This is a genomic window from Paracoccus onubensis (assembly GCF_003591515.1).
Classification (GTDB): Bacteria; Pseudomonadota; Alphaproteobacteria; order Rhodobacterales; family Rhodobacteraceae; genus Paracoccus; species Paracoccus onubensis.
The window spans coordinates 56,262-111,903 of record NZ_QZCG01000016.1 but is presented as its reverse complement, the minus strand read 5'-3'; the positions used below and the strand labels follow the sequence as shown (position 1 = coordinate 111,903).

54 protein-coding genes and 2 tRNA genes (1 of these 56 running past the window's edge) are annotated in these 55,642 nt (G+C 59.9%); 40 read left to right on the top strand and 16 right to left on the bottom strand.

Annotation, left to right across the window (positions count from 1 at the left end; genetic code table 11):
- The 7 genes from D3P04_RS20235 to D3P04_RS20215 form a co-directional block, all read left to right on the top strand.
- Positions 1–849, top strand: an 849-nt coding sequence (locus tag D3P04_RS20235) for a PD-(D/E)XK nuclease family protein (protein WP_182912947.1), incomplete at its 5' end; no start/stop codon positions are given.
- Positions 842–4,213 carry a double-strand break repair helicase AddA gene (gene addA, locus D3P04_RS20230; RefSeq protein ID WP_119751679.1) on the top strand — a complete coding sequence of 1,124 codons (3,372 nt, stop codon included), beginning with the start codon at positions 842–844 and terminating at the stop codon, positions 4,211–4,213. The genes D3P04_RS20235 and addA, both read left to right, overlap by 8 nt.
- Before the next feature lie 58 nt (positions 4,214–4,271).
- The gene (gene trxA, locus D3P04_RS20225; RefSeq protein WP_119751678.1) at positions 4,272–4,592 is read left to right on the top strand and encodes a thioredoxin; all 321 of its coding nucleotides are present in this window, start codon (positions 4,272–4,274) and stop codon (positions 4,590–4,592) included.
- A gap of 128 nt (positions 4,593–4,720) precedes the next feature.
- Positions 4,721–4,873 (top strand): hypothetical protein, encoded by a 153-nt coding sequence (locus tag D3P04_RS23475; RefSeq protein WP_182912946.1) that lies wholly within the window; start codon positions 4,721–4,723, stop codon positions 4,871–4,873.
- 99 nt (positions 4,874–4,972) lie between these two features.
- On the top strand, positions 4,973–5,146 hold the full coding sequence (locus tag D3P04_RS23470) for a hypothetical protein (protein ID WP_182912945.1): 174 nt from the start codon (positions 4,973–4,975) through the stop codon (positions 5,144–5,146).
- Positions 5,147–5,272: 126 nt separating this feature from the next.
- Positions 5,273–5,734, top strand: a complete 462-nt coding sequence (locus tag D3P04_RS20220) for an EF-hand domain-containing protein (protein WP_182912944.1) — start codon at positions 5,273–5,275, stop codon at positions 5,732–5,734.
- A 141-nt stretch (positions 5,735–5,875) separates the two neighbouring features.
- Positions 5,876–6,940 (top strand): patatin-like phospholipase family protein, encoded by a 1,065-nt coding sequence (locus D3P04_RS20215; protein ID WP_119751676.1) that lies wholly within the window; start codon positions 5,876–5,878, stop codon positions 6,938–6,940.
- A 26-nt stretch (positions 6,941–6,966) separates the two neighbouring features.
- Here the strand turns inward: D3P04_RS20215 and betA are convergent, their stop codons facing one another.
- The 3 genes from betA to betI all read right to left on the bottom strand — a co-directional run bounded on the left by betA (position 6,967) and on the right by betI (position 10,691).
- Positions 6,967–8,553, bottom strand: a complete 1,587-nt coding sequence (gene betA / locus D3P04_RS20210) for a choline dehydrogenase (RefSeq protein ID WP_119751675.1) — start codon at positions 8,551–8,553, stop codon at positions 6,967–6,969.
- Between the two features lie 129 nt (positions 8,554–8,682).
- A complete protein-coding gene (gene betB / locus D3P04_RS20205) occupies positions 8,683–10,122 on the bottom strand; it encodes a betaine-aldehyde dehydrogenase (RefSeq protein WP_182912949.1) in 1,440 nt (479 codons plus the stop codon).
- 2 nt (positions 10,123–10,124) lie between these two features.
- Positions 10,125–10,691: a transcriptional regulator BetI gene (gene betI, locus D3P04_RS20200; RefSeq protein WP_119751673.1), complete on the bottom strand. Its 567-nt coding sequence runs from the start codon at positions 10,689–10,691 to the stop codon at positions 10,125–10,127.
- Positions 10,692–10,778: 87 nt separating this feature from the next.
- Between betI and D3P04_RS20195 the strand changes: the two genes are divergently transcribed.
- From D3P04_RS20195 to choV, 3 genes are all read left to right on the top strand, one after another.
- Entirely contained in the window at positions 10,779–11,720 is a 942-nt protein-coding gene (locus D3P04_RS20195; protein ID WP_119751672.1) for a choline ABC transporter substrate-binding protein, read from the top strand.
- Positions 11,721–11,808: 88 nt separating this feature from the next.
- Positions 11,809–12,657 carry a choline ABC transporter permease subunit gene (choW, locus tag D3P04_RS20190; protein WP_119751671.1) on the top strand — a complete coding sequence of 283 codons (849 nt, stop codon included), beginning with the start codon at positions 11,809–11,811 and terminating at the stop codon, positions 12,655–12,657.
- Positions 12,654–13,682, top strand: coding sequence for a choline ABC transporter ATP-binding protein (gene choV, locus D3P04_RS20185; protein WP_119751670.1), 1,029 nt, complete (start codon positions 12,654–12,656; stop codon positions 13,680–13,682). Before choW ends, choV begins: the two co-directional genes overlap by 4 nt.
- Positions 13,683–13,937: 255 nt before the next feature.
- On the opposite strand, the gene D3P04_RS20180 is transcribed toward choV, so the two are convergent.
- The gene (locus D3P04_RS20180; RefSeq protein WP_232845102.1) at positions 13,938–15,143 is read right to left on the bottom strand and encodes an N-acetylmuramoyl-L-alanine amidase; all 1,206 of its coding nucleotides are present in this window, start codon (positions 15,141–15,143) and stop codon (positions 13,938–13,940) included.
- 8 nt (positions 15,144–15,151) lie between these two features.
- Positions 15,152–16,285 (bottom strand): pyridoxal phosphate-dependent aminotransferase, encoded by a 1,134-nt coding sequence (locus D3P04_RS20175; protein ID WP_119751669.1) that lies wholly within the window; start codon positions 16,283–16,285, stop codon positions 15,152–15,154.
- A gap of 175 nt (positions 16,286–16,460) precedes the next feature.
- On the opposite strand from D3P04_RS20175, the gene D3P04_RS20170 reads away from it, so the two are divergent.
- A complete protein-coding gene (locus tag D3P04_RS20170) occupies positions 16,461–17,210 on the top strand; it encodes a DsbA family protein (RefSeq protein ID WP_119751687.1) in 750 nt (249 codons plus the stop codon).
- Positions 17,211–17,259: 49 nt separating this feature from the next.
- Here D3P04_RS20170 and D3P04_RS20165 read toward each other — a convergent pair whose 3' ends face one another.
- From D3P04_RS20165 to pdxH, 6 genes are all read right to left on the bottom strand, one after another.
- Positions 17,260–17,877, bottom strand: coding sequence for a DUF502 domain-containing protein (locus D3P04_RS20165; protein WP_232845101.1), 618 nt, complete (start codon positions 17,875–17,877; stop codon positions 17,260–17,262).
- A gap of 325 nt (positions 17,878–18,202) precedes the next feature.
- Entirely contained in the window at positions 18,203–19,246 is a 1,044-nt protein-coding gene (locus D3P04_RS20160; protein ID WP_119751667.1) for a hypothetical protein, read from the bottom strand.
- A 136-nt stretch (positions 19,247–19,382) separates the two neighbouring features.
- Positions 19,383–19,459 (bottom strand) — tRNA-Pro (locus D3P04_RS20155).
- 184 nt (positions 19,460–19,643) lie between these two features.
- Positions 19,644–20,099 carry a DUF192 domain-containing protein gene (locus tag D3P04_RS20150; RefSeq protein WP_119751666.1) on the bottom strand — a complete coding sequence of 152 codons (456 nt, stop codon included), beginning with the start codon at positions 20,097–20,099 and terminating at the stop codon, positions 19,644–19,646.
- 49 nt (positions 20,100–20,148) lie between these two features.
- Positions 20,149–20,754, bottom strand: a complete 606-nt coding sequence (locus D3P04_RS20145) for a cold-shock protein (protein WP_119751665.1) — start codon at positions 20,752–20,754, stop codon at positions 20,149–20,151.
- A 207-nt stretch (positions 20,755–20,961) separates the two neighbouring features.
- Positions 20,962–21,573 carry a pyridoxamine 5'-phosphate oxidase gene (pdxH, locus tag D3P04_RS20140; protein WP_119751664.1) on the bottom strand — a complete coding sequence of 204 codons (612 nt, stop codon included), beginning with the start codon at positions 21,571–21,573 and terminating at the stop codon, positions 20,962–20,964.
- 78 nt (positions 21,574–21,651) lie between these two features.
- On the opposite strand from pdxH, the gene fabI reads away from it, so the two are divergent.
- The 3 genes from fabI to ilvD all read left to right on the top strand — a co-directional run bounded on the left by fabI (position 21,652) and on the right by ilvD (position 24,879).
- Positions 21,652–22,479, top strand: coding sequence for an enoyl-ACP reductase FabI (fabI, locus tag D3P04_RS20135; RefSeq protein ID WP_119751663.1), 828 nt, complete (start codon positions 21,652–21,654; stop codon positions 22,477–22,479).
- A 128-nt stretch (positions 22,480–22,607) separates the two neighbouring features.
- Positions 22,608–22,922 (top strand): DMT family transporter, encoded by a 315-nt coding sequence (locus D3P04_RS20130; RefSeq protein WP_119751662.1) that lies wholly within the window; start codon positions 22,608–22,610, stop codon positions 22,920–22,922.
- Positions 22,923–23,040: 118 nt separating this feature from the next.
- A complete protein-coding gene (gene ilvD, locus D3P04_RS20125; protein WP_119751661.1) occupies positions 23,041–24,879 on the top strand; it encodes a dihydroxy-acid dehydratase in 1,839 nt (612 codons plus the stop codon).
- Between the two features lie 144 nt (positions 24,880–25,023).
- On the opposite strand, the gene D3P04_RS20120 is transcribed toward ilvD, so the two are convergent.
- Positions 25,024–25,347, bottom strand: coding sequence for a DUF6280 family protein (locus D3P04_RS20120; RefSeq protein WP_119751660.1), 324 nt, complete (start codon positions 25,345–25,347; stop codon positions 25,024–25,026).
- 351 nt (positions 25,348–25,698) lie between these two features.
- Here D3P04_RS20120 and efp point away from each other — a divergent pair, with 351 nt between their 5' ends.
- A complete protein-coding gene (gene efp / locus D3P04_RS20115) occupies positions 25,699–26,262 on the top strand; it encodes an elongation factor P (protein ID WP_119751659.1) in 564 nt (187 codons plus the stop codon).
- Between the two features lie 63 nt (positions 26,263–26,325).
- Here the strand turns inward: efp and D3P04_RS20110 are convergent, their stop codons facing one another.
- The 3 genes from D3P04_RS20110 to D3P04_RS20100 all read right to left on the bottom strand — a co-directional run bounded on the left by D3P04_RS20110 (position 26,326) and on the right by D3P04_RS20100 (position 28,384).
- The gene (locus tag D3P04_RS20110; protein WP_119751658.1) at positions 26,326–26,919 is read right to left on the bottom strand and encodes a cytochrome b/b6 domain-containing protein; all 594 of its coding nucleotides are present in this window, start codon (positions 26,917–26,919) and stop codon (positions 26,326–26,328) included.
- A complete protein-coding gene (locus D3P04_RS20105; RefSeq protein WP_119751657.1) occupies positions 26,919–27,377 on the bottom strand; it encodes a c-type cytochrome in 459 nt (152 codons plus the stop codon). The genes D3P04_RS20110 and D3P04_RS20105 overlap by 1 nt, the downstream gene beginning before the upstream one ends.
- 179 nt (positions 27,378–27,556) lie before the next feature.
- The gene (locus D3P04_RS20100; protein ID WP_119751656.1) at positions 27,557–28,384 is read right to left on the bottom strand and encodes a DUF533 domain-containing protein; all 828 of its coding nucleotides are present in this window, start codon (positions 28,382–28,384) and stop codon (positions 27,557–27,559) included.
- 219 nt (positions 28,385–28,603) lie between these two features.
- On the opposite strand from D3P04_RS20100, the gene tuf (D3P04_RS20095) reads away from it, so the two are divergent.
- The 3 genes from tuf (D3P04_RS20095) to D3P04_RS20085 all read left to right on the top strand — a co-directional run bounded on the left by tuf (D3P04_RS20095) (position 28,604) and on the right by D3P04_RS20085 (position 31,981).
- Entirely contained in the window at positions 28,604–29,779 is a 1,176-nt protein-coding gene (tuf, locus tag D3P04_RS20095) for an elongation factor Tu (protein WP_119751642.1), read from the top strand.
- Between the two features lie 209 nt (positions 29,780–29,988).
- The gene (locus D3P04_RS20090; protein WP_119751655.1) at positions 29,989–31,842 is read left to right on the top strand and encodes an ABC transporter ATP-binding protein; all 1,854 of its coding nucleotides are present in this window, start codon (positions 29,989–29,991) and stop codon (positions 31,840–31,842) included.
- Between the two features lie 63 nt (positions 31,843–31,905).
- A tRNA-Trp gene (locus D3P04_RS20085) sits at positions 31,906–31,981 on the top strand.
- Positions 31,982–32,049: 68 nt separating this feature from the next.
- On the opposite strand, the gene D3P04_RS20080 is transcribed toward D3P04_RS20085, so the two are convergent.
- Positions 32,050–32,349: a hypothetical protein gene (locus D3P04_RS20080; protein ID WP_232845100.1), complete on the bottom strand. Its 300-nt coding sequence runs from the start codon at positions 32,347–32,349 to the stop codon at positions 32,050–32,052.
- A 105-nt stretch (positions 32,350–32,454) separates the two neighbouring features.
- Here D3P04_RS20080 and secE point away from each other — a divergent pair, with 105 nt between their 5' ends.
- The 22 genes from secE to rplV all read left to right on the top strand — a co-directional run.
- Complete coding sequence (secE, locus tag D3P04_RS23800; protein WP_232845103.1) at positions 32,455–32,655, top strand: preprotein translocase subunit SecE; 201 nt, start codon at positions 32,455–32,457, stop codon at positions 32,653–32,655.
- A 172-nt stretch (positions 32,656–32,827) separates the two neighbouring features.
- Positions 32,828–33,364, top strand: a complete 537-nt coding sequence (gene nusG, locus D3P04_RS20070; protein WP_119751653.1) for a transcription termination/antitermination protein NusG — start codon at positions 32,828–32,830, stop codon at positions 33,362–33,364.
- Between the two features lie 87 nt (positions 33,365–33,451).
- On the top strand, positions 33,452–33,904 hold the full coding sequence (gene rplK / locus D3P04_RS20065; protein ID WP_119751652.1) for a 50S ribosomal protein L11: 453 nt from the start codon (positions 33,452–33,454) through the stop codon (positions 33,902–33,904).
- A gap of 3 nt (positions 33,905–33,907) precedes the next feature.
- Entirely contained in the window at positions 33,908–34,609 is a 702-nt protein-coding gene (gene rplA, locus D3P04_RS20060) for a 50S ribosomal protein L1 (RefSeq protein ID WP_119751651.1), read from the top strand.
- A gap of 240 nt (positions 34,610–34,849) precedes the next feature.
- Positions 34,850–35,365, top strand: coding sequence for a 50S ribosomal protein L10 (gene rplJ / locus D3P04_RS20055; RefSeq protein ID WP_119751650.1), 516 nt, complete (start codon positions 34,850–34,852; stop codon positions 35,363–35,365).
- A 67-nt stretch (positions 35,366–35,432) separates the two neighbouring features.
- Positions 35,433–35,810, top strand: coding sequence for a 50S ribosomal protein L7/L12 (gene rplL, locus D3P04_RS20050; RefSeq protein ID WP_119751649.1), 378 nt, complete (start codon positions 35,433–35,435; stop codon positions 35,808–35,810).
- Positions 35,811–36,049: 239 nt separating this feature from the next.
- Positions 36,050–40,189: a DNA-directed RNA polymerase subunit beta gene (gene rpoB, locus D3P04_RS20045; RefSeq protein WP_119751648.1), complete on the top strand. Its 4,140-nt coding sequence runs from the start codon at positions 36,050–36,052 to the stop codon at positions 40,187–40,189.
- A 52-nt stretch (positions 40,190–40,241) separates the two neighbouring features.
- Positions 40,242–44,471 carry a DNA-directed RNA polymerase subunit beta' gene (gene rpoC / locus D3P04_RS20040; protein ID WP_119751647.1) on the top strand — a complete coding sequence of 1,410 codons (4,230 nt, stop codon included), beginning with the start codon at positions 40,242–40,244 and terminating at the stop codon, positions 44,469–44,471.
- 200 nt (positions 44,472–44,671) lie between these two features.
- Positions 44,672–45,607, top strand: coding sequence for a DMT family transporter (locus D3P04_RS20035; protein ID WP_119751646.1), 936 nt, complete (start codon positions 44,672–44,674; stop codon positions 45,605–45,607).
- Positions 45,604–46,419 carry a glycosyltransferase gene (locus D3P04_RS20030; RefSeq protein ID WP_232845099.1) on the top strand — a complete coding sequence of 272 codons (816 nt, stop codon included), beginning with the start codon at positions 45,604–45,606 and terminating at the stop codon, positions 46,417–46,419. The genes D3P04_RS20035 and D3P04_RS20030 overlap by 4 nt, the downstream gene beginning before the upstream one ends.
- Positions 46,389–47,306, top strand: coding sequence for a glycosyltransferase (locus D3P04_RS20025; protein WP_119751645.1), 918 nt, complete (start codon positions 46,389–46,391; stop codon positions 47,304–47,306). The genes D3P04_RS20030 and D3P04_RS20025 overlap by 31 nt, the downstream gene beginning before the upstream one ends.
- Positions 47,307–47,595: 289 nt before the next feature.
- Positions 47,596–47,967 (top strand): 30S ribosomal protein S12, encoded by a 372-nt coding sequence (gene rpsL / locus D3P04_RS20020; protein ID WP_042252808.1) that lies wholly within the window; start codon positions 47,596–47,598, stop codon positions 47,965–47,967.
- A 12-nt stretch (positions 47,968–47,979) separates the two neighbouring features.
- Complete coding sequence (gene rpsG / locus D3P04_RS20015) at positions 47,980–48,450, top strand: 30S ribosomal protein S7 (RefSeq protein WP_119751644.1); 471 nt, start codon at positions 47,980–47,982, stop codon at positions 48,448–48,450.
- 18 nt (positions 48,451–48,468) lie between these two features.
- Positions 48,469–50,592 (top strand): elongation factor G, encoded by a 2,124-nt coding sequence (fusA, locus tag D3P04_RS20010; protein WP_119751643.1) that lies wholly within the window; start codon positions 48,469–48,471, stop codon positions 50,590–50,592.
- Positions 50,593–50,640: 48 nt separating this feature from the next.
- Positions 50,641–51,816, top strand: coding sequence for an elongation factor Tu (gene tuf / locus D3P04_RS20005; RefSeq protein ID WP_119751642.1), 1,176 nt, complete (start codon positions 50,641–50,643; stop codon positions 51,814–51,816).
- A gap of 183 nt (positions 51,817–51,999) precedes the next feature.
- A complete protein-coding gene (gene rpsJ / locus D3P04_RS20000) occupies positions 52,000–52,308 on the top strand; it encodes a 30S ribosomal protein S10 (protein WP_076526789.1) in 309 nt (102 codons plus the stop codon).
- 11 nt (positions 52,309–52,319) lie between these two features.
- Entirely contained in the window at positions 52,320–53,240 is a 921-nt protein-coding gene (gene rplC / locus D3P04_RS19995; RefSeq protein ID WP_119751641.1) for a 50S ribosomal protein L3, read from the top strand.
- Positions 53,237–53,857, top strand: coding sequence for a 50S ribosomal protein L4 (gene rplD, locus D3P04_RS19990; protein WP_119751640.1), 621 nt, complete (start codon positions 53,237–53,239; stop codon positions 53,855–53,857). Before rplC ends, rplD begins: the two co-directional genes overlap by 4 nt.
- Positions 53,854–54,150, top strand: coding sequence for a 50S ribosomal protein L23 (locus D3P04_RS19985; protein ID WP_119751639.1), 297 nt, complete (start codon positions 53,854–53,856; stop codon positions 54,148–54,150). The genes rplD and D3P04_RS19985 overlap by 4 nt, the downstream gene beginning before the upstream one ends.
- A 95-nt stretch (positions 54,151–54,245) precedes the next feature.
- On the top strand, positions 54,246–55,082 hold the full coding sequence (rplB, locus tag D3P04_RS19980) for a 50S ribosomal protein L2 (RefSeq protein WP_119751638.1): 837 nt from the start codon (positions 54,246–54,248) through the stop codon (positions 55,080–55,082).
- 3 nt (positions 55,083–55,085) lie between these two features.
- Positions 55,086–55,364 carry a 30S ribosomal protein S19 gene (gene rpsS, locus D3P04_RS19975; protein ID WP_119751637.1) on the top strand — a complete coding sequence of 93 codons (279 nt, stop codon included), beginning with the start codon at positions 55,086–55,088 and terminating at the stop codon, positions 55,362–55,364.
- 5 nt (positions 55,365–55,369) lie between these two features.
- Positions 55,370–55,642, top strand: partial view of a 50S ribosomal protein L22 gene (gene rplV / locus D3P04_RS19970; RefSeq protein ID WP_119751636.1) — the 5' portion only. The gene runs 108 nt beyond the window's last position; only the first 273 of its 381 coding nucleotides appear in the window; its start codon is at positions 55,370–55,372; its stop codon lies off the right edge, out of view.

Sequence of the window (55,642 nt, the reverse complement as noted above, 5' to 3'; positions counted from 1 at the left end):
GTCCCGCCCGCTCCGCCGTTCCGGCAATTGCCTGTCACCGAGATCGCGCAGCTTATCCGCGACCCTTATGCTGTCTATGCCAGGCGTGTCCTTGGACTGCGCAAGCTGAACCCGTTGCGGCCCGAACCCGACGCCGCCCTGCGCGGCCAGACGCTGCATTCGATCGTCGAGCATTTGCTGAAAACCGGTCCGGGGCCGGATCTGGGCGCGGCGGAACTGCGCACACGATTGCTGCGGATCACCGCCGAGGTGCTTGAAGAACAGGTTCCCTGGCCCTCGGCCCGTGCATTCTGGCAGGCCCGGATCGAGAGGATTGCCGATCAGGTCGTCAGGGATGAGCTTGCCCGTTTGAGCGAAGGACGCCCGCAGGTGATCGAGAATCGCGGCGCCGTGTCGCTGAACGGAATGGATTTCCGCCTGATCGCGAAGCCTGACCGCATCGATCTGCTGAATGACGGCAGGGTCATGATCTATGACTATAAGTCCGGCAAGCCGCCGAGTGACAAGCAGATGGCGCATTTCGACAAGCAGCTGATGCTTGAAGCCGCCATGGCTCGGCGCGGAGGGTTTTCGGAACTTGGCCCGGTCGAGGTCGCGGGCATCCGCTATATCCGGCTTGGCGGTGAGGGCCGGACCGAGCCGCGCGATTATTCCGAGCAGATGGAGGCCGAAAGCTGGGATGGCTTCGTCCGGCTGATCGGTCATTATCTGTCCGGGCAGGCGGGTTTTGTCGCCATGCGGGCGCCGGAACTCCTGAGTTACGCGGGCGATTACGATCATCTTGCCCGCTATGGCGAGTGGGTGCTGACCGAGAAGGCGCAGCCCCGGAAGGTCGGCGATCATGGATGAGGCGACCAGAAACCAGATCGAAGCGGCCGATCCTGCCCGTTCGACATGGCTGACGGCCAATGCCGGCTCGGGCAAGACGCGGGTGCTGACCGACCGGGTTGCGCGGCTGCTGCTGCACGGCACCGCGCCCGAGCGGATCCTGTGTCTGACCTATACCAAGGCCGCGGCGACGGAAATGCAGAACCGGCTGCTGAAACGGCTTGGTGAATGGGCGATGCTGCCCGCGGCGAAGCTGGAAGCGGCGCTTCGCGAACTGGGAGAGCAAGGCGAAGTCGATCTGGCTGCGGCGCGCAGGCTGTTCGCCCGCGCCATCGAGGCGCCGGGCGGGCTGAAGGTACAGACAATTCACAGTTTCTGCGCGGCGCTTCTGAGGCGGTTTCCTTTGGAAGCGGACGTGCCCATGGGCTTTGCCGAGCTTGATGAGCGCAGCGCCCGCGCTCTTCGCTTTGCCATCATCGAGGAAATGGCGGAAGAGGATCATCCGGCGATCCGCGATCTGACGGCGCTGCATGGCGGTGACGATCTGGATCGCTTTCTGTCGGGCCTGTCCGAGGCGGATTTCAGCGGCCCGCCCGATGCCGATGCGATCTGGTCTGCTTTGGACCTGCCCAACGGGCTGGATCACGAGATTTTGCTGGGCGCGGTGTTCACGGGCGAGGAAGGGGGGCTTTTCGATGCGCTTATACCGATCCTCGCGGGTGGAAGCATCAACGATCAGAAGCTGGCGGCCAAGCTGAAAGGGGGCGACTGGTATTCGCCGGGTCTGGCAGAGCTTTCTCTGCTGATGGATGCTTTGCTGACGGGTGCGGGTACGAAAACCCCATTCGCCGCGAAGATCGGCAAGGCTCTGACGAAGGCTTTGCAGAACGGCCCCGCCGCGCCTTTCACGGACGATCTGAACGCGTTGATGTTGCGCGTTCAGGATGCGCGTCCGCAGGCGATGGCGCTTGATATCGCCCAGAAGACACTGACATTGCATCGCTTCGCCCATGAGTTCACGCAGCGGCTGGCAGCGCGGAAGGCTGCGCATGGCTGGCTGGATTTCGACGACCTGATCCGTCGCACCGCCCGGCTGCTGCATGAATCCAGCGTGGCGCAATGGGTGCTGTGGCGGCTTGACGGCGGGATCGACCATATCCTTGTGGACGAAGCGCAGGACACCAGCCCCGGGCAATGGACGGTCATCCGCAGCCTGACCGATGAATTCACCAGCGGCGCAGGGGCCAGAAGCCACAATCGCACCCTGTTCGTGGTGGGGGATCCGAAACAGTCGATCTATTCCTTTCAGGGTGCCGATATCGCCGTGTTCGAGGAAATGCGCGACCGTTTCGAACAGGATTTTCAGGCGATCCAAAGCCCGATGCAGCAGCGCGGGCTGTCGCATTCCTTCCGCTCGTCCCCGGCGATCCTGTCGCTGGTCGATGCGGTGTTTCAGGGCGATGCGGCGCAGGGGCTTGGCGATCCTCCGCGCCATATCGCCTTTCGTGACACTCTGCCGGGGCGGGTGGATATCTGGCCACCGATCCCCGAGCCCGACAAGCCCGAGCCGGGCGACTGGACCGATCCGGTGGATGCGCCCGCCGAGAATTCGGCCAGTGTGATGCTGGCGCGGGCGATTGCGGGACAGATCAAGGCGATGATCGGGACGCCGTTCTTTGACGCCAAGGCCAAGCGGGTCCGCGCAATCGGGCCGGGGGATATCCAGATCCTCGTGCAGCGCCGCGCTGCGCTGTTCGAGGAACTTATCCGCGAATGCAAGGTGCTGGATTTGCCCGTGGCCGGGGCGGACCGGCTGAAACTGGCCGCCGAACTGGCAGTACGCGACATCGTCGCCACGCTTTCCGTGCTGGTTACGCCCGAGGACGATCTGTCGCTGGCCGCTGCGCTGCGCTCGCCCCTGTTCGGCCTGTCCGAGGATGATCTGTACCGGCTGGCCGCAGGTCGCGGTCGCGTTTCGCTATGGCAGCGACTGGGCGAATCCGCGCATCAGGAGGCGCTTGAAACATTGCGCGATCTGGCCAGTGTGGCGGATATCATCCGGCCCTATGATCTGATCTCGCGGCTGCTCACCCGGCATGATGGTCGAAACGCGATGCTTGCCCGTCTGGGAGCCGAGGCCGAGGACGGGATTACCGAGCTGCTGTCGCAGGCATTGGCCTATGAACGGTTCGAGCCGCCCTCGCTGATCGGCTTTCTTGTCTGGCTTGCCGGTGATGATGTCGAGGTCAAGCGGCAACTTCCCGGCGGCGAGGGTGGGCTGATCCGCATCATGACGGTGCATGGGTCAAAGGGGCTGGAAAGTCCGGTGGTCATTCTGCCCGAAACCCAGAAACGCCGGGCCGACAGCCGGGCGCGAACCGTGCGTCTTGATGACATGCAGACATGGCGCGGCACGGCTGGCGAGCGGCCCGATCCGGTCTCTGACGCCGTCAATTTTCTTGCCCGGCGGCAAGAGGAAGAACGCCGCCGATTGCTTTACGTGGCGATGACACGGGCGGAAAGCTGGCTGATCGTGGCTGCCGCCGGAGATGCCGGCGACGGGCTTGAAAGCTGGCACGGCCTGATCCGCGACGGCGCGGAGCGGGTGAAGCTTGATTGCCGGAATATCGAGGTCGATGGGGTCGGCACGGTGCGGCGGCTGTCCTTTGGCGAATGGCCGGAAGACGGGATCGCAACCGGCCTCGCGCCTGTCGGGCAGGCTGAGCTTCCCGAATGGGCGCGGAGCCCTGCGCCACCGCCTCCACGGGCAGCCTTGCCGGTCGCCGCGACGTCGCTGGGCGGGGCAAAGGTGCTGGGCGCGCCGGTGGAAGATGCCGATCCCGCCGCGGCGATGCGTCGGGGAACGCGGCTGCATCTGCTGCTGGAATATCTGCCCGGCTCGTCGCGTGACGACTGGCCCGGACTGGCAAGAGCGGCCCTGACCGGGGCCGAGGGCGGATTGCCGGACCGGGACGAGTTCGAGTCGCTGATGAACGAGGCGCGGGCGGTCATAGACGCGCCGGATTTGTCCGAGGTGATGGCCCCTCCACCGGACGCGCAGATCCTGCGCGAGGTGCGGCTGACTGCGACGGTTCCGGGGATTGGCCTGTTGCACGGCACGATCGACCGGCTGATCCTGCGGGCGCAAGAGGTTCTGGCGATCGATTACAAATCGAATGCCGAACTTCCGCAGAAACCTGACCAGACACCTTTGGGTATCCTGCGCCAGATGGGCGCCTATCGTGCCGCGCTGCGGGGGATCTATCCCGATCGCACCGTGCGCACGGCTATTCTGTGGACCGCTGCGCCCAGTCTGATGGAACTTCCCGATTCACTTCTGGATCAGGTGATGGCGGCTCTTGACCCCGGCGTTCCGCGTCCATAGCTGTTAATGGAACCGTTGCGCCGGCCCTTCGGCGCACATCCCTCAAGGAGCATCAGACATGGCAACCGTGCATGTGAACGATTCTGAATTCGACGCCGAGGTCCGCAAGGCCGATACCGCCGTCATCGTGGATTTCTGGGCCGAATGGTGCGGACCATGCAAACAGATCGGCCCCGCTCTGGAAGAGCTGTCGGACGAATATGCCGGCAAGCTGAAAATCGTTAAGGTCAATGTGGACGAGAACCCCGAACAGGCCGCGGCCCTTGGTGTTCGCGGTATCCCTGCATTGTTCATGTTCAAGGATGGCGAAGTCATCTCGAACCGCATGGGTGCTGCTCCGAAAGCTGCGCTGAAAAGCTGGATCGACGAAAGCGTCTGATCCCCGCAATCCCGCCGCCCGGAGACATATTTCGGGTGGCGGTTTCACGGGCGGATATTCCCGCTGCGTGCTCCCCTGATCGCGTCATCTCTGCCCGGTTCATTCCATGAAAATGGCATGAACCCGTCATGATTTATCCGCTACAGACGCCGGGGCATGGCTTCAAATCACGCGTGGCAGGCAAGGCAGGAATATCGGCGGATCTGATTGGATGCGATCCGGGGCAGCAGCGGTCCAATGGCGGTGAAAACCTGTCGATCTGGCCAGTGTTCTTCTCGTGACCGTTCCGATATGCGCGGTCGAATACGGCGTTTCCAAAATTCTGGAAAATCTTTCCATAGAAATTTCGCAATAAAAACCGTGGTAACGGAGCATCTTCCATGCTGCGTGATTCTGATGAAATGCCCGATTGCGATCATGTCGGGTTTATCGTGACCCGCTGGGGCAGTACCGTGGAGCCGTTGGCGCTGTTCCATATTCGGCGGATGGCTTCGGGATTGACATGCACGTCGCCCGCCACCGGTCTGATGGCTGAAATCGGCCAAGTTCAATAGTATAATCCGGCGGAACCATGCCTAATGATACGAATTTACGACCCCACGGCTTTGTGCGGTTGTGTTGAAGACTCATGGTCGTGGAAGAATACACCCGTCGACACACGCAACCATAAGGAGACGGACGTGAAACTGAAGATCAAAGCAGGATTGCTATCTTCCATTGCCTGCCTGGGCACGGTCGCAATGTTGAGTTCTGCCAGCGCCGCCGGTTTTAGCGAATTGGATGCGAATGCGGACGGTCAGCTCGATCTGGCCGAGTTGGAGGCAAGCTTCGGGGCAAATGCCCAAAGCACGCTGGAAGCCTATGACAGCGATGGCGATGGCATGATCAGCGTCGCGGAGGCCGAGGCCATGGCCGCTGGTGCCGCGCCCGCCGCTCCGGATGCCGCTACGACGGCGGCGGAAGGTGAACTTGCGCCGGGTGTTGCGGAACCGGGCGCGGCCGCCGAAGCCGTCGAAGGCGAATTGCCGGCCGCCCCTGATGCCGCTGGCGCGGTCGATGGTGCGATCGAGCAACAGGCGCTTCCTCCCGCTGCTCCGGGAGCGGAAGCCGGGGCAGATACCGGCATGGAAGTCACCGAGTGATCTGACTTGAATCGCTCTGGCATGCCCCGGCCAATGATCTGGCCGGGGCTTCGCATTTCCGGATAACGGTCTCCCGGTATCTTGTGATCCCGTACCCACCGCCCCTATGCTGGGCCGTAACGATCAATGCAGGGGCCCGGGATGAAAGAGAAAACCATCAATCTCGCATTGCAGGGCGGCGGTGCGCATGGTGCCTATGCATGGGGTGTGCTCGACCGGATTCTGGATGAAAGCTGGCTGGGCATTGCCGCGATTACCGGCACCTCGGCGGGAGCCCTGAACGGCGCCGCTCTGAAAGCCGGGCTGGCGCGCCATAATGGTCTGCGGGGCCGGCAGGCGGCACGCGAGAATCTGGATTTTCTATGGGGCGAGGTCGGCCAGATTTCGGACAACAATGTCGTCCGCTGGCTGTATTCCATGGCTCCGATGCCACGCGGTCTGCAACGCCTGACCGAGATGTTTTCGCCCGCGGCGTGGATGGACAATCTGACAAGGGTCTTCAGCCCGTATGATTATGGCCCGTTCTATTCCAATCCGCTGGGGTCGGTATTGCGCGGGCTGCCCTATCCGGGGTTCAGCAGCGAGACGGGGCCAGAGCTTTTCGTGGCAGCGACGAATGTGCGCACCGGGCGGATCCGGGTTTTCACCGGGGCTCAGGCGACGCCGGACGCGGTCATGGCCTCGGCCTGCCTGCCGAACCTGTTTCGCGCCATCGAGCTGCGCGACCCCGTAACCGGCGAAACCGATGCATATTGGGACGGCGGGTTCACCGGCAATCCGGCACTGTTTCCGTTATATCGCAAACATCTTCCCGCAGATATCGTGATCGTGAACATCAATCCGATGATCCGTGACTGTCTGCCGAAGACGCCGGTGGAGATCACCGACCGGATGAATGAGATCAGCTTCAATTCGGCGCTGATGTCCGAATTGCGGGCCATCAATTTCGTCAAGCGCCTGCATTCCGAAGGCCGTCTGACGGATAAGCACATGAAGAATCCGCTGATTCACATGATCCTTGACGATATGCTGATGAACGATCTCACGGCGCGCTCGAAGACGATGCCAGAGCCGGGGCTGCTGGTCCGGATGAAAGAGGCCGGGCGCATGGCCGCCGATACCTTTCTGGAAAACCATGCGGATGACCTGAACAACCGCGATACGGTCGATCTGGCGGCGCTGTTCGCGGGAGTAAGCGTCGGCTGACGTCGCCGAGCCGCGGCGATCCGGAGCTATTTTTCCAGAATGTGATCCGCCGCCTTCTCTCCGATCATGATCGAGGGGCCGTTCAGGTTGCCATTGGTAATGCGCGGGAAGACCGAGCTGTCGGCTACCCGAAGATTCCCTGTTCCGATCACGCGAAGATCGGGATCGACCACGGCCTGCGGATCGTCAGGCTGCCCGATCTTTGCGGTGCCGCAGGGATGGAACGCGGATTCGGCATGTTTGCGAATGAAACCGTCGATCTGCTCATCGCTTTGAACTTCGGTTCCGGGCTGAATTTCGTCGCCCCGGTATTCCGCGAATGCGGGCTGATCGAAGATCTGCCGCGTCAGGCGCACGCAGGCCCGGAACTCCTTCCAGTCGTCGGGATGCGACATGTAGTCGAACCGGATCTCGGGCGCTTCGGCGGGATCGGCCGAGGCCAATCGGACCGTGCCGCGCGATTTCGAACGCATTGGTCCGACATGCGCCTGGAAACCGTGCCCCTTGGCCGCCGCCTTGCCGTCATAGCGAACCGCCAAAGGCAGGAAGTGATACTGGATATCCGGATAATCGATATCCTCGCCCGAACGGATGAAGCCGCAGCTTTCGAACTGGTTCGATGCGCCAAGCCCGGTCTTCTGCAACAACCATTCCACGCCGACCCGGGCCTTGCCCAGAAGATTGTAATAGGTATACAGGCTGACCGGCTTCAACGCCTTGTATTGCATGTAGATCTCAAGATGATCCTGCAAATTCGCGCCCACGCCGGGCCGGTCTGCGACCGGTGCGATTCCATGATCCCGCAGATGTGCTTCCGGGCCGATCCCCGACAGCATCAGCAGTTTCGGCGTATTGATCGAACCCGCCGACAGGATGACCTCGGACCCGGCGGTGATCTGCTCGACCTTGCCATCCCGTTCGATCTCGACGCCAAAGGCGCGGGTGCCGTTCAGCAGGATCCGCTGGGCAAGGGCGCGGATCACCCGCAGACGTCCTGTCTTCCGGGCCGGGCGCAGATAGGCATTGGCGGCCGACCAGCGGCGGCCTTTCCAGATCGTCGCCTCCATCGGGCCGAAACCTTCCTGATGCTCGCCGTTGTAATCCGCAGTATAAGGCCAGCCCGCCTCTTGGCCGGCCTTGATGAAGGTGTTGAAGAGCGGATTCCTGCGCTTGCCGCGGGTGATATGCAGCGGCCCGCTGTCGCCGCGCCATGCCGATTCGCCGCCATGCCATGTCTCCATGCGCTTGAAATATGGCAGCACATCCTCATAGCCCCAGCCGGTTGCGCCGCTTGCGGCCCAATGGTCGAAATCCTTGCGGTTGCCGCGCACGAAAACCATGCCATTGATCGAGGATGAGCCGCCCAGCACCTTCCCCCTCGGAGTGGCGAGGCGGCGATTGTTCAGATGCGGCTCGGGCTGGCTTGAATACCCCCAGTCATAGCGGGGCATGTTCATCGGGTAGCTGAGCGCGCCCGGCATCTGGATGAACACTCCCCGGTCACTGCCTCCGAACTCGATCAAGGTAACGGTCCGGCCCGCTTCGGTCAGACGGTAAGCCAGGGCACAACCGGCGCTGCCTGCCCCGACGATGACATAATCCGATTGGCTCATGACTGCATCTTTCTACCAGTTTCGGGAACAACCGGGTTCCGCTTCTTCTTTGCAAAAATACCTTCGGGTGGGGTCCGGGGAGGGCAGACAGCCCTTCCCGGCCTTCGCGGGACGCAAAACCGATATCGCCTAATAAGGGGCATCCACGCCGCCCATCCCCACATAGACGGATTTCAGTTGCGAATAATGCTCGATCGCGGCGGCGGAATTTTCCCGCCCCAGACCGGATTGCTTGACGGCGCCGAAGGGCATCTCGACCGGGGTCAGATTATAGCTGTTGATCCAGCAGGTTCCGGCCTGAAGCTGTGCGATAACGCGATGCGCGCGGGTCAGGTCCTGCGTGAACACGCCGGCGGCAAGGCCGAAGCCGGTTGCGTTGGCGCGGGTGATGACCTCTTCCTCGTCATGGAAGCCAAGCGTGGTCATGACCGGGCCGAAGATTTCATCCCGGGTGATGGTCATCTCATCGCTTGCATCGGTGAAGACGGTTGGCGGGATGAACGCGCCTTCGCCCGGGCCGCCACAGAGAAGCCGCGCCCCCTGTTCCAGTCCCGATGCGATGGCGGCACGGATTTTCCCGGCCTGCGCGGGATTGATGATCGGGCCATGCGTGGTCGCCGGATCCAGTGGATCGCCCATGCGGACATTGCGCACCCGCTCGGCCAGACGGTCAAGGAAGGCGTCGCGGATACCCTCTTGCAGGAAGACCCGCGTGCCATTCGAGCAGATCTGCCCCGAGGAATAGAAATTCGCCAGCATGGCGGCGCTGACCGCATGTTCGGGATTGGCGTCGTCGAACACGATCAGCGGGGATTTCCCTCCCAGTTCCATCGTGACATGGCGCATTCCTTCGGCAGCGGCGGCATAGACCTTGCGCCCGGTGGGAACCGAGCCCGTCAGCGATACCTTGTCCACATTCGGATCGGTGGCGAGGGCCGCACCGACTTCTGCGCGGCCCTGAACGACATTGAAGATTCCGGCGGGCAACCCGGCCTCAAGCAGGATCTCGGCCAGTTTCAATGCGCCAAGCGGGGTTTCCTCGGAGGGTTTGAAGACCATCGCATTCCCCATCACCAGGGCGGGTGCAGCCTTCCAGCAGGCGATCTGGCTGGGATAATTCCAGGCGCCGATTCCTGCGCAGACGCCCAGCGGTTCGCGCCGGGTATAGGCCCAGTCCCGCCCCAGAGGGATCATCTGCCCGGTGATCGAGGCGGCCAGCCCGCCAAAAAATTCAAGCGCCTGCGCACCCGATTCCCAGTCTGCGACCAGCGTTTCCTGAATCGGCTTGCCGGTATCCAGCGTTTCCAGCCGCGACAATTCCTCGTTCCGTTCGCGGATGATGGCGGCGGCCCGGCTCAGGACGCGGCCACGCTCAGCCGGGGCCAGTGCCGCCCATGCCGGCTGGGCACGGGCCGCGACACGGCAAGCCTCGGCTACCTGACCGGCCGAAGCTTCACGCAGGCTGGCGATTTCTTCGCCGGTATAGGGGTACAGGACCGGCAGCGCCCCGCCTTCACCCTCGACCGGGCGTCCGCCGATGAACAGGCTGGCGGCGGGTTGGGCGTTCAGCGTCATTTAAGCACCTCTTCGAGATAATCGTTGATGACATTCAGGGCCGCCGCGCCATCGGTCGGGCCGCGGGTCAGCACGGCGCGCAGATAGACGCCGTCGATCAGAGCGCCAAGCGTATCGGCGATGTCGGCGGGATGACCGGTCAGCGGCTCAAGCGCGACGATCAGGTTGGAGCGTAACCGGCAATGATAGACCCTCAGCAGACGTTCTGCCTGATTGTTCAGCAGGGCGAGCGCGTAAAAATTCAGCCATGCGCTGATCACCTCGCGCCGGAAATTCAGCGGCGCGAAACTGGCATTCAGAATTGCGTCCAAGCGGCCGCGCGGACCGTTTCCCGGTAATGCCTCGCGTACGGATTTTCCGTAGGTTGTCAGGATATGGCGCATCGCCGCGAGAAAGATCTGCTCTTTCGAGCCGAAATAATGATGGGCCAATGCAGGCGACATGCCGGCAGCGCGCGCAATCTGCGCGACGGTCACATCCAGCGATCCCGCCCGCCCGATTTCTGTAATGGCAGCGTTGATCAGCGCTGCTTTTCGGATAGGCTCGGCCCCAAGTTTCGGCATCTGGACACCCGCTGTCGGAGTTTTTGGTTGCTTTGACACTGTAACCGATGTTTAATTGACTGGTCAATCAATAACAGGGAGCAAAAAATGACCATTTCCCGCATTACCGCCGCGCTGGCATTGGCTGCCACCACGGCAGGTTCCGCTTTCGCCGCCGAGCCCGAGCAATGTCACAAGGTCGTGTTCTCGGATGTCGGCTGGACCGATATCACCGCAACGACGGCGATTGCCTCGACCGTGCTTCAGGGTATCGGCTACGAAACCGAAACCAAGGTTCTGTCCGTCCCGGTGACCTATACGGCGCTGTCCACGGATGATGTCGATGTGTTTCTTGGCAACTGGATGCCGACGATGGAGGCCGATATCGGCCCCTATGACGAGGCGGGCACCGTCGATACCGTCCGCACCAATCTGACCGGCGCCAAATATACATTGGCCACCAACAAGGCGGGGGCGGATCTTGGCATCGACGATTTCGCGAAGATCGCCGAACACAAGGATGCGCTTGAAGGCAAGATCTACGGGATCGAGCCGGGCAATGACGGCAACCGCCTGCTGCTGGAGATGGTGGCCGAGGACAAGTTCGGTCTTGGCACGTTCGAGGTTGTCGAATCCAGCGAACAGGGCATGCTGTCACAGGTCTCGCGCGCCGACAGCGCCGAGAAACCGGTGGTTTTCCTTGGATGGGAGCCCCATCCGATGAATGCACAGTTCGAAATGACCTATCTCACCGGCGGCGATGAGGTTTTCGGCCCGGATCTGGGGGGCGCTGAAGTGCGCACCAATACCCGCACGGGTTATCTCGAGGAATGCCCCAATATCGGGCAATTCCTGCAAAACCTTGAATTTACCCTCGAGATGGAAAACGAGGTCATGGGCAAAATCCTGAATGACGGGCAAGATCCTATGGACGCGGCGAAAGAATGGTTGAAAGATAACCCCGAGGCCGCGACGCCATGGCTGGACGGCGTGACAACGGTGGATGGCAACGATCCGACCGAAGCATTGAGCGAGGCACTGGCCGGATAAGGCTGACGGAAGACACGGGCGGCAGGCTTCCTTGCCGCCATCCGTGACGGGAACCCGTAGCAAGGACAGACAAGCGAGAGGACCTCCGATGGAAAATCTGACCGCATTGGTCACCGATCACAAGATTCCGATCGGGAAATCCGCGAAAACGGTTTTTGACTGGCTGAACGGCAATGCCTCGTGGTTGTTCAACAGTATCGCGAGTTTCATGGAATGGCTTATCGGCCAGATTCTCGGCGCACTCGAATACCCGCATCCATTTCTGTTCATCCTGCTTGCGGTGGCATTGACCTGGGCATTGCAGAGAAACTGGAAGACCTGCCTGCTGGTGGGACTGGGCTTTCTGTTCATTCTCAATCAGGGCTACTGGGAAGAAACCCTGCAATCCCTGACGCTGGTTCTGGCGGCCTGCATCGTCTGCATGGCCGTCGGCGTACCTGTCGGGATTGCCGCCGCGCATCGGCCACGGCTTTATGCATGGATGCGGCCTGTGCTGGATCTGATGCAGACGCTGCCGACCTTTGTCTATCTGATCCCGGCTATCGTGTTCTTCGGCATCGGCATGGTTCCCGGTCTGCTGGCGACGGTGATCTTTGTCCTGCCCGCGCCGATCCGGCTGACGCAGCTTGGTATCAGTTCGACGCCCCGGCCCCTTGTCGAGGCGGCGACGGCATTCGGTGCGACTCCGCGTCAATTGCTGTGGAAGGTCGAATTGCCCAGCGCGTTGCCGCAGATCATGGCGGGACTGAACCAGACGATCATGCTGTCGCTGTCCATGGTGGTCATCGCCGCGCTGGTCGGGGCCGCGGGGTTGGGCGTGCCGGTGGTTCGCGCATTGAACAGCGTGAATACTTCGCTTGGTTTCGAATCGGGCTTCGTGATCGTCATCGTGGCGATCATGCTTGACCGGATGCTGCGCATGGAGGGACGGAAATGAGTGAGCAAACTCCGAATGCCGTGGAATTCGACCGGGTCAGCATCGTGTTCGGCGATCAGCCGCAGGCGGCGCTGCCGCTGATGGATCAGGGCAAGGAACGCGGCGAGATCAAGGCCGAGACAGGGCAGGTGCTGGGGGTTCATGATTGCAGCGTCAATGTCGGGCAGGGCGAGATCCTTGTGCTGATGGGGCTGTCCGGGTCGGGAAAATCCACGCTTCTGCGTGCCGTCAATGCGCTTAACAAGGTCTGCCGGGGAGAGGTCCGGGTCTGGGACGGTAATCGGATGGCCACCGTTACAGGTGCCGAGAAACAATCCCTGCGCGATCTGCGTCTGCGCCATGTGGCCATGGTGTTTCAGCAATTCGGCCTGCTCCCCTGGCGCAGCGTGCGCGATAATGTCGGCCTTGGTCTGGAACTGGCGGGCATCTCGGCCAAGGAGCGGGCAGAGCGCGTCAACCGGCAGCTTGAGATGGTCGGGCTGATGGAATGGGCCGACCGCAAGGTTGGCGAGCTTTCGGGCGGGATGCAGCAAAGGGTCGGACTTGCCCGCGCTTTCGCCACCGATGCCCCGATTCTGCTGATGGATGAGCCGTTCAGTGCGCTTGACCCGCTTATCCGCGCACGTCTTCAGGACGAGTTGCTGGAATTGCAGGCCAAGACGCAGCGGACGATCATCTTCGTCAGTCACGATCTCGATGAGGCATTCAAACTGGGCAATCGCATCGCGCTGATGGAGGGCGGGCGGATCGTTCAGATCGGGACCGCGCGGGAAATCATCGCGACCCCGGCAAATGACTATGTTGCCGATTTCGTGGCGCATATGAACCCGCTTATCGTGCTGACGGCGTCGGATATCGCCGAACCGGGAGAGGCCGAGGGGGATGCCGTGCCTGCGGATATGCCTGTGCGCGAGGTCATGGAGATTCTGTCCGGGGCCCAGACCGACGCATTGCCGGTCGAGGGCGGAGGAAGAATTACCCGGGATGCCGTCATCAGCCGCCTGATCGCCCCTCAGGCGCGATAATCCGGAGGTGTATGTAGCGCTGCCCGGTTTCGGCGCGCAGTGGCCAAGTAATGACAATTCAGCGGTCTGTCGATCGCAGAAACGCCCGGGTGAAACCGCAAAGAGCTTGTCCGGGAAATGCCGTGCAAACTGCTGCGTTCCGCGTCCTGACCTCTGATTTTCTTCTTCATTCAAATATCGCCGGGGGTCCGGGGGCTGGCCCCCGGCCATCGCGGGACGCATATCTCCCGCATTCCAAATCATGCGCGGCCTTGCCTATTGTCTGAGATGCGCGGTGCGGGCCCGTTCATCCTGCGCCCAGCCCAGAATCGCTTCGGTTACGACCGCCACCATGCGTTTTCGCCATTCGGGGCTGATCAGATTGGCGCGGTCATGCGGGTCGGTGATGAAACCCAGTTCAAGAAGAACCGACGGAATATCAGGCGATTTCAGGACCGAAAAGGCTGCGCCCTGTACCGGGCGGTCATGCAGGCCGATGCCGTGCAGCGCCAGACGTGATGTCAGGAAACTGGCGAAATTCTCGGATCGCGGCTGGGTATCGGTGCGGGCGAAATCCATCATGACCGAGGCAAGCTGATCATCCTTTCCCTTCAGATCCACCCCTGAAAGCAGATCGCTGCGGTCATGGCGCGTGGCCAGTTGCTGGGCGGCGCGGTTATCGGCCCGGGGCGTCCAGACATAGATGGTCGCGCCTGCCGCCTGTCCCGTGGGCAGGGCGTCGGCATGCAGCGAAAGGAACAGATCCGCCTGTGCCTCCCGCGCGGCGGTCATCCGGGCTTCAAGCCCCACGAAAACGTCGCTGTCGCGCGTCATCCCGATCGTGATCCCTTTCGCCTCCAGCGACGCTTTCAGCTCTTTGGCGAATTTCAGGACCAGTTCGGCCTCGTTCTCGCCATCCGCGATCGCGCCCGGATCGATGCCGCCGTGACCGGGATCCAGCATCACGGTCAAGCCTTCTGGCGGTGTGGCGGGTACGGGCAGCACCGCAGGTTCCGGCAGGTTGCGCAAGGCCGCTGTCGCGCTTGGCAGTGGCGCGAAATCTTCTTCATCGACGGGATCCAGTGCGACCCGGATGGTGGCCTGCGGCGGCAACGTCCGCTGGCCCGCGCTTGTGATATCGTAAGGGCCGGGCAGTTCGAGCACGATCCGGGACCAGTTTTGCCGGAAATCGCCCCAGCGGATCCCCGGTACCGAATCATGGCCGAAAAGTTGCGATGGCTTCAACTCGTCGAAATCGGTATCTTTCAGATCCACGATCAGGCGCGGAGGGTCGCCGACGATCACCGCCCGGTAAGGTACGGCCTGGCTAAGCGTCAGCGTCAGTTCCAGCGATGGGCGACCCCACCAGCCCTTTTTTTCCGAGATCAGTGAAGAAGCCCCGATATCCAGGCGTGCCGTTTCCTGCGCAATCGCCGCCGGGGCCAGCAGCAGGCCCAGAAACAGAGGCAACCATCTGAACATGCGGCATTTCATCGCGATGCCATGAATTCCGCAAGCCTGCGCAGCCCTTCGGCAATATCGGATGTTGCGCGGGCATAGGAAAAGCGCAGGCTGCGCGTGCCGCGATCAGGGTCGAAATCCAGTCCCGGTGTGACGGCGACACCTGCGCGATCCAGAACTTCCTTCGCGAATTCCAGCGAGTTATCGGTAATGTCCGAGATATCCGCATAGATGTAGAACGCCCCTTCCGGCGGGGCGATCCGGGTAAAGCCGGCTTTCGGCAAGCCCTCCAGCATCAGGCGGCGGTTCTCGGCATATACCGCAAGATTTGCCCGCGCCTCTTCCTCACAATCCAGGGCGGCCAAGGCGGCGACCTGACTGGCATGAGGCGGGCAGATGAACATGTTCTGGGCTAATCGCTCGACCGTGCGCAGATGGGTTTCAGGCACGATCATCCAGCCGATCCGCCAACCGGTCATCGAGAAGAATTTGCTGAACGAGTTGATGACGAAGACGTCATCGGTGATTTCAAGCGCGGTATGGCATCGGTCGCCATAGCTGAGACCGTGGTAAATCTCGTCAGAGATCACGGCCATTCCCCTTGCCGCCGCGGCTTGCGTCAGGGACTGCAATTCGCCGGGCCGCAGCACGGTTCCCGAGGGATTGCCGGGCGATGCGAGGATCAGTCCCTGCGCGTCGGGCAGCGTCTCGGGCCGGGGCTGGTAGCGATCCTCGGGACGGGTTTCGATGCCGACCGGTTCCAGCGACATTGCGCGCAGAATCTGGCGATAGCTGGGGTAGCCGGGGAAACCCATCGCCACCCGGTCCCCGGCATCGAACAGGGCCGAGAATGCCAGAATGAACGCGCCACTGCTGCCCGGAGTGACGACAACTCGGGCGGGATCAAGCTGAACGCCGTACCAGCGGCGATATAAATCCGCGATTCCCTGCCGCAGGGCAGGCAGACCCAATGCGACTGTGTAGCCAAGCGGTTGCTCCAAAGCGGTCGCCAGGGCCTTGCGTGCTCCGGCAGGGGCGGGAGTGCCGGGTTGACCAACCTCCATATGGATGATGTGACGGCCCGATGCTTCGGCCTGTGCGGCAGCCTCCATCACATCCATGACGATGAAAGGCTCGACTTGTCCGCGGGCGGATTGTCTCATGCTCGTTCCCAGACGTTTGTTTTTTGCCTTCTTAACCCGGCATGTCGATTTGCTCTACAGCGGATTGCAGTGGGGCGGAAAACAGGGCCGGTTTCACGCAGGCGTGTTGCGGCCTTTCTTGTCATTCGTGCGTTCAGAGTTCAGATTGCCAGAAGATTTTGCCCAGAGGTTTTCCATGAAACGATTGATCGCCGCATTTTTGTTGTCCGCAACGCCGGTCATGGCATTCGATATCGAGTCCATGTCCGAAGCCGAAGAGGCCGCGTTCGGTGACGCGGTGCGCGAATATCTGATGGCGAATCCCGAAGTTCTGATCGAGTCGATCAACGAGCTGGAGAAGCGGCGGGCCGCTGAATCCGCGAAGAATGACGATCAACTGGTCGCTGCCAATCGCGAGGCGATTTTTGAAGATGGGCATTCCTGGGTCGGCGGGAATCCGGATGGCGATCTGACGATGGTCGAATTCATCGATTATCGCTGCGGCGTCTGCCGGCGGTTTAATGAGGAAGTCAGGGATATCGTCGCCAAGGACGGCAATATCCGGCTGGTTCTGAAAGAATTTCCGATCCTTGGTCAGGATAGCGACAATTCGTCTCGCTTTGCCATCGCCGTCAAACAGGTCGCCGGGGACGAGGCCTACCTGAAGGCGCATGACGAGTTGATCACCCTGCGCGGTGCGGCGACCCTTGAGGCGCTGCAGGGGATCGCCGAAAAGATCGGCGTGGATGGCGAGGAGGTGGTGAACCTGATGAATACCGAGTCGGTCAGTGCAGTGCTGCGCGAGAACATGCAGCTTGCCGAGCGGATGGCGATCAAGGGCACACCGACTTTCGTTATCGGTGATCAGTTGCTGCGCGGGGTGCCAGGCGACGGCCTGACCGCTGCCGTCGAAGGAATACGCGCAGCGCAATCGGAAGAGGGTTGACGCGCTCTGCGGCTATGGGCTGTGGGTGACAGATCGGGTGAAGCCGGCGTTAAGCATTGTCGTCCCGATTGGTATCGGGCGGATAGACCAGCCCCGCCGAAATGATCAGCTTTGCGGCATCCTCGATGGACATATCCAGAATGATCACCTCACTGGCAGGTGTATAAAGAAGAAAGCCGGATGTCGGGTTGGGCGTTGTCGGTACGAAAACGGCGATAAGATCCTCGGGATGGCGCTGCTGAATCTCGCCTTTGGCGGGGCCGGCGATGAAGCCCAGACCCCAAAGTCCCTTGCGGGGATATTCGATCAGGCAGGCGTGCTCGAACCGCGCCTCGCTCTGCGACAGGATGGTTTCGGCAAGTTGCTTGATGCCGCCATAGACGGAACGGATGATCGGCATCCGGGCCACGATCCGCTCTCCGGTGCGCAAGAGCGAACGACCAAGCCAGCCCTTTGCCGTCCAGCCGATGAACACCGTGAAAAGCAGAAAGAAGATGACGCCGACGCCGCGCAGATTGATGCCGATATAATGCTCGGGCCGCCAGCGGGCCGGGATCATCGGGAGTACCCAGCTATCCATCCAGCCAGTCAGCGTCCAGATCAGCCAGACGGTGATCCCGATCGGCGCAACCACGACCAGACCGGCCAGAAAGTTCGATCGCAACATGCCCAGCAGGCCCGGCTTTCTGGGCGGAAGCTGCAATAAGCTGGGTTCAGATTCCGACATAGGAAGAAGAGAACAGCCCCGGGCCGCTTTCGGTCAAGGGCGAATCTGATCCGGCACCGTTTTTTCGGCAAACATCATATAACCTTCATTTTGATTTTACCTGCGCAGGATCGAACCTGGATAACCAGCCCGTTGAAGCGGCCCGCTGGCAAATCGGCTTTGCAGTATTGCTGGAATGGCAGGCCATTGCACAGCATATCGATTTCCACCCCTCTCCGGAAATGAACCGGGAGCTCACAGTGATTTGGAGTCACATTATCATTCGTCAGCAATATCGTGCAGCGCCTCGGAGAGTCCTGGCAAGCTGCGGAGATGAATCTTCCGCATCTCTGGAAAACCTGATCAGATTGTCTTTTTCCTGTGGGTTGGGTACGCGATCGGGTGCATCGTAGGAAAGCAGCTCGGCATAATGCGAAAACAAGTTCTCGCAGGTCAAACGGCTTGGCGTGAGTATATCGGTTATTCTTTCCAGTTTCGAATATTGGCGGTTTATGTTTTCGATCCGGGTCGCTATTTTGGCAAGCGATGGGGGGGTGGTGACGGTTAATTCGCTTCTTCCGGTTGCGGCAATGCCTTCGAGTCTTGTTGATTCTACCTCGCGAGGATTGCTGGATTTATTCACGATTTTTTCGGCATCGCCACATGGCATCTTACAGTCGATGGTGGAAAGGAATTCGCGGATATGATCGCTGCCAGAATGTTTGTAAGTCAGAACTTTCAGGTTTTCTTCTCCGAAGATCTTCGCAAATCTTTCGTGAATGCGTAATTGTGCAAGAAATTGTGGTCTTGTTGCCATGAAGAAGCCGGGAAAGGTCCGCGTCGACTTTCCGGATTTATTTATCTGATTGTACCAGGATTTGAGCAGTGAAAACGGTTCCCTGATATAGAATAATATCTTGACATTATAGCGATCTAGCCGGTTGCGCAGATCGCTGATGGCGTCCTCTGCCTGCGGAACCAGAGAAATGCGAATGAACTCTTCGCTTGATATGATGATGTTATCGGCGCGATGTTTTGCGATTTGTTCGTGAAGTTTTTGATATACGGTATCCGTCTCTAAATCACATCGATACCACGCAGGTGGGGTGAGCCCGTGATCTCTTGCAAGAGTCAGGGACAGATCCGCATGGTTGATATGCGTAACACCTCTTCTCAATATAAGCTGCTTTACGGTTTCCGGCGGTCGGGTAATCAACGGATAGGCGAAGTTGTAATGTGTTAATCTTTTACGATTTCCATAAAGATATGTCTGCAGCGCCGTGGTGCCGGTTTTGAAATGACCAATATGGAGATATACGTTCTTCGTCATGCTTTCGTCATCTTGCTGATTTTATAGCGCAAATAATCAAGATGCAGAGATTATGTCAAATGACGGCTGGCAGCATTGGTGCCGGTATGTCGGTCCTTCGCCAAATAGCGAGGAATGACGATGTCCGGTCAGGAAATGGTCGGGGCGAGAGGATTCGAACCTCCGACCTACGGTACCCAAAACCGTCGCGCTACCAGGCTGCGCTACGCCCCGATGCGGAGGCTTGTATCTTATTCCTTGGGCGGGGGGAAGAGCCATACTGCGGTGATTTCGCGGTAAAATGCGGGGGGTTTTTTCCGGTGGCGCAATGCTGTTTGCGCCGGTTTCCGGATGCCGGAAATGGGCGGGTATTTCACCTTGTCCCAAACCGCCACGGATCGCGGATGTTCGCAATCCGCTAACCGCAAGGCCAAGCAGCTTGTGCCTGATCGATCACAAGAGATGCCATGGCCTGCCCGACCTCAAGGCCAAGCCGGGCGGCTTCGCCCCCGCCTATCTCGAGGATGAATTGCCGGTTGGGATCGGGGTCATCCGCTGCGGCTCCGGGGATCGCGGTTTCGTCATGGGGCCGTGCCTCGGGGTGGATGTGCCGAATGACTCCGGACTGGTCCATGAAGATCATGTCCAGGGGGATCAGCGTATTCCGCATCCAGAATGAAACCGGGCGTGGATTTTCGTAGACGAACAGCATACCGCTTTTTTCCGGCAGTTGTTCCCGAAACATCAGGCCCTTTTCACGCAACGCCGGAGTGTCGGCGATTTCGATCCGGAAAGTGACCGTATCGTCATCAGTCCGAAATGCGACCTGATCCTGCGTGCATTCGAATTCGGATTCTGGGGCAGCGTTGGCCATAACCGCCGGGATGGCGGTTAACGCAGACCACAGGAATAATGCGGCAAGTCTATTCGGCAGCACGCGAGAGAACCCAATCTCTCAGGCTGTCACTCGGTTTTGTCCTCTGGGGAAAGACTTCGACATTGGCGGGTTGCAAAGCCTTGTCCCAGCTTGTCACCTGGGCAGCCATGAGCCCGCGCGGACCTTCGACCACACGCAGCCCGATTGCCTCTCCAAGCAGGAGGTCCGAGAAACCCGAATGGCGCAGAACCTCAATATGGACAAAGACATCGTCGGAATGACCAAAGATATTCGCAAAGCCGAAACCCTTCGCCTTGTCGAACCATTTGACCCGGGCGGGTTGCAATGGAAGCGAATCGAGCTGTGCGATGATGTCGGCGTCAAGGTCTTCGATCGGTGGAGTGCCGTCGCCCTCGGGGGGGGTGATCTCGACAATCTCGATCGCCTGGAGGCCACGCTCTGTCGATTGAATCCGGACAACGATGCGGGATTGATCCGCAACGGAACTGCGCCCGAAATTTCGAAGCACATTTGCATGGAGCAGGATGTCCGTACCGCCGGTATTGTTGACGATAAATCCATAACCCTTTGATTGATCAAACCATTTGACCAGACCGGAGACAGTAATGACGTCTTCTTCTTGTGTGTTCATCTCTTGCTTCGTGTCCGCTCTTGCACCATGTCCGCAACTTGAGCAGGATTGTTGCACGCCCTATAGTTGTACGCAACTCCAATAATACTCACGTAACCACGGTGAAATTTCCAGATATCGCCGCACACTAAAAATGCGCCAAACTTGCGAAACAAGCGGCGGATCATGTGAATGTCATACTTCACTCTCGGATGGAACGGGTCAAGGTCATGGCGAAAGACGGGTGACGGACCAAGCGGTTTCCTGCTTGTCCCAGCGAAAACGGTCATGCAGGCGGAACGCCCCATCGGCCCAGAATTCCATCTGGACGGGGGTAATGCGAAAGCCGCCCCAGAAGGGCGGGCGCCGGGGATTGGTGCCGTGGATCACCCCCTGTTTCGCGGCGGCGGCCACCAACGCGGCCCGGCTTTCCAGCGGGTGCGACTGTTTCGAGGCCCATGCGCCAAGCCTGCTTTGCAGGGCACGGCTTGCGTAATAGGCATCAGCCTGTTCGCCGTCTTCCCGTGTCACCGTCCCCCTGACCCGGATCTGCCGGCGAAGGGATTTCCAGTGAATCACGAAGGCCGCTTTGCCTGTGGCGGTGATCTGTGCCCCTTTGGCGCTTTCGTAATTCGTGTAGAAAACGAATGAGCCATCCAGCCCGTTGCCGTCGATATCCTTCAGCAAAACCATGCGGGTATCGGGCATCCCGTCGCCATCGACAGTGGCAAGAGCCATGGCGGTATGGTCATTCGGCTCGCTGGTTTCCGCCTCGGCCAGCCAGCTTCTGGCTATTGCAAACGGGTCATCCCCGGCGAATATTCCCTCACGATCTGCCATCCCTGTCTCCTTGTGCTTGATGCTTCAAGACCTTTGGCCTAAGCACGGAAGGCAATTTGAAACCGCGAGGGACACCTCATGTCAAGTGAACATGCAGGCGGGCTGATGGCCGGGAAACGTGGCCTCATCATGGGTTTGGCCAATGATAAATCAATCGCATGGGGGATTGCCCAGGCGCTGTCGAACGCAGGAGCAGAGCTGGCCTTCTCGTATCAGGGAGAAGCCCTGAAAAAACGGGTCGACCCGCTGGCGGCGCAACTGGGATCGAAGCTGGTCCTGCCTTGCGATGTTGGCGACGGCGCGTCGATCGACGCGCTTTTCGACGGTCTGAACACGGAGTGGGGTGGGCTGGATTTCCTGGTTCATGCAATCGGTTTTTCGGACAAGGAACAGTTGCGGGGCCGTTATGCAGAAACGACGCGCGACAATTTCCTGATGACGATGGATATCTCGGTTTATTCCTTCACTGCGGTCGCCCGGCGCGCGGCGGCGATGATGCCGGATGGCGGCAGCCTGCTGACGCTGACCTATTACGGCGCGGAACGGGTCATGCCGCATTACAATGTGATGGGCGTCGCCAAGGCAGCACTCGAGGCCAGCGTGCGCTATCTGGCCGAGGATTTCGGCAAGGACGGCATCCGTGTCAATGCGATTTCCGCCGGCCCGATCAAGACCCTTGCCGCTTCTGGGATCGGAGATTTCCGCTATATCATGAAGTGGAACGAGTTGAATTCACCGCTGCGCCGCAATGTCACCCAACAGGATGTCGGCAATTCGGCATTGTATCTTCTGTCGGATCTCGGGGCAGGGGTGACCGGCGAGACCCATCACGTCGATGCGGGTTATCATGTCGTCGGCATGAAGGCGGTGGACGCGCCCGATATCGCAACCGTCAAGCGGGACTGAATGATTTGCAAGGCGCCTGTCTTGACCGGACGGGCGTTGATGATTATTTCCCGAACACGAGGACGACCTCCCCATCATGGGCAGCATTCGCCGGGACGACCCGGCCCTTGTCTTCGAGGCTTTCTTCCATGCCCTGGATAACTCTGACCATCGCCGGCCTGCTTGAAATCGTCTGGGCCACGGCGATGAAACAATCCGATGGTTTCACGAAACCCTGGCCCACAATCGTCATGCTGGTGGGCATGGTCGCGTCATTCTGGCTGCTGGCCGTCGCCATGCGCGAGCTTCCCCTTGGCACCGCCTATATGGTCTGGACCGGAATCGGGGCGGTCGGCAGCTTCATTCTCGGCATCATCTTGATGGGCGATCCGGTCACGCCGCTGCGCCTTCTTGCGGCGGGATTGATCGTTGCCGGTATCATGACGATGAAAATCGCATCCTGACCGGCATTGCGCTATTCTGTTGCAGAACGTCAGAAAACATCTCTGTGAACGCATTTCAGGCAATTTCCTTCCGTGAAAAGGGGTGCTAAAGAATGTCGCCAGCTAAAGGAGATCAGCCATGCCCGCATATCGTTCCCGCACCACGACCCATGGCCGCAACATGGCAGGCGCGCGTGGCCTGTGGCGCGCCACAGGCGTGAAGGACGACGATTTCGGCAAACCGATTATCGCGATCGTCAACAGTTTCACGCAATTCGTGCCCGGTCACGTCCATCTGAAGGATCTGGGCCAGCTTGTCGCGCGCGAGGTCGAGGCGGCGGGCGGTATCGCCAAGGAGTTCAACACCATTGCGGTCGATGACGGGATCGCGATGGGGCATGACGGAATGCTGTACTCTCTGCCCTCGCGCGAGATCATTGCTGATTCCGTTGAATATATGGTGAACGCGCATTGCGCCGATGCGATGGTCTGCATCAGCAATTGCGACAAGATCACGCCGGGCATGCTGAACGCGGCGATGCGGCTGAATATCCCCGTGGTCTTCGTCTCGGGCGGCCCGATGGAGGCGGGAAAGGTCGTTCTGGAGGACGGCAAGGTCAAGGCGCTCGATCTGGTCGATGCGATGGTTGCGGCTGCCGATGACAGCGTGTCCGACGCCGATGTGCAGGCAATCGAGCGATCTGCCTGCCCGACCTGCGGATCCTGCTCGGGCATGTTCACCGCCAATTCGATGAATTGCCTGACCGAGGCTTTGGGGCTGGCGCTTCCCGGAAACGGTTCGACGCTTGCCACCCATGCCGACCGCAAGCGCCTGTTCGTCGAGGCCGGGCATCTGATCGTCGATCTTGCCCGCCGTTATTACGAAGGCGATGATGCCAGCGTGCTGCCGCGTTCGGTTGCCAGTTTCGCCGCCTTCAAGAACGCCATGACGCTGGATGTCGCCATGGGCGGTTCGACCAATACCGTGCTGCATCTGCTGGCGGCCGCGCATGAAGGCGAGGTCGATTTCACCATGGCTGATATTGACAAGCTGTCGCGCAAGGTTCCGGTGCTGTGCAAGGTCGCGCCGGCCAAATCCGATGTGCATATGGAGGATGTCCACCGCGCAGGCGGTATCATGGCAATCCTTGGCGAACTTGATCGTGCCGGTTTGCTGGACACCTCGGTCAACAATATCCATGCGGGAACGCTCGCGCAGGCGTTGGACCGCTGGGACGTCGCCCGCACCGATTCCGCAACGGTCCATGATTTCTACCGCGCCGCGCCGGGTGGCGTTCCGACACAGGTCGCGTTTTCGCAGGACCGGCGCTACGATACCGTCGATCTGGACCGCGAGGCGGGGGTGATCCGCGATGCCGAGCATGCTTTCTCGAAGGATGGCGGGCTTGCGGTACTGTACGGCAATCTGGCCGAGGATGGCTGTATCGTCAAAACAGCGGGCGTCGATGAATCGATCCTGAAATTCGAAGGTCCGGCACATCTCTTCGAAAGCCAGGATGATGCCGTTTCCGGTATCCTGACCGGCAAGGTCAAACCGGGAGAGGTCGTGCTGATCCGCTACGAAGGCCCGCGCGGCGGGCCCGGTATGCAGGAAATGCTGTATCCGACCAGCTATCTGAAATCCAAGGGTCTGGGCAAGGTCTGTGCTCTGGTGACGGATGGCCGTTTCTCGGGCGGCTCCTCGGGATTGTCCATCGGCCATGTCTCGCCCGAAGCGGCCGAGGGGGGCACGATCGGCCTGGTCGAGCATGGTGATCTGATCCGCATCGATATCCCGAACCGGGTGATCGAACTGGCCGTGGATGATGCCGAGCTTGCGCGCCGCCGCGAGATCCGCGAGGCCGAAGGCTGGAAGCCTGCCAAGCCACGCCAACGCAAGGTTTCATCCGCGTTGCGGGCCTATGCCGCAATGACCACCAGCGCGGCGAAAGGGGCAGTTCGGGTCATTCCCGAGTAAGCCGGGCACGTTCCGTGCGCGCCATTGAAAACGCTGCGCGATGATGCTCTGGTTTGGTGCCGTTGCACGGGATTTGCAGAAAACGCCAAAAGAAAAAGGCCGCCCTTGGGGCGGCCCTTTTTCATAACGGGAACAGTGAAAAATTCAGGCTGCTTCCGCCTCTGCTTCGGCCGCCATCCGGCGCTCGCTTTCCTCTCGCGACAGTGCGACAGAAGTACGCACGCCTTTGGAGACAAATTCCATCAGCCCCTTCACGACCCTTTCATTCGGGTCGATACCGGCACAGCTAAGTACTTCACGGCCATCACGCGAACGTGCCCAGCGTGCAATCTGCTCGGGACCGTTACCATATTTCTTGTCGTCAGCAATCGCATCATCCAATGCCGCCAGCACTACGGCCGCAAACAGTTTGCGGGCACGCTGACCTTGTTCGAAATTGAACGCGGAGCCATCTACTAAGTCGCGCATAACATCTTTCCGTTTCTAAGGCACATTCGCCACGACATACGAAGTCAGCCCGGCGCAGGCCAATATTGTCTTTTCCGCTAGTCGGACGGTAAGGTTTACTTAAAGGTTATGTTGTCGATTCGATATTCCTCTTAGCACATATCTGCCATGCACTACATGCAACTCGCAAGAAAATGCGCTTTTCTGGCGATTTCCTGCAGGAGATGGATTTCCCGCAGCTTCCAAGAAACGCCTTGACATTCGCTCGTCTTTGTTTCGGTTGTCTGAACCGGACTGTGTCGATATAGGTGCCCCGCAATGTCGTTCAATCCTTGAACGAAAATTCCCTTAAACCTGTCCAAGAGTGTGAAGATGCCCAAAATCAACGGCAATGAAATCCGGCCCGGTAATGTGCTGGAACATGACGGGGGCCTGTGGGCCGCTGTCAAGGTCAACCATGTCAAGCCCGGCAAGGGCGGGGCATTTGCCCAGGTGGAGCTGAAGAATCTGCGTGACGGTCGCAAGCTGAACGAACGCTTCCGCAGCGAAGACAAGGTCGAGCGTGTCCGTCTTGACCAGAAAGATCAGCAATTCCTGTATGAATCCGATGGCAAGCTGGTCTTCATGGACAGCGAAACATTCGAGCAGACCGAACTGGATGCCGATCTGCTGGGCGAACGCCGTCCTTTCCTGCAGGACGGGATGACCGCGACGATCGAATATTACGGCGATGAGGCGCTTTCTGTCGCGCTGCCTCAGAAGGTGGTCTGCAAGGTTGTCGAGACCGAGCCGGTCGTGAAGGGCCAGACGGCGGCAAACAGCTACAAACCGGCCGTTCTGGATAACGGCGTGCGCGTGATGGTGCCGCCATTCATCGGACAGGAAGAAGATATCGTCGTTAATACCGAATTGTTCGAATATAGCGAGCGGGCCTGAGCGTTTCGATAGCAAAACATGATGAAAGGGTGCGGCGTTGAATGGCGCCGCACCCTTTTTCAGCTAACCCTTGTCCTGACGTCTCACCCATTTCCAGCCGGTCAGCATCGGCCGGATCAGATCTTCGTTCTTCCAGATCCGGTAAAACAGGATTGCGACGATATGTAGCACCACAAGGATCAGGATGATATCCGCGCCAAGGGAATGCCATGCGTCGGCCTTGGTGGCGATGCGGCTGCCGGCAAGACCGGCCAAGGGGCCGACATTCACGAAATCCTCGGGGTCGGTGATCAGACCCGTCCCGACCTGCCACAGAAGGGCAAGCAGGATGGCAATGACTGCCAGCCCCCCGATCGGTGCATGGCCGGGCCAGTGGCTGGGACTGCGCCGTCCCATCTGGCGCAAATAGGACAGCACCTGCCGAGGGCTGTAGATCAGGCCAGAGAACCGCGCGCTTTTCGGGCCGATCAGTCCCCAGATCACGCGAAAGACCAGCAATCCGACGATCGTATATCCCAGCCAGAAATGCAGCGTCATGATATTGGGGCCGAATTTGCCCAATAACCAGTTCGCGATCACCAATGTCGCAAGCAGCCAGTGAAATACCCGCAGCGCAGGGTCCCAGATTCTTGTGCGCCGGGCTTGCTGGTCAGACATCAGTCTTTCTGGCGGTAATCATCATGGCAGGCTTTGCAGGTGCCGCCCAGTTTCTGCAATACGGGCCCCAGATTTTCCCGGCCACCCTTGACTGCGTCCCCCGCGCCTATCGCGGCTTCCCCGAGATCGGCGAATTTCTGGGCGAAATCCTCGGGGTTTTCCCAGATAGCGGGAAGAGCTTCGGAATCGTCGACTTCGCCAACTGCAGTGCCTTCAAGAAACAGGCCGGAAGGGTCATAGGCGCCAAGCGCCTCGATATTCGAGGCAGCTCTCGAAGCGGCGGCCTCGTCATATTCAATCTCGCCTTTTGCCATACCCGACAAGAGCCCCATGTCGACGGCAAACATTTTCATCAAACCATGCCGCGCCTCCATGGCGTTCTCCGTTGCATCGTCGGCGGATGCAATGACCGGAAATGCGGAAAATGCTACAATAGCAGTCAGGTTGATCAAACGCATTCGTATCCTCGCTACTGGCTGGGTTATGCTGCAATTCAATATGGTTATGGCTGATCGTCTCAGCCATAAGCCGATCATGTCAGAGCATGTTCAGAGGTTCAATTCCAGCCGCGGCAGATCACGCATTTGCTATCCGCCGGACAACGGGAGCGGGCGTGACCATGCGGTTTCAACCATCCTCAGCTGTATAGTGGCATGACGCCCGCCTCGTCGTGAATCCGGTTTACCGTTGCACGGTCAAGCCCCATGGCTTCGGCAAGTGCGTGCAGATATTTCGCTTCTTCCTCGTTGTCGAAATCGATCGCGAGAAGCGACATCAGATAGACCTGCGATTCCTGGCCTTTCGGTACATCGGCGGCCAGCGCGGCGGCGTCCACCGGTGCAGCCATCTGTTCGCGGATGAACTTGCGTTCGTCATCGTCGACATCATCGCCCAGATGCCCAAGCAGCGTTTGCTTTTCGGAATCGTCTATGCGGCCATCGGATTTGGCGGCCTGAATCATCGCCCGCAGCATCAGGCCGGCCACAGCGTTCTGTTCGGGAGTCGGCATGGTTTCGGGCTCGTCGTCGCGGGCAAGGGAATCGTTGAACAATTCGCCGAAAGTTGCGTCATTGCGCTGTTGCGATCCCTTCTGCGCCAAGCCGCCCGCAGCCGCGCCTCCGCCGATCAGGCCGCCCAGCATACCGCCAAGCCCGCCACCTGCGCCCGGGCGTCCGCCGCCCAGATTATCGATCAGACCGCCAAGCCCGCCCTGCGACCGGCCGCCGCCATAAGCCGTGCCGGTTCCCGCGCCGCGACCGCTCATCACCTGGCCAAGCCGGCCGGACAGGCTGCCGCTCTGACCACCCGTGTTGTCGCCCAGCAGGTTGTCAAGCAGACCGCCGCTTCCTCCGCGATTCCGGGGGTTGCCGTGCTGACCTTGCTGACGGCTTTTCATGACCGCTCCGACGCCCTTGGCAACCATGATACCGGCGGCGACTTTTGCAAGAGATTTCATAAGGCTCATAATCGTATCCCTATTCCTGTAAAGGTGGATTACTTCAGGCATTCCGTAGGGCAACGTCGCGACCTTCGGCGGGGTTCCGTTGCAGATTGGGCGTGGCTTCGGGGGTGGCGTGCGATTGGACCGGTTATGCCCTTGATTTTTATCCGCGCGGCTTATACATGGCGGCGCACATTCAACCGGGGCCTTGTTACGCCGTGCCCCGCGATCAGGAGGCCCTAGATGGCAAAGGCAAAGTTTGAACGGAACAAACCGCACGTCAATATCGGGACGATTGGTCACGTTGACCACGGCAAGACGACTTTGACGGCAGCGATCACGAAGTATTTTGGCGATTTCCGGGCCTATGACCAGATCGACGGCGCGCCGGAAGAGAAGGCGCGGGGGATCACGATCTCGACGGCGCATGTGGAATATGAAACCGACTCGCGTCACTATGCGCATGTGGACTGCCCGGGCCACGCGGACTATGTGAAGAACATGATCACCGGCGCGGCGCAGATGGACGGGGCGATCCTGGTGGTGAACGCCGCCGACGGCCCGATGCCGCAAACGCGCGAGCATATCCTGCTGGGCCGTCAGGTGGGCATTCCCTATATGGTGGTTTACCTGAACAAGGTGGATCAGGTGGATGACGAGGAATTGCTGGAACTGGTCGAGATGGAAGTGCGCGAGCTGCTGACCAGCTATGACTATCCGGGCGACGATATTCCGATCATCAAGGGCTCGGCTCTGGCTGCGCTTGAGGGCCGGGATCCGGAAATCGGCGAGAACTCGATCCGCGAGCTTCTGAAAGCGGTCGACGAATACATCCCGACGCCCGAGCGTGCCGTGGATCAGCCCTTCCTGATGCCGATCGAGGATGTGTTCTCGATTTCGGGTCGTGGTACGGTTGTGACCGGCCGTGTCGAGCGTGGCGCGGTTAATGTGGGCGACGAGCTGGAAATCGTGGGTATCCGCGACACCAAGAAAACCACCTGCACGGGCGTGGAGATGTTCCGCAAGCTTCTGGATCGTGGTGAAGCGGGCGACAATATCGGCGCGCTTCTGCGCGGTATCGAGCGTGACGGCGTTGAGCGCGGTCAGGTTCTGTGCAAGCCGGGTTCTGTGAAGCCGCACACCAAGTTCGAGGCCGAGGCCTATATCCTGACCAAGGAAGAGGGTGGCCGTCACACGCCGTTCTTTGCGAATTACCGTCCGCAATTCTACTTCCGCACGACCGACGTGACCGGGACCGTCAACCTGCCGGAAGGCACGGAGATGGTGATGCCTGGCGACAACCTGAAATTCGAGGTTGAGCTGATCGCCCCGATCGCGATGGAAGAGAAACTGCGCTTCGCCATCCGCGAAGGCGGACGCACCGTCGGCGCAGGCGTCGTCTCTAAAATTATCCAGTGAACTGAGATCACTGATGGCTGAATTGGGCCGCTCCTTCGGGGGCGGCCTTTTTCGTTGAGCAGATCAGGTTGAAGCCGGCCTTGCCATCGGGGCTGCCGGCAGTGCCGACATGCCCGGAAATTCCCGATGCTCCCCCGCTTGACTAAATGGTAAAATTTGGTCAGCACTGGCGTTCCTGATCCATTCATTTCGCAATCCCGGGTGACACCATGTTCGCGTGGTTCGAGCGTCGCATCGATCCTTATCCCATCGACACGCCGGAAATGCCGCCGCGGTCGTTGTGGCGATTCGTGCTGCATTACAGCCGCGGCGCCTTGCCGTGGATGATTTCGCTTGCGCTTATCTCCAGTGCGATTGCCGTGATCGAAGTGCTGCTGTTCAACTGGCTGGGCGAGTTGGTCAATCGCCTTTCCGATACCCCGCGCGAGATATTCTGGCAGCAGCATGGCGCGCGTCTGGCCATGATGGCTGTCGTCCTGCTGGTCCTGATGCCCGCCATCAATTTGCTGGGCGCGTTGATCCTTAATCAGTCGGTGATGGGAAATTTTCCGCAGCGGATTCGCTGGCAGGCGCATCGTTATCTGCTGCGGCAGTCCATCGGTTACTTTCAGGATGAATTCTCTGGCAGGATTGCGCAGCGGCTGATGCAGACCGCGCTTGCCGTGCGCGAAGTCGCGATGAAAATCATGGATGTGGGCAGCTATGTGCTGATCTATTTCCTGGGCGCCATGGTGCTTGCGGCGAGTCAGGACTGGCGGTTGGCGATACCTTTCCTGGCATGGGCCATAGGTTACGGCACGCTGCTATGGCTGATCGTGCCGCGACTGGGCGAGGTGGCGAAGGCGCAGGCGGATGCCCGTTCGGCCATGACCGGACGGGTGGTGGACAGTTATACCAATATCGCCACGGTCAAGCTGTTCTCGCATTCGACGCGCGAGGAAGAGTGGATGCAGGAGGGCATGGACGCCTTTCTGCAAACGGTGCATCGGCAGATGCGCCTGTCCAGCATTCAGGATATCACGCTGAATGCCCTGAACGTGATGCTCGTGGCCGTGGTCACGACGCTTGGCCTTTGGCTGTGGAGCGTCGGGCAGATTGCCGTGGGCGCGGTTGCGATTGCGGTGCCGCTGGCGCTGCGGTTGAACAATATGGCGCATTGGATCATGTGGGAATTCGCCGCGCTGTTCGAGAATATCGGCACGGTACGTGACGGGATCACCACGCTTGCCATGCCGAGACAGGTCGTCGATGTGCCGGGCGCCCGTCCGCTGGTCACCGGGCCGGGCGAGGTGCGCTTCGATCAGGTCACCTTCCGCTACATGGGTGTGACCTCGGCGCGGCCGCTTGCGGTACTGAACGATCTGACCTTGCATATTGCTCCGGGTGAGCGGGTTGGGCTGGTCGGGCGCTCGGGAGCGGGGAAGTCGACGCTGGTGAATCTGCTGCTGCGCTTCCACGATATCGAAGAGGGCCGGATCACCATTGACGGGCAGGATATCTCGCAGGTCACGCAGGACAGTCTGCGCGCCGCCATCGGCGTGGTGACCCAGGACAACTCGCTGCTGCACCGCTCGGTGCGCGAGAATATCGCCTATGGACGACCGGATGCGGGTGAAGACGAGATCGCAGAGGCATTGCGTACCGCGGAAGCGCAGGGTTTCGTTCCGGCTCTGTCGGATAGTTACGGGCGGCGCGGGCTGGATGCCCATGTGGGCGAGCGGGGCGTCAAGCTGTCGGGCGGCCAGCGTCAGCGGATTGCGATTGCACGGGTGGCGTTGAAGGACGCGCCCATTCTGGTGCTGGACGAGGCGACAAGCGCGCTGGACAGCGAGGTCGAAGCGGCAATCCAGTCCCGGCTGGAGGCATTGATGGAGGGCAAGACGGTGATTGCGATTGCTCACCGGCTATCGACCATTGCCGCGATGGATCGGCTGATCGTCATGGATGGCGGCCGGATCGTCGAGCAGGGCACCCATGGCGAGCTTCTGGCGCGGGACGGCCTGTACGCGCGCCTGTGGTCGCGCCAGTCTGGAGGATTCCTGACCGCCGATGCCGCGGAATGACATAAAGCGCGCAATGCCCCCTTGCACCGGCATTGCGGCTGCCGTAAACGGGCGCACGGCCACAGGGGTATAGCTCAGTTGGTAGAGCATCGGTCTCCAAAACCGAGGGTCGTGGGTTCGAGTCCCTCTGCCCCTGCCATTTGAACCGTCGCATCTTTCCGATACGTCATGCGCGAATATCTTCCGCCTGCCTTCAGGCGCGGGCGATCACTCCCGGACGGCCAGACGATCGCGCAGCCGAAGCAATTCCCGCTCGATCGTGTCAAGCGCATCCGGCGCTCCGTTGCGCGCTGCCGCGATTGCCTTGTCGATTGCCGCCCATGATGGATGATCGCTGGCGATCAGCTGACCGTTCATATGCGCGACCGTCAGGGCATGGGCGTAAACCACGCGATATTCCGGGCGGCGAATGGCCTCGTCCCGCATATCCCTTAGCCGTTTGTGCAGTTTGATCCCTGTCATGACGCAAAGATAATGCGCGCTTCGCCATCGCAAAGCCCAAATCACCGCCCGTTCCTTCGTGAATGCGACCCCATCCCGCGCAGCGACGTAACAGGCTTGAAAGAACGGTCAAGTTTGGCTACATCACCCTCTGCATATACGAAGGAGCCGATCGTGGCCACCAATCCCGTCAAATTCATCACACAGGTTCGCGCCGAGGGTGCGAAGATCACATGGCCGACGCGCCGTGAAGTCGTGACCACGACTATCATGGTGCTGATCATGGCGGCACTGACCAGCCTGTTCTTCTTTCTCGTGGATTTGGTGATTCGGACCGGATTGACCGAGGGGCTGAAGCTGATAAGCGGTTGATCGGGGCTTGCATTTTCGCGCGGGCGGCGGTATGTGCGCCCGACTGTCCGGCGAACGGCGTGCATCGAATCGATATGCGCGCCGATTTCGATTTTGTCGGAACGATTTGAATTCAAGGGGTTGGCGCGGATCCGCGTGATTCTCCCGGTGGTGAGCAGGGGTCGCTAGAGGCATGGCAAAACGTTGGTACTCGGTCAGCGTTCTTTCGAACTTCGAAAAGAAAGTCGCCGAGGCGATTCGTCTGGCGGTCGCTGAAAAGGGGCTTGAGGACCAGATTGAAGAGGTTCTGGTCCCGACCGAAGAGGTGATTGAAATTCGCCGTGGCAAGAAAGTGACCTCTGAGCGTCGCTTCATGCCCGGTTATGTCCTGGTCCGGATGGAAATGACGGATCGCAGCTATCATCTGGTGAACTCGATCAACCGGGTCAGCGGATTTCTTGGCGCCCATGGCAAGCCCATGCCGATGCGTGACGAAGAGGTGAACACGATCCTGAGCCGCACCGGCGAAGGGGAAGATGCCGCGCCGCGTAACCTGATCCGCTTCGATGTGGGCGAGAAGGTGAATGTGACCGACGGGCCTTTCGAGGGCTTTTCGGGGATGGTGGAAGAGGTCGACGATGCGGCCTCCCGTCTCAAGGTCACGGTATCGATCTTCGGCCGGCCGACGCCGGTCGAACTGGAATTCACGCAGGTCGCCAAGGCCTCGTGATTGGTCGCGGGAGGCGAGAGCCGTACCGCTAAGTCGGCCCCATGGACCCAATGACGGGCGGGGCGTGATGATGAAGGAGAAGGCCAGATGGCCAAGAAAGTAGTCGGGCAGCTGAAGCTGCAGATCAAGGCGGGCGAAGCCAACCCGTCGCCCCCCGTCGGCCCTGCGCTGGGTCAACGCGGGATCAATATCATGGAATTCTGCAAGGCGTTCAACGCCAAGACGCAGGAGATGGAAAAGGGCGCCCCCGTTCCGGTGGTCATCACCTATTACGCGGACAAATCCTTTACCTTCGAGACGAAGACTCCTCCGGCATCCTTCCTGCTGAAGAAGGCGGCGGGCCTGAAGCCTCAGGGCAAACGGAACCGTGCGCGCGGTGGGGAAAAGCCCGGCCGTGAGACGGCTGGCTATGTGACCGTCAAGCAGGTGCGCGAGATCGCTGAAGCGAAGATGGCCGACCTGTCAGCCAATGACGTCGATCAGGCGATGAAGATCATTCTTGGTTCAGCCAAGTCGATCGGTATCGAGGTGAGAGGCTAAGTCATGGCAAAGATTTCCAAGAAAAAAGCCGCAGCCCGCGCTGCCTTCGAGGGCAAATCGAATCTCTCGGTCGAAGAGGCGGTCAAGCTGGTCAAGGACAATGCCACCGCGAAATTCGATGAAAGCGTCGAGATCGCGATGAATCTGGGTGTGAACCCGCGTCATGCCGATCAGATGGTGCGTGGGGTCGTGACGCTGCCTGCCGGAACCGGCAAGGATGTCCGCGTCGCCGTCTTCGCCCGCGGTCCCAAGGCCGACGAAGCGAAAGAGGCCGGTGCCGATATCATCGGCGCCGAGGATCTGATGGAAACCGTGCAGTCGGGCAAGATCGAATTCGACCGCTGCATCGCCACCCCCGACATGATGCCGCTGGTCGGACGTCTGGGCAAAATCCTTGGTCCCCGGAACCTGATGCCGAACCCCAAGGTCGGTACGGTGACGATGGATGTCGCGGATGCCGTCAAAGCGGCCAAGGGCGGTGAGGTCCAGTTCAAGGCCGAGAAAGCCGGTGTCGTTCATGCCGGAATCGGCAAGGCGTCCTTCGAGGCCGACAAGCTGGCCGAGAATCTGCGTGCTTTTGTGGATGCCGTGAACAAGGCCAAGCCCTCGGGCGCGAAAGGGACCTATATGAAAAAGGTCTCGATCAGCTCGACCATGGGGCCGGGCGTTTCGGTGGATATCGCTTCGGCAACGACCGAAGCCTGACGAAATTTGCCGGAGCAATCCGGCGAATGGCGGGGCTGCCGCAAAGCCGCCCCGTCCTGTCCGAGACGGAGGGTGCCCGATCCTGCAAGGGTGACGGCTTAATGTCCTTCCCGAGATGGGGAACAAGCGTTTTTCCGAAGGCTGGCCTTCGGGCGATCTTGTCCCTGGCGGACCCGACCCGGTCCTTATGGGCCGGGAAATGTGAGAGCCGGGGGGAAACCCCCAAATTGGAGTGAAACCGTGGATAGAGCACAAAAAGAGCAAGTGGTCGAGGAACTCGGCCAGATCTTTGAAAGCTCTGGCGTCGTGGTGGTTGCCCACTACGAAGGGATGACGGTTGCGCAAATGCAGGACCTGCGCGCGCGTATGCGCGAAGCCGGTGGTGCGGTGCGTGTTGCCAAGAACAGGCTCGCCAAGATCGCCCTTGAGGGTAAGCCATGCGCAAGCATTGCAGAACACCTGACGGGCATGACCGTGCTCACCTATTCGGAGGACCCTGTCGCTGCTGCGAAGGTCGCCGACAAATACGCCAAGGATAACGAGAAATTCGTGATCCTTGGCGGTGCAATGGGTGACTCGGCTCTGGACGTTTCCGGCGTGAAAGCCGTTGCCGCGATGCCTTCGCGCGACGAGCTTATCGCTTCGATCGTGGGTTGCATCGGTGCACCCGCCTCGAACATCGCCGGAGCGATTGGCGCACCTGCAAGCAATATCGCAAGCATCCTCACGACTCTGGAAGAGCGTGAAGCTGCATAGATAGCAACCCATTCCCGACAAGTGGTTGAATACCCGACGTTGGAACACTAACTGAAAGAACGGAAAAATGGCTGATCTTAAGAAACTCGCCGAAGAAATCGTGGGCCTGACCCTGCTGGAAGCCCAGGAACTGAAGACCATCCTCAAGGATGAATATGGCATCGAGCCCGCCGCTGGCGGCGCGGTAATGATGGCCGGTCCGGCTGCTGGCGGTGACGCTGGCGCTGCCGAAGAAAAAACCGAATTCGACGTTGTTCTCGTCGAAGCCGGTGCCAACAAGATCAACGTGATCAAGGAAGTTCGCGGCATCACCGGTCTGGGCCTGAAAGAAGCCAAAGACCTGGTCGAAGCTGGCGGCAAAGTCAAGGAAGGCGCTTCCAAGGACGAAGCCGAAGAGCTGAAAACGAAGCTCGAAGCGGCTGGCGCCAAGGTCGAGCTGAAATAATCGGCCTTCACGGCTGATCGGAATGGGCAGGGTCCGGGGTTTTCCGGTCCCTGCCGAACCTGTCTTGAAGGGCGGTTTGCGGTGACGCAACGTCAGACCTTCCTTCAGGGCATGTTCGGAGTTCGGGCGCTGCACGGTGGGACGGGCGGCAAGTATGGAACTCCAACCCTGTATTCGCAGGCCGCGCCTCGGGGGCCCCGACCCGAGACGCGAGCGAAGACGAAAGGTGACTAGATCCCATGGCGCAATCTTATGTCGGTCAGAAGCGTATCCGCCGCTATTATGGCAATATCCGCGAAGTACTGGAGATGCCGAACCTGATCGAGGTTCAGAAATCTTCTTACGAACTTTTCCTGAAATCGGGTGAAGGCGAGGGTCATAACGACGGCGACGGCATTCAGGGTGTTTTCCAGTCGGTGTTTCCGATCAAGGATTTCAACGAAACCGCGACGCTGGAATTCGTGAAATACGCTCTCGAACGTCCGAAATACGATGTCGACGAATGCCAGCAGCGCGACATGACCTTTTCGGCGCCGCTGAAGGTCACCCTGCGGCTGATCGTGTTCGATGTCGACGAGAATACCGGGGCGCGTTCCGTCAAGGATATCAAGGAACAAGACGTCTATATGGGCGATATGCCCCTGATGACCCAGAACGGTACCTTCATCGTGAACGGAACCGAACGTGTTGTCGTCAGCCAGATGCATCGCAGCCCCGGCGTGTTCTTCGACCATGACCGTGGCAAGACGCACAGCTCGGGCAAGCTGCTGTTCGCCTGCCGGATCATCCCCTATCGCGGTTCCTGGCTGGATTTCGAGTTCGACGCCAAGGATCTGGTTTTCGCGCGCATCGACCGCCGCCGGAAATTGCCGGTGACGACCCTGCTTTACGCGCTTGGCATGGATCAGGAAGGCATCATGGATGCTTTCTATGAGACGGTTGACTACACTCTGCGCAAGAATCAGGGCTGGATCACGCGCTTCTTCCCCGAGCGGGTCCGTGGTACGCGCCCGGCCTATGATCTGGTGAATGCCGATACCGGTGAAGTGATCACCAAGGCGGGCGACAAGGTGACTCCGCGTTTGGTCAAGCAATTGCTGGATTCGGGCGAGCAGGTGAACCTGCTTGTTCCCTTCGACCGTATCGTCGGCCGTTTCGTCGCCAAGGATATCATCAACGAGGAAACCGGTTTCATCTATGCCGAGGCCGGCGATGAGATCACGGCGGAATATGACAAGGAAGGCGACCTGAGCGGTGGCCTGCTGAAGGTGCTGCTGGATAATGGCGTGGCGGATATTCCGGTTCTGGATATCGATCACGTCAATGTCGGCCCTTATATCCGCAACACGATGGCCTCGGACAAGAACATGAATCGGGAACAGGCGTTGATGGATATCTATCGCGTCATGCGCCCGGGCGAGCCGCCCACCGTCGAGGCCGCCTCGACCCTTTTCGACAGCCTGTTCTTCGATTCCGAGCGTTACGATCTGTCCGCCGTCGGCCGGGTCAAGATGAATATGCGTCTGGATCTGGATGCGCCGGACACGCAGCGCACCCTGCGCCCCGAGGATATCGTGGCCTGTGTGCGCGGCCTTGTGGAACTGCGCGACGGCAAGGGTGAGATCGACGATATCGACCATTTGGGCAACCGGCGTGTGCGTTCGGTCGGCGAATTGATGGAGAACCAGTATCGCGTCGGCCTGCTGCGTATGGAGCGGGCGATCCGCGAGCGCATGTCGCAGACTGAAATCGACACCGTGATGCCGCAGGATCTGATCAACGCCAAACCGGCGGCGGCCGCGGTGCGTGAATTCTTCGGGTCGTCGCAGCTTTCGCAATTCATGGACCAGACCAACCCGCTGTCAGAGGTGACGCATAAACGCCGCCTGTCGGCGCTTGGGCCGGGCGGTCTGACGCGCGAGCGTGCGGGCTTCGAGGTTCGCGACGTTCACCCGACCCATTATGGCCGGATGTGCCCGATCGAAACGCCGGAAGGCCAGAATATCGGTCTGATCAACAGCCTCGCGACTTTCGCGCGGGTGAACAAATACGGCTTTATCGAAACCCCTTATCGCAAGGTCGAAGACGGTCAGGTGACCGACGACGTCGTCTATATGTCGGCGACAGAGGAGATGCGCCACACGGTCGCGCAGGCCAATGCGGAGCTGGATGAAAACGGCAAATTCGTTCAGGAACTGGTCAGCACCCGTCAGGCGGGCGATTTCATGCTGAACCCGGTCGATGCCGTCGATCTGATCGACGTGTCGCCCAAGCAGCTGGTTTCGGTCGCTGCCGCGTTGATTCCGTTCCTTGAAAACGACGACGCCAACCGCGCCTTGATGGGCTCGAACATGCAACGTCAGGCCGTGCCGCTGCTGCGGGCCGAAGCGCCTTTCGTCGGTACCGGGATGGAGGCCATCGTGGCCCGCGATTCCGGCGCTGCGATCATGGCGCGTCGTGGCGGGGTCATCGATCAGGTCGATGCCCAGCGGATCGTTGTCCGCGCCACCGAAGGGCTGGAAGCCGGCGATGCGGGCGTGGATATCTACCGTCTGCGCAAGTTCAAGCGTTCGAACCAATCCTCGACCATCAACCAGCGTCCGCTGGTCAAGGTGGGCGAGAAAGTCGTGGGCGGTCAGGTGATTGCCGACGGTCCCTCGACCGATCTGGGGGAACTGGCCATTGGGCGGAACGTGGTCGTCGCCTTCATGCCGTGGAACGGCTACAACTACGAGGACTCGATCCTGATCTCCGAGCGGATTCACCGTGACGACGTATTCACCTCGATCCATATCGATGAGTATGAAGTCGCCGCGCGTGATACCAAGCTTGGGCCCGAGGAAATCACCCGCGATATCCCGAACGTGGGTGAAGAGGCGCTGCGCAATCTTGATGAAGCGGGCGTCGTCTATATCGGGGCCGAGGTCGGACCGGGCGATATTCTGGTCGGTAAGATCACGCCCAAGGGCGAAAGCCCGATGACGCCTGAAGAAAAGCTGCTTCGCGCGATCTTCGGTGAAAAGGCGTCGGATGTTCGCGATACCTCGCTGCGTCTGCCGCCGGGTGCTTACGGGACCATTGTCGAAGTGCGGGTCTTCAACCGCCACGGCGTCGACAAAGACGAGCGTGCGTTGCAGATCGAGCGCGAGGAAGTCGAGCGTCTGGCACGCGACCGTGACGACGAGCAGGCGATCCTTGACCGTAACATCTATGCGCGCCTGAAATCGCTGATCATCGGCAAGCTTGCCGTCAAAGGACCGAAAGGCATCAAGCCGAAATCCGAGATCACCGAAGAACTGCTGGGCACGCTGAGCCGTGGCCAGTGGTGGCAGCTTGCGGTCAGTGAAGAGGATATCGCCAAGGAAGTCGAGGCGCTGAATCAGCAATACGACAGCCAGAAGAAGGCGCTTGAGGCTCGCTTTGAAGACAAGGTCGAAAAGGTCCGTCAAGGTGACGATCTGCCGCCGGGCGTGATGAAGATGGTCAAGGTTTTCGTCGCCGTGAAGCGCAAGCTTCAGGCGGGCGACAAGATGGCCGGTCGTCACGGCAACAAGGGTGTCGTCTCGAAAGTCGTGCCGATGGAGGATATGCCGTTCCTTGCGGACGGAACCCCGGTCGATCTGGTGATGAACCCGCTGGGCGTGCCGTCGCGGATGAATGTCGGGCAGATCCTCGAAACCCATATGGGTTGGGCATCGCGCGGTCTTGGCATCAAGATCGACGAGGCGCTTGAAGCCTATCGCCGCGATGGCGATATGAGCCCGGTTCGGGACGCCATGCAGAACGGCTACGGCGACGACATCTATGCCGATACCTTCGCGGATATGGACGATGACAGGCTTGTCGAGCATGCCGAGGCGGTGCGTACGGGTGTTCCGATCGCGACGCCGGTCTTTGACGGTGCCAAGGAGGCCGATATCAACGACGCATTGACCCGCGCCGGTTTCGATACTTCGGGGCAATCCATCGTCTTCGACGGCCGCACGGGCGAGCAGTTCGCGCGTCCGGTTACCGTGGGCATGAAATATATCCTGAAGCTGCATCACCTTGTCGACGACAAGATGCATGCCCGCTCGACCGGACCTTACAGCCTTGTGACCCAGCAGCCGCTGGGCGGTAAGGCGCAGTTCGGCGGTCAGCGTCTGGGTGAGATGGAGGTCTGGGCGCTGGAAGCCTATGGCGCCGCCTATACCCTGCAGGAAATGCTGACGGTGAAGTCGGACGACGTGGCGGGCCGCACCAAGGTCTACGAGTCCATCGTCAAGGGCGAGGACAATTTCGAAGCCGGTGTGCCCGAATCGTTCAACGTGCTGGTCAAGGAGGTCCGGGGTCTGGGCCTCAATATGGAACTCCTGGATGCGGAGGAAGAGGAAGAGTGAGGGCTGCCACCCTCACCACCCTTCTTCCGCGCCCTTTCACAAGGATTGAAAAATGAACCAGGAACTTGCCACCAATCCCTTGAACCCGATGGCCGCGCCTCGGCAGTTCGATGAAATCAAGATCTCGCTCGCATCACCCGAGGAAATCCTCGCGTGGTCCTTTGGCGAGGTGAAGAAACCCGAAACCATCAACTACCGGACCTTCAAGCCGGAACGCGATGGCCTGTTCTGCGCCCGGATTTTCGGGCCGATCAAGGATTACGAATGCCTTTGCGGCAAATACAAGCGGATGAAATATCGCGGCCTCGTCTGCGAGAAATGCGGCGTTGAAGTCACGCTGCAAAAGGTCCGCCGTGAACGCATGGGCCATATCGAACTGGCCGCGCCGGTTGCGCATATCTGGTTCCTCAAGTCGCTGCCGTCGCGCATCGGGTTGATGCTGGACATGACCCTGCGCGATCTTGAGCGGATTCTCTATTTCGAGAATTACGTCGTGATCGAACCCGGTCTGACGGATCTGACCTATGGTCAGTTGATGACCGAAGAAGAGTTCATGGACGCTCAGGACAACTGGGGTGCCGACGCTTTCACCGCCGATATCGGCGCGGAAGCGATCCGGACCATGCTGGCCAATATCGATCTTGGCGCGACTGCCGAACAACTGCGCGAAGATCTGAAAGAGGCGACCGGCGAACTGAAGCCGAAAAAGATCATCAAACGACTGAAAATCGTCGAGAGCTTCCTTGAATCCGGCAACCGTCCGGAATGGATGGTCATGACCGTTCTTCCGGTCATTCCGCCGGAGCTGCGCCCTCTGGTGCCGCTGGACGGTGGCCGGTTTGCGACCTCGGACCTGAACGATCTCTATCGCCGGGTGATCAACCGGAATAACCGCCTGAAGCGCCTGATCGAGCTTCGTGCGCCCGATATCATCGTGCGTAACGAAAAGCGGATGTTGCAGGAATCGGTTGATGCGCTGTTCGACAATGGTCGTCGCGGCCGTGTCATCACCGGCAACAACCGTCGTCCGCTGAAATCGCTGTCGGATATGCTGAAAGGCAAGCAGGGGCGTTTCCGTCAGAACCTGCTGGGCAAGCGCGTCGACTTTTCGGGCCGCTCGGTCATCGTGACCGGGCCGGAACTGAAACTGCATCAATGCGGCCTGCCCAAGAAAATGGCGCTGGAGCTGTTCAAGCCGTTCATCTATTCGCGGCTTGAGGCGAAAGGGCTGTCCAGCACCGTCAAACAGGCGAAAAAGCTGGTCGAGAAGGAGCGTCCCGAGGTTTGGGATATTCTCGATGAAGTCATCCGTGAGCATCCGGTTCTGCTGAACCGCGCGCCGACGCTGCACCGTCTGGGCATTCAGGCATTCGAGCCGATCCTGATCGAGGGCAAGGCGATCCAGCTTCATCCGCTGGTCTGTTCGGCCTTCAACGCCGATTTCGACGGCGACCAGATGGCTGTTCACGTGCCGCTGTCGCTGGAGGCCCAGCTTGAAGCCCGCGTGCTGATGATGTCCACGAACAACGTGCTGTCGCCCGCCAACGGCGCGCCGATTATCGTGCCGTCTCAGGACATGATCCTTGGTCTCTATTACATCACGATGGAGCGCGAGGGCATGAAGGGCGAGGGCATGGTCTTCGCCAATGTCGAAGAGGTCGAGCACGCACTTGCCGCCGGTGAGGTGCATCTGCACGCACGGGTCACCGCCCGTCTGCGCCAGATCGACGAGAACGGCAACGAGGTCATCAAGCGCTACGAGACGACACCGGGCCGGATCCGGCTGGGTGCGTTGTTGCCGATGAATGCCAAGGCTCCGTTCGAGCTGGTCAACCGACTGCTGCGCAAGAAAGACGTGCAGTATGTCATCGACACGGTCTATCGTTACTGTGGCCAGAAAGAGTCGGTGATCTTCTGTGACCAGATCATGGGCATGGGTTTCCGCGAGGCGTTCCGCGCCGGCATCAGCTTCGGCAAGGACGATATGGTCGTTCCCGATAACAAATGGACGATCGTCGACGAGGTGCAGGACCAGGTGAAGGAGTTCGAACAGCAATATCTGGACGGTCTCATCACCCAGGGCGAGAAGTACAACAAGGTTGTGGACGCATGGTCGAAATGCAACGACCGTGTGACCGAAGCCATGATGTCCACCATCTCGGCCAAGAAGAAGGACGAGGGCGGAGCCGAAAAGGAACCGAACAGCGTCTATATGATGGCGCATTCGGGCGCCCGGGGTTCGGTCAACCAGATGAAGCAGCTTGGCGGGATGCGTGGGCTGATGGCCAAGCCGAATGGCGAGATCATCGAAACGCCGATCATCTCGAACTTCAAGGAAGGCCTGACCGTTCTTGAATACTTCAACTCGACCCACGGCGCCCGGAAGGGGTTGTCGGATACCGCGTTGAAAACCGCGAACTCGGGTTACCTGACCCGGCGTCTGGTCGATGTCGCGCAGGACTGCATCATTCGCGAACATGATTGCGGAACGGATCAGTCGATCACTGCCGCGGCTGCCGTGAACGATGGCGAGGTGATTGCCCCGCTGTCCGAGCGTGTGCTTGGCCGGGTTGCTGCCGAGGATGTTCTGGTTCCGGGCGAAAACGAGATCATCGTCCGTGCGGGCGATCTGATCGACGAGCGCAAGGCGGATGAGATCGAGGCGGCGGGAGTGGCTACCGTCCGTATCCGTTCGGCCCTGACCTGCGAATCCGAGGATGGCATCTGTGCGCTGTGCTACGGCCGTGATCTGGCGCGCGGCACGATCGTCAATATCGGCGAAGCCGTCGGCATCATCGCCGCGCAGTCGATCGGCGAGCCGGGCACGCAGCTGACCATGCGGACCTTCCATATCGGCGGTATCGCGCAGGGCGGACAGCAATCCTTCCAGGCTTCGGCACATGAAGGCACCGTGCAGTTCCGGAACGAGAACGTTCTGACCAACGCGAATGGCGAACCTGTCGTGATGTCGCGCAACATGCAGATCGTCATTCTTGATGATCAGGGCAACGAGCGTGCCAATCACAAGCTGTTCTACGGCTCGAAGTTGTTCGTGAAGGATGGTGAGCGGGTGATCCGTGGCGCCAAGCTGTTCGAATGGGATCCCTATACCCTGCCGATCATCGCCGAAAAAGGCGGCGTGGCCAAATTCGTCGATCTGACCTCGGGTGTGTCCGTGCGCGACGAAACCGATGACGCGACCGGCATGTCGCAGAAGATCGTGACCGACTGGCGCTCGGCGCCCAAGGGCAACGATCTGAAGCCCGAGATCATCATCATGGATGAGAACGGCGAACCGGTTCGCAACGAGCAGGGCAACCCGGTCAGCTATCCGATGTCGGTGGACGCCATTCTGTCGATCGAGGACGGGCAGGAAATTCGTCCGGGTGACGTGGTTGCACGTATCCCGCGCGAAGGCGCACGGACCAAGGACATCACCGGGGGTCTGCCCCGCGTGGCGGAACTGTTCGAAGCCCGCCGTCCCAAGGATCACGCGATCATCGCCGAAATCGATGGTTATGTGCGCTTTGGCAAGGACTACAAGAACAAGCGCCGCATCGCCATCGAGCCGTCGGAAGAAGGGCGCGAGCCGGTCGAGTACATGGTGCCGAAAGGCAAGCACATCCCGGTGCAGGAAGGCGACTTCGTGCAGAAGGGTGACTACATCATGGACGGTAACCCGGCTCCGCATGACATCCTGCGGATCATGGGGATCGAGGCGCTTGCCGATTACCTGATCGACGAGGTTCAGGACGTGTATCGTCTGCAAGGTGTGAAGATCAACGACAAGCATATCGAGGTGATCGTTCGCCAGATGCTTCAGAAGATCGAGATCATCGACAGCGGCGAGACCACGCTTCTGAAAGGCGAGCATGTCGAGCGCGACGAATTCGACGCCGAAAATGCCAAGATCGAAGCGCGCGGCGGCCGTCCGGCCACAGGCGAACCGGTTCTGCTGGGCATCACCAAGGCCAGCCTGCAGACCCGCAGCTTCATCTCGGCGGCGTCCTTCCAGGAAACGACCCGCGTGCTGACCGAAGCCTCGGTTCAGGGCAAGCGCGACAAGCTGGTCGGGCTGAAAGAGAACGTCATCGTCGGCCGCCTGATCCCGGCAGGTACGGGTGGCGCGACCTCGCGCGTTCGCCGTATCGCCACCGAGCGCGACAACGAGGTGATCGATGCCCGCCGTGCTGAAGCCGAAGCGGCTGCGGTTCTGGCTGCGCCCGCTCCGGCAGAGGAAAGCGCCCCGGCCGAGGCACCCGATACCGGCAGCCAAGAATAACCCGCTGCCCAAGCGACAGGAAAGGCCCGGCGTTTGCCGGGCCTTTTTATATGCGATTGCGGCAAGGAACGGGGCGTAAATCCTGTTGGCCCGGGGGCGTCGGGCAGAAAGAGCTGCCTGATCGGCCCCTATCCGTAATCTCTCCCCCTTGCTCCTGCCCGAACGACCGCCTAACGCTTGGGGCAGAGGGACGGAAATCAATGCGCACGCCACTTATATCGCCATTCCGGCGGGTCAGTCCCGCCTCGATCAGGACACAGCCCCATCAGCCCGGAGACAATCTGCGTGGCGCTTTGCTGATGTGCTTCTCGATGGTTGGATTCACCTGCAATGACACGGTGATGAAATTCGTCACACAGGATATGCCGCTATATCAGGCCATGACCTTGCGGGGGCTGGCGGTGATGGTTGGCATCATGATCCTTGCGCAGCGGGACGGCGGGCTGCGCCTGCAGGTTCCCCGCACGGATCGTGTTGCGATGGCGTTCCGGATCGTGGGGGAGCTTGGGTCGACGGTGCTGTTCCTGAATGCACTTCAGAATATGGCGATCGGTGATCTTTCGGCAGTCATGCAGTCGCTGCCGCTTGTGGTGATGTTGTCGGCGGCCCTGCTGTTCGGCGAAAAACTGGGCTGGAGGCGGATGAGCGCGGTTGCCATCGGGTTGATCGGGGTCATGATCATCCTGCGGCCGGGCAGCGACACATTCGGGATCTGGTCGCTGGTGGCCCTGGCGGCGGTGGCGCTTGTCGCAATGCGTGATCTGGTGACCCGGACTGTCGGGCGGGGGGTCAGTTCGATCACGATCGCGTTCTATACCGCAATGACCGTGACCCTGATGGGCTTTCTGGCAAGCCTGTGGCAGGGCTGGGTTATGCCGGGGATATCACAAATCCTTTTGCTTATGCTTGGCGGTGCGTTCCTGACGCTTGGCTATATGACCGCCGTTGCCGCGATGCGGATCGGAGAGATCAGCTATGTTGCGCCATTCCGCTATGTTTCGCTGATCGTGGCGATTGTGGCAGGGCTGCTGGTGTTCCATGAATGGCCGGATATCTGGACATGGACCGGGGCGGCGCTTGTCGTTGGCGCCGGAATCTATTCCATCTGGCGTGAAGCGCAATTGAAGGGGGAATGATGCGGGTACAGATGCTGGGGCTTTGCCGGTTCTCCTATGTCGGAATGCGTGGCTACCAGGTCGAGCACGAAAGCTATGATGAACGGCGGGCTTATCTTTACGATCCCCAGCGGCTTGCGCGACGCTGGTTCTGGTTCACCGAGATCGCTCTTCCGGCATGGCGCATGCAGACGGATCCCGATTTTACGCTGGTCGTGATGACCGGGCCGGATCTGCCCGAGCCCTATCTGGGCAGGTTGCGGGACCTGGAAGCCGAGATCCCGCAACTGAAGCTGGAGCTGGTGCCGCCGATGAAATATCATCTGAAAGCATGCCGCGCGGCTGTCGCGCCGCATATCGATCCGTCCGCCGATGTGATCGGGCATTTCCGCCATGACGATGACGACGCCGTCGCCGTGAATTACATCGAGGCGGCGCGCAAGGATTTTCGTCGTGTAAAGGGCCTGTGGAAAGCCGAGGGCAAGCTGTCTCTCGATTATTCGCGCGGCCTGATCCTGAGATCCGAGAAAGGCAAGGTCAGGCTGATCCCGCGTATTTGCCACAATGCGACTGCCGCTTTGACGATTTTCCTGCCTCCGGATGCGGACGAAACCGCATTGAATTACGATCATTCCAAGCTGGCGCAATGGATGCCGGGCGTGGCGGTGACACGTCCGCTGATGTTCGTCCGCACGCTTCACGGCGATAATGATTCGGGTGATATGGGGCCGGGCCTGCCGTGGCAACTGGACGAAGAGGCCCTGAACCGTCAGATTTCTGCGCGGTTCGGCCTGAGACCCCAATGGCTGGAAAAGATCGCAGCCGGGTTGTAAGAGCAGGCTCTGCCTCCGAGCCGAACCGGAAGGTGCCGCGTGCGGGGGATAGTCTTAACAGGATCGAATTGGGCGATATGAAGATTCAGCCGATCGGGGTTTGCCGTTTTTCACTGTTGACGACGGGCGGGTTCAAACGCGGTCCCGCCTCGCTGGATGAGCGCCGGGCCTTTCTGTTTCAGGAATCCCGCCTTGCGCTTCGGATGGCATGGTTCAGGCATGTGGTGATGCCCTCGATCCGGGCACAGAGTGATCAGGGTTTTCTTTTCGTCGTGCTGGCAAGCGATCTCATGCCGCAGAAATGGCAGGATGAGCTGGCGGAAACCGTAGCGGATTGTCCGGTCGTCAGGCTGGAATTTATCGCGCCGGGGAAGCATTTCCAGATCTGTAATGCGCCATTCTCGAAATATCTGCATCCGGATACCGATATCGTCGCCCAGTTCCGGCTGGATGACGACGATGCGGTTGCCGTGAATTACATCGACCGGGTGCGCAGGGATTTCGAAACCTATCTTGCACCGCTATATCGGCAATACGGGATGGTCAGTGGCGATTATACCAGCGGTTTCGTACTGGAGGCGGACGGAACGCAGGCCAATCTGCATCGCGTATTCGCCTCGACCTGGAATTGCGGGCAGACGGTCTATCTGCCTGCCGGTTCGCGTCAGGGCCTGTTTGGCTGGGGGCATCATCAGTTGCATTGTCATATGCCGACCGTGACCCTGCATGACGGCAACATGTTCCTGCGCGGCCGTCACGACACGAATGACAGCGCGTTCCGGTTGCCTGACCATAACAGTCGGCCCTGGGAGCTGGATGCGTTGAAGCGCCGCTTTGACATCGATCTGACGGCGCTGCAGGATGCGCTCCGAAAACTGCCGTCCTGACATTGCCGATATGCGGATGGCGAACCGGGCAGGGTATAAATCCGCTGCGGTGGATTGACAGCCCCCCCGATTCCTCCTATACGCCCCGCACCCGGCGGAGTTCCGCCTTGGGTACCAGAACCTATGTGGTCATGATCCGGGCCAGTTCGCCCCGATCCTCTGGAATTTTCCCGTCCACCCCTTTTCGTGGGGCCGGATGGGTTTGGCGTTTCACGATTCGCGTGAGATGCCGTCGAGAAGTGGCGCAGCCGGTGGTTGCGAGTATTGACAGAGCAAGACGGGGAACCGAATGCCGACTATTCAACAGCTGATCCGCAAGCCGCGGCAGCCCAGAGTGCAACGCAGTAAGTCGATGCACCTTCAAGGATGCCCGCAGAAGCGTGGCGTCTGCACGCGCGTCTATACCACGACGCCGAAAAAACCGAACTCCGCTATGCGTAAGGTGGCCAAGGTCCGCCTGACGAATGGTTTCGAGGTCATTTCCTATATCCCGGGCGAGAAGCACAACCTTCAGGAACACAGCGTCGTGCTGATCCGTGGCGGCCGTGTGAAAGACCTTCCGGGTGTCCGTTATCACATCCTGCGCGGTGTGCTGGATACCCAAGGTGTCAAAGATCGTCGTCAGCGTCGTTCGAAATACGGCGCGAAGCGTCCGAAGTAAGGAGATAGGCAGATGTCCCGTCGTCACGCCGCTGAAAAGCGCGAAATCCTGCCCGACGCCAAATTTGGCGATCGCGTGCTGACCAAATTCATGAACAACCTGATGGTTGACGGCAAGAAGTCCACTGCCGAGCGCATCGTGTACAACGCGCTCGACCGGGTCGAGCAGCGCCTCAAGCGCGAGCCGATCGAAGTCTTCCACGAAGCCCTCGACAACGTGAAACCCTCGGTCGAGGTGCGTTCGCGCCGCGTCGGCGGTGCCACCTATCAGGTTCCGGTTGAAGTCCGTCCGATCCGCCGTGAAGCTCTGGCGATCCGGTGGCTGATCACCGCCGCCAAGAACCGCAACGAGCACACCATGGAAGAGCGTCTTGCCGGCGAATTGTCCGACGCCGTCAATGGCCGGGGTACCGCCGTCAAGAAGCGCGAAGACACTCACAAGATGGCCGACGCGAACAAAGCGTTCAGCCATTATCGCTGGTAAACGGAAGGAAGGCCCATCATGGCACGCGAATATCCGCTACAGCGTTATCGTAACTTCGGCATCATGGCTCATATCGATGCCGGCAAGACCACGATGACCGAGCGTATCCTGTTCTACACCGGCAAGAACCACAAGATCGGCGAGACCCATGACGGCGCCTCGACGATGGACTGGATGGAACAGGAAGCCGAGCGCGGTATTACCATCACTTCGGCTGCGACCACGACTTTCTGGCAGCGTCAGGAAGATCCGTCCGCCGAGGGTACCTCGGATACCAAATACCGCCTCAACATCATCGATACGCCGGGCCACGTCGATTTCACCATCGAGGTTGAGCGTTCGCTGGCCGTTCTTGACGGCGCTGTCGCGCTGCTGGACGGGAATGCCGGCGTCGAGCCGCAGACCGAGACGGTGTGGCGTCAGGCTGACCGTTACAAGGTGCCGCGTCTGGTCTTCGTCAACAAGATGGACAAGATCGGTGCCGATTTCTTCAATTGCGTGAAGATGGTCAAGGACCGGACGGGCGGAACGCCTTGCCCGATCGTATTGCCGATCGGCTCCGAGGATAATCTTGAAGGCATTATCGATCTGATCACCATGGAAGAATGGGTCTGGACGGGCGAGGATCTTGGCGCAAGCTGGGTTCGTCAGCCGATCCGCGACAGCCTGACGGATCTGGCGACCGAGTGGCGCAACAACATGATCGAACTTGCCGTCGAGCAGGACGATGCCGCCATGGAAGCCTATCTGGAAGGCAATGAGCCTGATGCAGATACGCTGCGCAAGCTGATCCGCAAAGGCACGCTGTCGCTGTCCTTCTTCCCGATGCTTGCCGGTTCCGCATTCAAGAACAAGGGTGTGCAGCCGCTTCTGAACGCTGTGATCGACTTCCTGCCGGGCCCGCAAGACGTTCCGACCCTGATGGGCTTCTCGCCCGATGACGAGGACGAAGAGCGCAATATCCCGCGGAATGCGGATGATTCCGAGCCGTTCTCGGCGCTGGCCTTCAAGATCATGAACGACCCCTTCGTCGGTTCGCTGACCTTCACCCGGATCTATTCCGGCGTGTTGAAGAAGGGCGACAGCATGCTGAACTCGACCAAGGGCAAGCGCGAGCGTGTCGGCCGGATGATGCTGATGCATTCGAAGGACCGCACCGAGATCGAAGAGGCGTTTGCAGGCGACATCATCGCGCTGGCCGGTCTGAAAGAGACCACCACGGGCGACACGCTTTGCGATCCGGTCAAGCAGGTTGTTCTGGAAACCATGACCTTCCCCGAGCCGGTGATCGAGATCGCCGTCGAGCCGAAATCCAAGGCCGATCAGGAAAAGATGGGTCTGGCCCTGCAGCGTCTGGCCGCCGAGGATCCGTCCTTCCGCGTCGAAACCGATATGGAATCGGGTCAGACGATCATGAAGGGGATGGGTGAACTTCACCTGGACATTCTGGTCGACCGCATGAAGCGGGAATTCAAGGTCGAGGCGAATATCGGTGCGCCGCAGGTGGCGTATCGGGAAACCATCTCGCAGCCTGCCGAGATCGACTATACCCACAAGAAGCAGACCGGCGGCACGGGCCAGTTCGCCCGCGTCAAGCTGGAGATTCAGCCGACCGAGCCGGGCGAGGGGTATTCCTTCGAATCGCGCATCGTCGGCGGTGCGGTGCCGAAGGAATATATTCCGGGCGTCGAGAAAGGCATCAAATCGGTGATGGATTCCGGTCCGCTGGCCGGTTTCCCGGTGATCGATTTCAAGGTCGCACTGCTTGATGGTGCTTTCCACGATGTCGACTCGTCGGTTCTGGCCTTCGAGATCGCTTCCCGCGCGGCAATGCGTGAAGGTCTGCGCAAGGCCGGTGCGAAACTGCTCGAGCCGATCATGAAGGTCGAAGTTGTGACGCCGGAGGAATATACCGGTTCGATCATCGGCGACCTGACCAGCCGTCGCGGCATGGTCCGCGGACAGGACAGCCGCGGCAATGCGAATGTCATTGATGCTGCGGTGCCGCTGGCAAACATGTTCGGCTATATCAACAACCTGCGCTCGATGTCTTCGGGTCGTGCGGTGTTCACGATGCAGTTCTCGCATTACGAGGCCGTTCCGCAGAATATCTCGGACGAAATTCAAAAGAAATACGCGTGATCTGATGCGCCCTCGGGCGCATCTTCGAAGAACGAAAAGGAGCCAATCATGGCAAAGGCAAAGTTTGAACGGAACAAACCGCACGTCAATATCGGGACGATTGGTCACGTTGACCACGGCAAGACGACTTTGACGGCAGCGATCACGAAGTATTTTGGCGATTTCCGGGCCTATGACCAGATCGACGGCGCGCCGGAAGAGAAGGCGCGGGGGATCACGATCTCGACGGCGCATGTGGAATATGAAACCGACTCGCGTCACTATGCGCATGTGGACTGCCCGGGCCACGCGGACTATGTGAAGAACATGATCACCGGCGCGGCGCAGATGGACGGGGCGATCCTGGTGGTGAACGCCGCCGACGGCCCGATGCCGCAAACGCGCGAGCATATCCTGCTGGGCCGTCAGGTGGGCATTCCCTATATGGTGGTTTACCTGAACAAGGTGGATCAGGTGGATGACGAGGAATTGCTGGAACTGGTCGAGATGGAAGTGCGCGAGCTGCTGACCAGCTATGACTATCCGGGCGACGATATTCCGATCATCAAGGGCTCGGCTCTGGCTGCGCTTGAGGGCCGGGATCCGGAAATCGGCGAGAACTCGATCCGCGAGCTTCTGAAAGCGGTCGACGAATACATCCCGACGCCCGAGCGTGCCGTGGATCAGCCCTTCCTGATGCCGATCGAGGATGTGTTCTCGATTTCGGGTCGTGGTACGGTTGTGACCGGCCGTGTCGAGCGTGGCGCGGTTAATGTGGGCGACGAGCTGGAAATCGTGGGTATCCGCGACACCAAGAAAACCACCTGCACGGGCGTGGAGATGTTCCGCAAGCTTCTGGATCGTGGTGAAGCGGGCGACAATATCGGCGCGCTTCTGCGCGGTATCGAGCGTGACGGCGTTGAGCGCGGTCAGGTTCTGTGCAAGCCGGGTTCTGTGAAGCCGCACACCAAGTTCGAGGCCGAGGCCTATATCCTGACCAAGGAAGAGGGTGGCCGTCACACGCCGTTCTTTGCGAATTACCGTCCGCAATTCTACTTCCGCACGACCGACGTGACCGGGACCGTCAACCTGCCGGAAGGCACGGAGATGGTGATGCCTGGCGACAACCTGAAATTCGAGGTTGAGCTGATCGCCCCGATCGCGATGGAAGAGAAACTGCGCTTCGCCATCCGCGAAGGCGGACGCACCGTCGGCGCAGGCGTCGTCTCTAAAATTATCCAGTAATACGGATAATGCGATCAGCCGCCTTCGGGTGGCTGATTTTTCGAAATTCCCTGAAAAAGGGATTGCTATTCGGTAAACCGGCGGTTAATTCGCCGGTCTGCCATTTTGAAGCGGTTCGAAGCAGGCGTCGCGCGGTGCGGGGTCTGCCTCTCAACTGGAACTCCCCATTCGAGGGATGATGTAATGCAAAGCCAGAATATCCGTATCCGGCTGAAGGCCTTCGATTACCGCGTGCTGGATGCCAGTACCCAGGAAATCGTCAACACGGCCAAGCGCACCGGTGCGACCGTTCGCGGACCGATCCCGCTGCCGAACAAGATCGAGAAATTCACCGTCCTGCGCGGCCCGCATGTCGACAAGAAATCGCGCGACCAGTGGGAAATCCGCACGCATAAGCGTCTGCTGGATATCGTCGATCCGACGCCGCAGACCGTTGACGCCCTGATGAAGCTCGACCTCGCCGCCGGCGTTGATGTCGAGATCAAGGTATAAGGGGGCGGCTCATGTTGCGTACTGGAGTTATCGCCAAGAAGCTGGGCATGACCCGGCTGTTCCTCGAGGATGGCCGGCAGGTGCCGGTGACCGTCCTGCAACTGGACAATCTGCAGGTCGTCGCACAGCGCACGGCTGATCGCGACGGTTATACCGCCGTTCAGCTTGGTGCTGGCGAAGCGAAGGCCAAGCGGACCACGGCTGCGATGCGGGGGCATTTCGCCCGGGCATCCGTTGCGCCCAAGCGCAAGGTTGCCGAATTCCGCGTGGCCGAAGAGAACCTGATCAATGTGGGTGAGGAAATCACGGCTGACCATTATTTCTCGGGTCAGTATGTGGATATCGCCGGCATCTCGATCGGTAAGGGTTTCGCGGGTGCGATGAAGCGGCACAATTTCGGCGGTCTGCGCGCCTCGCACGGCGTCTCGATCAGCCACCGCTCGCATGGCTCGACCGGTCAGTGTCAGGACCCCGGCAAGGTGTTCAAGGGCAAGAAAATGGCTGGCCATCTGGGCGCGGTCCGCGTGACTACCCAGAACCTGCAGGTCGTCCGCACCGATGCGGACCGGGGCCTGATCATGGTCAAGGGCTCGGTTCCCGGTTCAAAGGGTGGCTGGGTCACGATCAAGGATGCCGTCAAGAAGGCACTGCCCGAAAACGTGATCTTCCCTGCCGCGCTGAAATCGGCCGCAGCAGAAGCGAAGCGTCTGGCCGAGGAAGCTGCCGCACAGGCCGCTGCCGACGAAGAAGCCGCACGCAAGGCCGCCGAAGCTGAAGCCGCCGCCGCCGAAGAAGCCGCATTGAAGGAAGCGGAAGCTTCCATCGAGGCCGACAAGGCCGCTGCCGACGCGAATGCCGACAAGGCAGATGAGGCTCCGGCTGATGACGGCGCCGCAACCGATGGCTCCGCGCCCGAAGGAGACAAGCAATGAAACTCGATGTGATCAAGCTGGACTCCGGCAAAGCCGGGTCGATCGATCTGAGCGACGAGGTTTTCGGGCTGGAGCCGCGTGGCGATCTTCTGCAGCGCGTCGTGCGCTGGCAGCGGGCAAAAGCGCAGGCTGGTACCCATTCGGTGCTGACCAAGTCGGAAGTCAGCTACTCGACCAAGAAGATCTATCGCCAGAAGGGCACCGGCGGTGCTCGTCACGGCAGCCGCAAGGCTCCGATCTTCCGCAAGGGTGGCGTCTACAAAGGCCCGACCCCGCGCAGCCACGCGTTCGATCTGCCGAAGAAAGTGCGCGCGCTTGGCCTGAAACATGCCCTGTCGGCGAAAGCCAATGCGGGTGAGCTGGTGGTGATCGAGGATCTGAATCTTGCGGAAGCCAAGACTTCTGCAGTCGCCAAGGCCGTCAAGGAAAACGGCTGGAAGCGGGTTCTGGTCATCGACGGGACCGAAGTGAACGAAAGCTTCGCCCGCGCTGCGCGCAATGTCGAAGGCGTGGATATCCTGCCTTCGATCGGCGCCAATGTCTATGACATCCTCAAGCGTGACACGCTGGTGATCACGCGGGCTGGTGTCGAAGCTCTGGAGGCTCGGTTGAAATGAGCGCGAAAGCTGAACATTACGACGTGATCGTCAAGCCGGTCATTACCGAAAAGGCGACGCTGACCTCGAATAACAACGGTGTTGTTTTCCAGGTAAAGAATGACGCCACCAAGCCGCAGATCAAGGAAGCGGTCGAGGCGCTGTTCGGTGTCAAGGTGAAGGCGGTCAACACCACCATCACCAAAGGCAAGGTAAAGCGCTTCCGTGGCCAGATTGGCCGCCGGAGCGATGTCAAGAAAGCCTATGTGACCCTTGAAGAGGGGAACACTATCGACGTCGAGACAGGACTCTGATATCAGGCTGCGAATCTGCGGCCCCGGTTTCTCCGGGGCCGCAGCGGTTTTATTGAAACGGACCAGATCGGTCCAAAGCAACGGAAGACAGAAAGATGGCACTCAAGTCGTATAAACCGACGACGCCTGGCCAGCGCGGGCTGGTTCTGATCGACCGTTCGGAGCTTTGGAAAGGTCGCCCGGTCAAATCCCTTACCGAGGGGTTGACCAAGAAGGGCGGTCGGAACAACACCGGACGGATCACCATGCGCCGCAAGGGCGGCGGGGCAAAGCGCCTGTATCGCATCGTTGATTTCAAGCGCAACAAATTCGACGCGACCGCAATTGTCGAACGGATCGAATACGATCCCAACCGGACCGCCTTTATTGCGCTGATCGGTTATGAGGATGGCGAGCGCGCCTATATCCTTGCGCCGCAGCGTCTGGCCGTTGGCGACAAGATCATTGCCGGCGCGAAAGTCGACGTTAAACCGGGCAACGCCATGCCGTTCAGCGGTATGCCCATCGGAACGATCGTCCACAATGTCGAGCTGAAGCCCGGCAAAGGCGGTCAGATCGCGCGTGCTGCCGGCACCTATGCGCAATTCGTTGGCCGCGATGGCGGTTATGCGCAGATCCGTCTGTCCTCGGGTGAGTTGCGCCTGGTTCGTCAGGAATGCATGGCTACCATCGGTGCCGTGTCGAATGCGGATCACTCGAACCAGAATATCGGTAAGGCGGGCCGCAACCGTCACAAGGGCATTCGTCCTTCGGTTCGTGGTGTCGTCATGAACCCGATCGATCACCCGCATGGTGGTGGTGAGGGCCGGACCTCGGGTGGCCGTACGCCGGTGACGCCCTGGGGCAAGGACACCAAGGGCAAGAAAACCCGCAGCAACAAATCGACCGACAAGTATATCCTGCGGTCGCGTCATGCACGGAAGGGGCGTTAATCAATGGCACGTTCTGTTTGGAAGGGCCCCTTTGTTGACGCCTATGTGCTCAAGAAAGCGGAAAAAGCCCGCGAGTCGGGGAAATCCGACGTTATCAAGATCTGGTCGCGTCGTTCGACCATTCTGCCGCAATTCGTCGGTCTTACCTTTGGCGTTTACAATGGGCACAAGCATATCCCGGTGAACGTTTCGGAAGAGATGATCGGTCAGAAATTCGGTGAATATTCGCCCACCCGGACCTATTACGGTCACGCGGCGGACAAAAAAGCCAAAAGGAAGTAATCGTCATGGGTAAGGAAAAGAATCCGCGCCGCGTGGCGGAAAACGAAGCGATGGCGAAAACCCGCATGCTGCGCGTTTCGCCTCAGAAGCTGAACCTTGTCGCCGGGTTGATCCGCGGCAAAAAGGTCGAGCGCGCACTGACCGACCTGACGTTCTCGCATAAGCGTATTGCAGGCGATGTGAAGAAATGCCTTCAGTCGGCAATCGCCAACGCCGAGAACAACCACAATCTCGACGTCGATAACCTGATCGTCGCCGAAGCATGGGTCGGTAAGAAC

What these genes read in the sequence shown, in the direction of transcription:
- addA (WP_119751679.1), top strand. Translation starts at nt 842, where the DNA reads ATGGATGAGGCGACCAGAAACCAGATCGAAGCGGCCGATCCTGCCCGT.
- trxA (WP_119751678.1), top strand. Translation starts at nt 4,272, where the DNA reads ATGGCAACCGTGCATGTGAACGATTCTGAATTCGACGCCGAGGTCCGC.
- D3P04_RS23475 (WP_182912946.1), top strand. Translation starts at nt 4,721, where the DNA reads ATGATTTATCCGCTACAGACGCCGGGGCATGGCTTCAAATCACGCGTG.
- D3P04_RS23470 (WP_182912945.1), top strand. Translation starts at nt 4,973, where the DNA reads ATGCTGCGTGATTCTGATGAAATGCCCGATTGCGATCATGTCGGGTTT.
- D3P04_RS20215 (WP_119751676.1), top strand. Translation starts at nt 5,876, where the DNA reads ATGAAAGAGAAAACCATCAATCTCGCATTGCAGGGCGGCGGTGCGCAT.
- betA (WP_119751675.1), bottom strand. Translation starts at nt 8,553, where the DNA reads ATGAGCCAATCGGATTATGTCATCGTCGGGGCAGGCAGCGCCGGTTGT.
- betI (WP_119751673.1), bottom strand. Translation starts at nt 10,691, where the DNA reads ATGCCGAAACTTGGGGCCGAGCCTATCCGAAAAGCAGCGCTGATCAAC.
- D3P04_RS20195 (WP_119751672.1), top strand. Translation starts at nt 10,779, where the DNA reads ATGACCATTTCCCGCATTACCGCCGCGCTGGCATTGGCTGCCACCACG.
- choW (WP_119751671.1), top strand. Translation starts at nt 11,809, where the DNA reads ATGGAAAATCTGACCGCATTGGTCACCGATCACAAGATTCCGATCGGG.
- choV (WP_119751670.1), top strand. Translation starts at nt 12,654, where the DNA reads ATGAGTGAGCAAACTCCGAATGCCGTGGAATTCGACCGGGTCAGCATC.
- D3P04_RS20180 (WP_232845102.1), bottom strand. Translation starts at nt 15,143, where the DNA reads ATGTTCAGATGGTTGCCTCTGTTTCTGGGCCTGCTGCTGGCCCCGGCG.
- D3P04_RS20175 (WP_119751669.1), bottom strand. Translation starts at nt 16,285, where the DNA reads ATGAGACAATCCGCCCGCGGACAAGTCGAGCCTTTCATCGTCATGGAT.
- D3P04_RS20170 (WP_119751687.1), top strand. Translation starts at nt 16,461, where the DNA reads ATGAAACGATTGATCGCCGCATTTTTGTTGTCCGCAACGCCGGTCATG.
- D3P04_RS20165 (WP_232845101.1), bottom strand. Translation starts at nt 17,877, where the DNA reads ATGTTGCGATCGAACTTTCTGGCCGGTCTGGTCGTGGTTGCGCCGATC.
- D3P04_RS20160 (WP_119751667.1), bottom strand. Translation starts at nt 19,246, where the DNA reads ATGACGAAGAACGTATATCTCCATATTGGTCATTTCAAAACCGGCACC.
- D3P04_RS20150 (WP_119751666.1), bottom strand. Translation starts at nt 20,099, where the DNA reads ATGGCCAACGCTGCCCCAGAATCCGAATTCGAATGCACGCAGGATCAG.
- D3P04_RS20145 (WP_119751665.1), bottom strand. Translation starts at nt 20,754, where the DNA reads ATGAACACACAAGAAGAAGACGTCATTACTGTCTCCGGTCTGGTCAAA.
- pdxH (WP_119751664.1), bottom strand. Translation starts at nt 21,573, where the DNA reads ATGGCAGATCGTGAGGGAATATTCGCCGGGGATGACCCGTTTGCAATA.
- fabI (WP_119751663.1), top strand. Translation starts at nt 21,652, where the DNA reads ATGTCAAGTGAACATGCAGGCGGGCTGATGGCCGGGAAACGTGGCCTC.
- D3P04_RS20130 (WP_119751662.1), top strand. Translation starts at nt 22,608, where the DNA reads ATGCCCTGGATAACTCTGACCATCGCCGGCCTGCTTGAAATCGTCTGG.
- ilvD (WP_119751661.1), top strand. Translation starts at nt 23,041, where the DNA reads ATGCCCGCATATCGTTCCCGCACCACGACCCATGGCCGCAACATGGCA.
- D3P04_RS20120 (WP_119751660.1), bottom strand. Translation starts at nt 25,347, where the DNA reads ATGCGCGACTTAGTAGATGGCTCCGCGTTCAATTTCGAACAAGGTCAG.
- efp (WP_119751659.1), top strand. Translation starts at nt 25,699, where the DNA reads ATGCCCAAAATCAACGGCAATGAAATCCGGCCCGGTAATGTGCTGGAA.
- D3P04_RS20110 (WP_119751658.1), bottom strand. Translation starts at nt 26,919, where the DNA reads ATGTCTGACCAGCAAGCCCGGCGCACAAGAATCTGGGACCCTGCGCTG.
- D3P04_RS20105 (WP_119751657.1), bottom strand. Translation starts at nt 27,377, where the DNA reads ATGCGTTTGATCAACCTGACTGCTATTGTAGCATTTTCCGCATTTCCG.
- D3P04_RS20100 (WP_119751656.1), bottom strand. Translation starts at nt 28,384, where the DNA reads ATGAGCCTTATGAAATCTCTTGCAAAAGTCGCCGCCGGTATCATGGTT.
- tuf (WP_119751642.1), top strand. Translation starts at nt 28,604, where the DNA reads ATGGCAAAGGCAAAGTTTGAACGGAACAAACCGCACGTCAATATCGGG.
- D3P04_RS20090 (WP_119751655.1), top strand. Translation starts at nt 29,989, where the DNA reads ATGTTCGCGTGGTTCGAGCGTCGCATCGATCCTTATCCCATCGACACG.
- nusG (WP_119751653.1), top strand. Translation starts at nt 32,828, where the DNA reads ATGGCAAAACGTTGGTACTCGGTCAGCGTTCTTTCGAACTTCGAAAAG.
- rplK (WP_119751652.1), top strand. Translation starts at nt 33,452, where the DNA reads ATGGCCAAGAAAGTAGTCGGGCAGCTGAAGCTGCAGATCAAGGCGGGC.
- rplA (WP_119751651.1), top strand. Translation starts at nt 33,908, where the DNA reads ATGGCAAAGATTTCCAAGAAAAAAGCCGCAGCCCGCGCTGCCTTCGAG.
- rplL (WP_119751649.1), top strand. Translation starts at nt 35,433, where the DNA reads ATGGCTGATCTTAAGAAACTCGCCGAAGAAATCGTGGGCCTGACCCTG.
- rpoB (WP_119751648.1), top strand. Translation starts at nt 36,050, where the DNA reads ATGGCGCAATCTTATGTCGGTCAGAAGCGTATCCGCCGCTATTATGGC.
- rpoC (WP_119751647.1), top strand. Translation starts at nt 40,242, where the DNA reads ATGAACCAGGAACTTGCCACCAATCCCTTGAACCCGATGGCCGCGCCT.
- D3P04_RS20035 (WP_119751646.1), top strand. Translation starts at nt 44,672, where the DNA reads ATGCGCACGCCACTTATATCGCCATTCCGGCGGGTCAGTCCCGCCTCG.
- D3P04_RS20030 (WP_232845099.1), top strand. Translation starts at nt 45,604, where the DNA reads ATGATGCGGGTACAGATGCTGGGGCTTTGCCGGTTCTCCTATGTCGGA.
- D3P04_RS20025 (WP_119751645.1), top strand. Translation starts at nt 46,389, where the DNA reads ATGGCTGGAAAAGATCGCAGCCGGGTTGTAAGAGCAGGCTCTGCCTCC.
- rpsL (WP_042252808.1), top strand. Translation starts at nt 47,596, where the DNA reads ATGCCGACTATTCAACAGCTGATCCGCAAGCCGCGGCAGCCCAGAGTG.
- rpsG (WP_119751644.1), top strand. Translation starts at nt 47,980, where the DNA reads ATGTCCCGTCGTCACGCCGCTGAAAAGCGCGAAATCCTGCCCGACGCC.
- fusA (WP_119751643.1), top strand. Translation starts at nt 48,469, where the DNA reads ATGGCACGCGAATATCCGCTACAGCGTTATCGTAACTTCGGCATCATG.
- tuf (WP_119751642.1), top strand. Translation starts at nt 50,641, where the DNA reads ATGGCAAAGGCAAAGTTTGAACGGAACAAACCGCACGTCAATATCGGG.
- rpsJ (WP_076526789.1), top strand. Translation starts at nt 52,000, where the DNA reads ATGCAAAGCCAGAATATCCGTATCCGGCTGAAGGCCTTCGATTACCGC.
- rplC (WP_119751641.1), top strand. Translation starts at nt 52,320, where the DNA reads ATGTTGCGTACTGGAGTTATCGCCAAGAAGCTGGGCATGACCCGGCTG.
- rplD (WP_119751640.1), top strand. Translation starts at nt 53,237, where the DNA reads ATGAAACTCGATGTGATCAAGCTGGACTCCGGCAAAGCCGGGTCGATC.
- D3P04_RS19985 (WP_119751639.1), top strand. Translation starts at nt 53,854, where the DNA reads ATGAGCGCGAAAGCTGAACATTACGACGTGATCGTCAAGCCGGTCATT.
- rplB (WP_119751638.1), top strand. Translation starts at nt 54,246, where the DNA reads ATGGCACTCAAGTCGTATAAACCGACGACGCCTGGCCAGCGCGGGCTG.
- rpsS (WP_119751637.1), top strand. Translation starts at nt 55,086, where the DNA reads ATGGCACGTTCTGTTTGGAAGGGCCCCTTTGTTGACGCCTATGTGCTC.